Origin of the sequence: Amycolatopsis heterodermiae, from assembly GCF_034929455.1 — a bacterium.
In the GTDB taxonomy this organism is placed as follows: domain Bacteria; phylum Actinomycetota; class Actinomycetes; order Mycobacteriales; family Pseudonocardiaceae; genus Amycolatopsis; species Amycolatopsis heterodermiae.
This window is the reverse complement of the sequence record NZ_JAYFSI010000014.1, coordinates 57,672-115,342: the sequence shown is the minus strand read 5'-3', so window position 1 is coordinate 115,342 and position 57,671 is coordinate 57,672. Positions and strand designations below refer to the sequence as shown.

At 72.3% G+C, this 57,671-nt stretch carries 53 protein-coding genes (2 of these 53 cut by a window edge); 33 read left to right on the top strand and 20 right to left on the bottom strand.

Going from position 1 to position 57,671, the window contains the following annotated elements; genetic code table 11:
* From VA596_RS41365 to VA596_RS41340, 6 genes are all read left to right on the top strand, one after another.
* Window positions 1–176, top strand: the 3' portion of a protein-coding gene (locus VA596_RS41365; protein WP_323334997.1) for a hypothetical protein. It extends 130 nt beyond the left edge of the window; the window shows 176 of its 306 coding nt (coding positions 131–306); its start codon lies beyond the left edge, outside the window; the stop codon is at window positions 174–176.
* Between the two features lie 19 nt (window positions 177–195).
* A complete protein-coding gene (gene msrB, locus VA596_RS41360; protein WP_323334995.1) occupies window positions 196–618 on the top strand; it encodes a peptide-methionine (R)-S-oxide reductase MsrB in 423 nt (140 codons plus the stop codon).
* A gap of 88 nt (window positions 619–706) precedes the next feature.
* Complete coding sequence (locus VA596_RS41355) at window positions 707–1,615, top strand: TIGR04222 domain-containing membrane protein (protein ID WP_323334994.1); 909 nt, start codon at window positions 707–709, stop codon at window positions 1,613–1,615.
* A gap of 66 nt (window positions 1,616–1,681) precedes the next feature.
* Entirely contained in the window at window positions 1,682–2,596 is a 915-nt protein-coding gene (locus VA596_RS41350; protein ID WP_323334993.1) for a TIGR04222 domain-containing membrane protein, read from the top strand.
* Window positions 2,589–3,389, top strand: coding sequence for a DUF692 domain-containing protein (locus VA596_RS41345; protein WP_323334992.1), 801 nt, complete (start codon window positions 2,589–2,591; stop codon window positions 3,387–3,389). Before VA596_RS41350 ends, VA596_RS41345 begins: the two co-directional genes overlap by 8 nt.
* Window positions 3,386–3,724 (top strand): hypothetical protein, encoded by a 339-nt coding sequence (locus VA596_RS41340; protein ID WP_323334990.1) that lies wholly within the window; start codon window positions 3,386–3,388, stop codon window positions 3,722–3,724. Before VA596_RS41345 ends, VA596_RS41340 begins: the two co-directional genes overlap by 4 nt.
* 287 nt (window positions 3,725–4,011) lie before the next feature.
* Here the strand turns inward: VA596_RS41340 and VA596_RS41335 are convergent, their stop codons facing one another.
* Genes VA596_RS41335 through hemE form a run of 4 tightly spaced genes read right to left on the bottom strand, consistent with a single transcriptional unit; the run spans window position 4,012 to window position 8,569 of the window.
* Window positions 4,012–5,343: a CoA transferase gene (locus VA596_RS41335; protein ID WP_410171971.1), complete on the bottom strand. Its 1,332-nt coding sequence runs from the start codon at window positions 5,341–5,343 to the stop codon at window positions 4,012–4,014.
* 8 nt (window positions 5,344–5,351) lie between these two features.
* Entirely contained in the window at window positions 5,352–6,044 is a 693-nt protein-coding gene (gene hemQ / locus VA596_RS41330; protein ID WP_323334987.1) for a hydrogen peroxide-dependent heme synthase, read from the bottom strand.
* Between the two features lie 57 nt (window positions 6,045–6,101).
* A complete protein-coding gene (hemG, locus tag VA596_RS41325) occupies window positions 6,102–7,502 on the bottom strand; it encodes a protoporphyrinogen oxidase (protein ID WP_323334985.1) in 1,401 nt (466 codons plus the stop codon).
* Window positions 7,499–8,569 (bottom strand): uroporphyrinogen decarboxylase, encoded by a 1,071-nt coding sequence (gene hemE / locus VA596_RS41320; protein WP_323334984.1) that lies wholly within the window; start codon window positions 8,567–8,569, stop codon window positions 7,499–7,501. Before hemE ends, hemG begins: the two co-directional genes overlap by 4 nt.
* Before the next feature lie 88 nt (window positions 8,570–8,657).
* Here hemE and VA596_RS41315 point away from each other — a divergent pair, with 88 nt between their 5' ends.
* From VA596_RS41315 to VA596_RS41305, 3 genes are all read left to right on the top strand, one after another.
* Complete coding sequence (locus tag VA596_RS41315; RefSeq protein ID WP_323334982.1) at window positions 8,658–9,221, top strand: DUF3000 domain-containing protein; 564 nt, start codon at window positions 8,658–8,660, stop codon at window positions 9,219–9,221.
* Between the two features lie 752 nt (window positions 9,222–9,973).
* Complete coding sequence (locus VA596_RS41310) at window positions 9,974–10,690, top strand: response regulator (protein ID WP_033261886.1); 717 nt, start codon at window positions 9,974–9,976, stop codon at window positions 10,688–10,690.
* Window positions 10,691–10,789: 99 nt separating this feature from the next.
* Window positions 10,790–12,010 carry an HRDC domain-containing protein gene (locus VA596_RS41305; protein ID WP_410171970.1) on the top strand — a complete coding sequence of 407 codons (1,221 nt, stop codon included), beginning with the start codon at window positions 10,790–10,792 and terminating at the stop codon, window positions 12,008–12,010.
* A gap of 2 nt (window positions 12,011–12,012) precedes the next feature.
* Here VA596_RS41305 and VA596_RS41300 read toward each other — a convergent pair whose 3' ends face one another.
* The 3 genes from VA596_RS41300 to VA596_RS41290 are packed head-to-tail and all read right to left on the bottom strand — an operon-like array spanning window position 12,013 to window position 13,715.
* Complete coding sequence (locus VA596_RS41300; protein ID WP_323334978.1) at window positions 12,013–12,159, bottom strand: hypothetical protein; 147 nt, start codon at window positions 12,157–12,159, stop codon at window positions 12,013–12,015.
* Between the two features lie 15 nt (window positions 12,160–12,174).
* Window positions 12,175–13,056, bottom strand: coding sequence for a tetratricopeptide repeat protein (locus tag VA596_RS41295; protein ID WP_323334976.1), 882 nt, complete (start codon window positions 13,054–13,056; stop codon window positions 12,175–12,177).
* Entirely contained in the window at window positions 13,056–13,715 is a 660-nt protein-coding gene (locus VA596_RS41290) for a TetR/AcrR family transcriptional regulator (RefSeq protein WP_323334974.1), read from the bottom strand. The genes VA596_RS41295 and VA596_RS41290 overlap by 1 nt, the downstream gene beginning before the upstream one ends.
* A 183-nt stretch (window positions 13,716–13,898) precedes the next feature.
* Here VA596_RS41290 and VA596_RS41285 point away from each other — a divergent pair, with 183 nt between their 5' ends.
* From VA596_RS41285 to VA596_RS41245, 9 genes are all read left to right on the top strand, one after another.
* Window positions 13,899–15,362: an amino acid permease gene (locus tag VA596_RS41285; RefSeq protein WP_323334972.1), complete on the top strand. Its 1,464-nt coding sequence runs from the start codon at window positions 13,899–13,901 to the stop codon at window positions 15,360–15,362.
* 11 nt (window positions 15,363–15,373) lie between these two features.
* Window positions 15,374–16,207, top strand: a complete 834-nt coding sequence (locus VA596_RS41280) for an urea amidolyase associated protein UAAP1 (protein ID WP_323334970.1) — start codon at window positions 15,374–15,376, stop codon at window positions 16,205–16,207.
* On the top strand, window positions 16,204–16,839 hold the full coding sequence (locus tag VA596_RS41275; protein ID WP_323334969.1) for an urea amidolyase associated protein UAAP2: 636 nt from the start codon (window positions 16,204–16,206) through the stop codon (window positions 16,837–16,839). Before VA596_RS41280 ends, VA596_RS41275 begins: the two co-directional genes overlap by 4 nt.
* A complete protein-coding gene (gene uca, locus VA596_RS41270) occupies window positions 16,836–20,363 on the top strand; it encodes an urea carboxylase (protein ID WP_323334967.1) in 3,528 nt (1,175 codons plus the stop codon). The genes VA596_RS41275 and uca overlap by 4 nt, the downstream gene beginning before the upstream one ends.
* Window positions 20,360–21,955, top strand: a complete 1,596-nt coding sequence (locus tag VA596_RS41265; RefSeq protein WP_323334965.1) for an allophanate hydrolase — start codon at window positions 20,360–20,362, stop codon at window positions 21,953–21,955. Before uca ends, VA596_RS41265 begins: the two co-directional genes overlap by 4 nt.
* Before the next feature lie 30 nt (window positions 21,956–21,985).
* On the top strand, window positions 21,986–23,221 hold the full coding sequence (locus tag VA596_RS41260) for a hypothetical protein (RefSeq protein ID WP_323334963.1): 1,236 nt from the start codon (window positions 21,986–21,988) through the stop codon (window positions 23,219–23,221).
* A gap of 40 nt (window positions 23,222–23,261) precedes the next feature.
* Complete coding sequence (locus VA596_RS41255; RefSeq protein WP_323335361.1) at window positions 23,262–23,882, top strand: DUF998 domain-containing protein; 621 nt, start codon at window positions 23,262–23,264, stop codon at window positions 23,880–23,882.
* Between the two features lie 96 nt (window positions 23,883–23,978).
* A complete protein-coding gene (locus VA596_RS41250; protein WP_323334961.1) occupies window positions 23,979–25,211 on the top strand; it encodes a thiolase family protein in 1,233 nt (410 codons plus the stop codon).
* On the top strand, window positions 25,211–27,322 hold the full coding sequence (locus VA596_RS41245; protein ID WP_323334959.1) for a 3-hydroxyacyl-CoA dehydrogenase NAD-binding domain-containing protein: 2,112 nt from the start codon (window positions 25,211–25,213) through the stop codon (window positions 27,320–27,322). The genes VA596_RS41250 and VA596_RS41245 overlap by 1 nt, the downstream gene beginning before the upstream one ends.
* On the opposite strand, the gene VA596_RS41240 is transcribed toward VA596_RS41245, so the two are convergent.
* Window positions 27,319–27,837, bottom strand: coding sequence for a permease-like cell division protein FtsX (locus VA596_RS41240; RefSeq protein ID WP_323334957.1), 519 nt, complete (start codon window positions 27,835–27,837; stop codon window positions 27,319–27,321). The two genes, VA596_RS41245 and VA596_RS41240, sit on opposite strands and share 4 nt — an antisense overlap.
* A gap of 81 nt (window positions 27,838–27,918) precedes the next feature.
* Between VA596_RS41240 and VA596_RS41235 the strand changes: the two genes are divergently transcribed.
* A complete protein-coding gene (locus VA596_RS41235; protein ID WP_323334955.1) occupies window positions 27,919–29,457 on the top strand; it encodes a PHP domain-containing protein in 1,539 nt (512 codons plus the stop codon).
* 6 nt (window positions 29,458–29,463) lie between these two features.
* Here the strand turns inward: VA596_RS41235 and VA596_RS41230 are convergent, their stop codons facing one another.
* Genes VA596_RS41230 through VA596_RS41220 form a run of 3 tightly spaced genes read right to left on the bottom strand, consistent with a single transcriptional unit; the run spans window position 29,464 to window position 32,809 of the window.
* Window positions 29,464–30,588, bottom strand: a complete 1,125-nt coding sequence (locus VA596_RS41230) for a sensor histidine kinase (RefSeq protein ID WP_323334953.1) — start codon at window positions 30,586–30,588, stop codon at window positions 29,464–29,466.
* The gene (locus VA596_RS41225; RefSeq protein WP_285994219.1) at window positions 30,585–31,262 is read right to left on the bottom strand and encodes a response regulator transcription factor; all 678 of its coding nucleotides are present in this window, start codon (window positions 31,260–31,262) and stop codon (window positions 30,585–30,587) included. Before VA596_RS41225 ends, VA596_RS41230 begins: the two co-directional genes overlap by 4 nt.
* 35 nt (window positions 31,263–31,297) lie before the next feature.
* Entirely contained in the window at window positions 31,298–32,809 is a 1,512-nt protein-coding gene (locus tag VA596_RS41220; RefSeq protein WP_323334951.1) for a PucR family transcriptional regulator, read from the bottom strand.
* 109 nt (window positions 32,810–32,918) lie between these two features.
* Here VA596_RS41220 and VA596_RS41215 point away from each other — a divergent pair, with 109 nt between their 5' ends.
* The 5 genes from VA596_RS41215 to VA596_RS41195 are packed head-to-tail and all read left to right on the top strand — an operon-like array spanning window position 32,919 to window position 39,753.
* Window positions 32,919–34,370, top strand: a complete 1,452-nt coding sequence (locus VA596_RS41215) for a sodium:solute symporter family protein (RefSeq protein WP_323334950.1) — start codon at window positions 32,919–32,921, stop codon at window positions 34,368–34,370.
* Window positions 34,363–35,307, top strand: a complete 945-nt coding sequence (speB, locus tag VA596_RS41210) for an agmatinase (protein WP_323334949.1) — start codon at window positions 34,363–34,365, stop codon at window positions 35,305–35,307. The genes VA596_RS41215 and speB overlap by 8 nt, the downstream gene beginning before the upstream one ends.
* Complete coding sequence (locus tag VA596_RS41205; protein WP_323334948.1) at window positions 35,304–36,959, top strand: thiamine pyrophosphate-binding protein; 1,656 nt, start codon at window positions 35,304–35,306, stop codon at window positions 36,957–36,959. Before speB ends, VA596_RS41205 begins: the two co-directional genes overlap by 4 nt.
* The gene (locus VA596_RS41200) at window positions 36,956–38,308 is read left to right on the top strand and encodes an aminobutyraldehyde dehydrogenase (RefSeq protein WP_323334947.1); all 1,353 of its coding nucleotides are present in this window, start codon (window positions 36,956–36,958) and stop codon (window positions 38,306–38,308) included. Before VA596_RS41205 ends, VA596_RS41200 begins: the two co-directional genes overlap by 4 nt.
* On the top strand, window positions 38,305–39,753 hold the full coding sequence (locus VA596_RS41195) for a purine-cytosine permease family protein (RefSeq protein WP_323334946.1): 1,449 nt from the start codon (window positions 38,305–38,307) through the stop codon (window positions 39,751–39,753). The genes VA596_RS41200 and VA596_RS41195 overlap by 4 nt, the downstream gene beginning before the upstream one ends.
* Window positions 39,754–39,863: 110 nt before the next feature.
* On the opposite strand, the gene dxs is transcribed toward VA596_RS41195, so the two are convergent.
* Complete coding sequence (gene dxs, locus VA596_RS41190) at window positions 39,864–41,777, bottom strand: 1-deoxy-D-xylulose-5-phosphate synthase (protein ID WP_323334945.1); 1,914 nt, start codon at window positions 41,775–41,777, stop codon at window positions 39,864–39,866.
* A gap of 182 nt (window positions 41,778–41,959) precedes the next feature.
* Here dxs and VA596_RS41185 point away from each other — a divergent pair, with 182 nt between their 5' ends.
* Entirely contained in the window at window positions 41,960–43,429 is a 1,470-nt protein-coding gene (locus VA596_RS41185) for an aldehyde dehydrogenase family protein (protein WP_323334943.1), read from the top strand.
* Window positions 43,430–43,517: 88 nt separating this feature from the next.
* Complete coding sequence (locus VA596_RS41180; protein ID WP_323334942.1) at window positions 43,518–43,943, top strand: hypothetical protein; 426 nt, start codon at window positions 43,518–43,520, stop codon at window positions 43,941–43,943.
* A 37-nt stretch (window positions 43,944–43,980) separates the two neighbouring features.
* Here the strand turns inward: VA596_RS41180 and VA596_RS41175 are convergent, their stop codons facing one another.
* Together VA596_RS41175 and VA596_RS41170 are read right to left on the bottom strand one after the other, a co-directional pair.
* Window positions 43,981–45,168: a class I SAM-dependent RNA methyltransferase gene (locus VA596_RS41175; RefSeq protein ID WP_323334941.1), complete on the bottom strand. Its 1,188-nt coding sequence runs from the start codon at window positions 45,166–45,168 to the stop codon at window positions 43,981–43,983.
* Window positions 45,165–47,204, bottom strand: a complete 2,040-nt coding sequence (locus VA596_RS41170; RefSeq protein ID WP_323334938.1) for an APC family permease — start codon at window positions 47,202–47,204, stop codon at window positions 45,165–45,167. Before VA596_RS41170 ends, VA596_RS41175 begins: the two co-directional genes overlap by 4 nt.
* 147 nt (window positions 47,205–47,351) lie before the next feature.
* Here VA596_RS41170 and VA596_RS41165 point away from each other — a divergent pair, with 147 nt between their 5' ends.
* Window positions 47,352–48,017, top strand: a complete 666-nt coding sequence (locus VA596_RS41165; protein WP_323334936.1) for a potassium channel family protein — start codon at window positions 47,352–47,354, stop codon at window positions 48,015–48,017.
* Window positions 48,014–48,670 carry a potassium channel family protein gene (locus VA596_RS41160; protein WP_323334935.1) on the top strand — a complete coding sequence of 219 codons (657 nt, stop codon included), beginning with the start codon at window positions 48,014–48,016 and terminating at the stop codon, window positions 48,668–48,670. Before VA596_RS41165 ends, VA596_RS41160 begins: the two co-directional genes overlap by 4 nt.
* Window positions 48,671–48,718: 48 nt before the next feature.
* Here VA596_RS41160 and VA596_RS41155 read toward each other — a convergent pair whose 3' ends face one another.
* A complete protein-coding gene (locus VA596_RS41155) occupies window positions 48,719–49,441 on the bottom strand; it encodes a DUF3159 domain-containing protein (protein ID WP_323334934.1) in 723 nt (240 codons plus the stop codon).
* A 9-nt stretch (window positions 49,442–49,450) separates the two neighbouring features.
* A complete protein-coding gene (locus VA596_RS41150; RefSeq protein ID WP_323334933.1) occupies window positions 49,451–49,831 on the bottom strand; it encodes an OB-fold nucleic acid binding domain-containing protein in 381 nt (126 codons plus the stop codon).
* Window positions 49,832–49,966: 135 nt separating this feature from the next.
* On the opposite strand from VA596_RS41150, the gene VA596_RS41145 reads away from it, so the two are divergent.
* Complete coding sequence (locus VA596_RS41145; RefSeq protein WP_323335359.1) at window positions 49,967–50,650, top strand: alpha/beta fold hydrolase; 684 nt, start codon at window positions 49,967–49,969, stop codon at window positions 50,648–50,650.
* Between the two features lie 59 nt (window positions 50,651–50,709).
* Here VA596_RS41145 and VA596_RS41140 read toward each other — a convergent pair whose 3' ends face one another.
* Both VA596_RS41140 and dut read right to left on the bottom strand, forming a co-directional pair.
* Window positions 50,710–51,369 (bottom strand): DUF3710 domain-containing protein, encoded by a 660-nt coding sequence (locus tag VA596_RS41140; RefSeq protein WP_323334931.1) that lies wholly within the window; start codon window positions 51,367–51,369, stop codon window positions 50,710–50,712.
* Complete coding sequence (gene dut / locus VA596_RS41135; RefSeq protein ID WP_323334929.1) at window positions 51,369–51,863, bottom strand: dUTP diphosphatase; 495 nt, start codon at window positions 51,861–51,863, stop codon at window positions 51,369–51,371. Before dut ends, VA596_RS41140 begins: the two co-directional genes overlap by 1 nt.
* A 24-nt stretch (window positions 51,864–51,887) precedes the next feature.
* Here dut and VA596_RS41130 point away from each other — a divergent pair, with 24 nt between their 5' ends.
* Window positions 51,888–52,370, top strand: a complete 483-nt coding sequence (locus VA596_RS41130; protein ID WP_323334927.1) for a DUF3093 domain-containing protein — start codon at window positions 51,888–51,890, stop codon at window positions 52,368–52,370.
* Window positions 52,371–52,514: 144 nt separating this feature from the next.
* On the opposite strand, the gene VA596_RS41125 is transcribed toward VA596_RS41130, so the two are convergent.
* The gene (locus tag VA596_RS41125; protein WP_086676737.1) at window positions 52,515–52,823 is read right to left on the bottom strand and encodes a DUF4193 domain-containing protein; all 309 of its coding nucleotides are present in this window, start codon (window positions 52,821–52,823) and stop codon (window positions 52,515–52,517) included.
* Window positions 52,824–53,328: 505 nt separating this feature from the next.
* On the opposite strand from VA596_RS41125, the gene cei reads away from it, so the two are divergent.
* Entirely contained in the window at window positions 53,329–54,012 is a 684-nt protein-coding gene (gene cei / locus VA596_RS41120; RefSeq protein WP_323334924.1) for an envelope integrity protein Cei, read from the top strand.
* 444 nt (window positions 54,013–54,456) lie between these two features.
* Here cei and VA596_RS41115 read toward each other — a convergent pair whose 3' ends face one another.
* The gene (locus VA596_RS41115; protein WP_323334922.1) at window positions 54,457–55,278 is read right to left on the bottom strand and encodes an inositol monophosphatase family protein; all 822 of its coding nucleotides are present in this window, start codon (window positions 55,276–55,278) and stop codon (window positions 54,457–54,459) included.
* Window positions 55,279–55,342: 64 nt separating this feature from the next.
* On the opposite strand from VA596_RS41115, the gene ppgK reads away from it, so the two are divergent.
* Together ppgK and VA596_RS41105 are read left to right on the top strand one after the other, a co-directional pair.
* Complete coding sequence (gene ppgK / locus VA596_RS41110) at window positions 55,343–56,110, top strand: polyphosphate--glucose phosphotransferase (protein ID WP_410171969.1); 768 nt, start codon at window positions 55,343–55,345, stop codon at window positions 56,108–56,110.
* Between the two features lie 220 nt (window positions 56,111–56,330).
* Window positions 56,331–57,671, top strand: the 5' portion of a protein-coding gene (locus tag VA596_RS41105) for an RNA polymerase sigma factor (RefSeq protein ID WP_323334921.1). The gene runs 63 nt beyond the window's last position; 1,341 of the gene's 1,404 nt are visible here — the first part of the coding sequence; it begins with the start codon at window positions 56,331–56,333; its stop codon lies beyond the right edge, outside the window.

Genomic DNA, 57,671 nt, shown 5'->3' with positions numbered 1-57,671 from the left:
CCAACTACACCATCGAGGCCGCTCTCGACGGCGTCGCCGATTTCGCCGACTCCAGCAACCGCCTCGGCGGGCTGCGCTACTGGGTGTCGGCCCTGATCGTCGTGCTCATCGTCCTCGGCGTGATAGTCGCCGCATGGGACATCGTGGTGCACGCCCTCGCGTGGCTCTCGGCGTAACGTGGAACGGGTGAAAGGTATGAAACCCGTTGTCGGCGCCACCCCACGCGTCGTGAAGTCCGAGCAGGAATGGCGGGCGGAGCTGGGCCCGGAGGAGTACGCCGTGCTCCGCCAGGCCGGCACCGAACGGCCGTTCACCGGTGAGTACACCGACACCAAGACGACCGGCGTCTACGAGTGCCGCGCCTGTGGTGCCGAGCTGTTCCGCAGCGACACGAAGTTCGAGAGCCACTGCGGCTGGCCGTCGTTCTACGACCCGGCGGACTCCGACGCCGTCCTCCTCCGCGAAGACCGGACCATGGGCATGAAGCGCATCGAGGTGCTCTGCGGCTCCTGCCACAGCCACCTCGGGCACGTCTTCGAGGGCGAGGGGTACGCGACCCCGACCGACCAGCGCTACTGCATCAACTCGATCTCGCTCAAGCTGACGCCCCAGGAGTGAGACCGCAGTCCTAAATCCTCCTTAAACCGGCAACCCTCCGCCCTCCCTCGAACGTAGTCTCCGCACACGGACGAGGGAGGGCGGAGTCATGACCGACACGTGGGGCATTCCCGGACCGCTGTTCACAGGCCTCTACCTGGGCCTGCTTCTCATTCCCCTGATCCACGCGGTGGTGCGCACCCGCGCGCTGCAGCGCGGCCACGCGGGCGGCTCACCGCAGACCACCGAAGAGCTGGCGCTGCTGACCGGCGAGCGCACCCGCCTCGGCGAGGTCGTCATCGCGCGGCTGCTGGAGCGCGGCCTGATCCGGATGGACGGCAACGGCCGCCTCTACCGCATCCGAAGCAGCTCTTCGAACGTCCTCGACCGCGTCGCGCTCGAGCGGATCAGCAAGGCCGGCACGTCCGTCGACCTGGTGCGCAGCACGGTGGAGCCGCTGCCGGCGGTGGCGGAGCTGGAGGCCGGGCTGGCCGCCCGCGGGCTGGTCGCCGACGTCCGGAAACTGCGCCTCACGTCGGTGACGACGGCGGTGGCGTACTGGGCGCTGTTCGTGCTCGGCGTCGTCCGGCTGATCGCCGGGTCGAGCACCGGGCACCCCGTCGGCTTCCTGGTCGTGCTTCTGCTGCTGAACGCCGTCGCGGCGCTCGTCGGCACGGTCCGGGCCGCGAAGGTCGTCCCCGAGGCGAAGGCCACCGACGCCGGCCGGGCGGCCGCCGAGGAGGCCCGCCGGGCCGGGACGCTGACGTCCGGCGCGGCCGGCGCCGTCGCGAGCAGCGGGCTCGCCGCCTACCCGGACAAGGAGATCCGCGCGGCCGTCAGCCGCGCGGTGCACGCCGCCGCCCGGACCTACGCCCGCCCGTCGGGCCGCTCGAGCTGGGCGGGTGGCACGGCCGTCGGGTTCTTCGGCGGCAGCTCGTGCGGTGGGGGCGGAAGCTCATGCGGCGGCGGGGGTGGCAGCTCCTGCGGAGGTGGTGGCGGCGGGGGGTGCGGCGGTTGAAACGCCGACGCGACCTGCTGCGTCTCACAGCTACGGTAACCGCATCCAACTGAGGGGAGACGGGCGATGGACGACCCGTGGGGCATCTCCGGACCCGATTTCGTGGTCCTCTACATCGCTTTGCTCGGCGCGGCCCTGCTGATCCGGCTGATCGTGGCGGGCGTCGTGGGCAGCCGCGCGGCGCGCGCCGACAACGTCCAGCCGGGCCCGCCGCCGACCGTCTACGAACTCGCGTTCCTCGCGGGTGGTCCGGACCGCGCGGTGGACGCGGCGATCGCGGCGCTGGTGGAGCGCGGTCAGCTGCGCGTCAACAGCTACAAGCAGATCAGCCAGGCCGGGACGCGGCCGGTCGAACCGCTGGAGCGGGCCGTCGCCGACGTCGCGCAGCTGAAGACGACGGCGACGATCCGCGCGCAGGTCCGCAGCTCGGCGGCCATGCGCGCGCTGGAGGACGGTCTCGACCGCCGGGGCCTGCTGGCGTCCGCGTCCGCGAAGCGCCAGGCCCGCACGTTCGGGCTGGTCCTGCAGCTGGCCGTGCTGGTGCTGGGCGTGGCGCGGCTGGTCAACGGCATTTCGCTGGGGCGTCCGGTCGGGATCCTGGTGCCGCTGGTGCTGATCGCGGCCGTCCTGACGATCGTGGCCGCGGTGCGGCGGACGAAGCTCGGGCCCCGGCAGCCGTCGGCCGCGGGGCACCGGCTGCTCGGCCAGGCGCGCTCGGCGGCGTCCGGCCCGGTCCCGGCCGGCGCGCTGGCCGGGGGTTTCCTGCTCGGCGGCGCGGTGGCCGCGGTCGCGCTGGGCGGCTGGGCGATGTACCCGGACGAGGAGCTGGGCGCGGCCCTGACCCCGCCGGCCGGCTTCGGCGGCGGCGGGTCGTCGGGCGGCTCGTCCTGCTCGAGCTCGTCGTGCAGCAGCGGTTCGTCGTGCAGCAGCGGGTCTTCGTGTGGCGGCGGCGGGTGCGGTGGAGGGGGTTGCGGTGGGTGAGCTCGGCATCGGGATCGGCTGGCGGCACGAGCTCGACCTGTCCATCGCGCGGCTGCCGGGCGTCGACTGGGTCGAGGTCGTCGCCGAGAACCTGCACCACGACGACCTTCCCGAGACGCTGGTGGCGTTGCGGCAGCGGGGAATGCCGGTGCTGCCGCACGCCGTTTCCCTTTCGCTCGGCGGGGCCGAGCCGCTCGACACCGGGCGCGTCCAGCACCTCGCGGAGGTCGCGCGGGCGCTGGACGCGCCGCTGGTCAGCGACCACGTCTGCTTCGTGCGCGCGGGCGGGCTCGACTCCGGGCACCTGATGCCGCTCCCCCGTACCCGGGAGGCGCTGGACGTCCTGGTCGCGAACGTGCGGCTGGCGCAGTCCATTGTGGACGTCCCGTTCGCGCTGGAGAACATCGCCGCGGTGCTGGAGTGGCCTGCTTCGGAACTGACGGAGGAACAGTTCCTCACCGAACTGACCGAGCGGACGGACTGCCGGTTGATCATCGACGTCGCGAACCTCTACGCCAACGCCCGCAACATCGGCACCGACCCGGAGGCGTTCCTGGACGGCATCCCGTGGGAGCGGCTGGCGTACGTGCACATGGCGGGCGGCATCGAGCGCGACGGCGTCTACCACGACACGCACGCGCACCCGGTGCTGCCGGAAGTGCTTGCGCTGCTGGGGGAACTCCGCCGCCGGACCGACCCGCCGGGAGTCCTGCTGGAACGCGACGACGACTACCCGAGCGACGCGGAACTGGCCGCGGAGCTGGCGGCCCTCCGGGCGGCGGTGACGGTGTGAGCCGCGAGGACCTGGCGGCCCGCCAGGCGGAACTGCTGCACGCCCTGCTGGCGGACGGCCCGCCCCCGCCGGGCTTCGACAGGTCGCGGCTGCGGGTGGAGGCTCAGGTCCTGCGCCGGAAGCACGGCCGGGTGCTGGCCTACCAGCGGCCGGAGCTGGCGGAGGCCTTGGGCGAGCGGTACGGGGCGCTGTTCGCGGAGTTCGCGGCGCGGCGCCCGAAGTCGGCCACGGAGCATTCGCACGCTTACGCGGACGCGTTCACTGAGTGGCTGATCGAGTCGGGCCATTTGCCGAAGCCCAAGCGGGGGTTGCTTTCCCGGCTCCGGCGTCGCTGAGCCCGAACGCCCCAATGTGGCGTTCGGTGCATCCAGCGCACCCAATGTGGCGTTCGGTGCATCCAACGCACCCAACGCGGCGTTCGGTGCATCCAACGCACCCAATGCCACATTGGGGCGCTGGGGTCCGGAACCCGGTTGTCCACAAGTCGGGTGGCTTGTGGACAACTCGGCCCGGACCAGGGTTTTTGTCGTACCCCGCCGGTAGACTGGTTGCGGGGGCATCCCCCGGGGAGGGCAGGCCCTGCCGTCGGGCCGATCCGCCGCCGGGTGGCTCGACCGCTGGGTCAGGGTGTCCAGGTCGGCTTGTCGACACCCGGCAGCCGCGTTCCGAAGTCCCAATGCGGCTCTGCGCCCGGCAAGCCTCCCGCCATGCGGACCCGGGTCAGGCGGCCGTAGCCGCTTTCCGTCTGCTCCAGCAGGTCGCTGTAGTCCACTTCGGACGAACCCGGGTCCTTGCGGCCCAGGGAATCCAGCCAGTGGCCGGTTCCGGCGAGGGAAAGCCTGACCCGCCAGGTGCCGCCGTCGGTTACCTGGCGGCGGACCGCCGTCATGATCGCCGCCGCGGCCAGCCAGCCTGTTGCGTGGTCCAGCGCCTGGACCGGAAGCGGTGACGGGCCGTCAGAACCCCACGCGATGCCGTTCGACATCTGGACCAGGCTGTCGAAACCGCGCCGCCTGGCCCACGGGCCTTCCCAGCCATAGGCACTCAGGTCCGCGATCACCAAGCCAGGTCGCAGCTCAGCCAGCTCGGCGGGGCCGAAGCCGATCCGCTCCAGCGCGCCCGGGCGGAACGACTGCACCAGGACGTCGGCGCGGCTGATCAGCTTCTTGAGGCGGGCGCGGCCACCTTCGGTGTCCAGCGCGACGAACGTGGATCGCTTGCCCTGTCCGGTGTCCCGCGCCAATGTCTCGACGCGGGGCAGGTGCGCGGCCCCGACGTGCAGGACGTCGGCGCCGTGCGCGGCCAGGACTCGCCCCGCCACCGGGCCGGCCAGCACGTGGGTCAGCTCCAGTACCCGGACCCCGCCCAGCGGGCGGTCCGAATAGAACAACGTCCGCTTCGGGGCCTCGTCGATCGGCTCCAAGTGAACCAGCGGCAGGGAAGCCACCGCCTCGCCCTGCGGGTGCGCCGCCCAGTCCTCCGGCGAACGCAGCTCCGCGGCCGCTCCCCCGGCGCTGACGACGGCGTGCTCGACCTCGCGCGCGATGCGCCCGGCGACCGTCTTCGTCACGACGTCCCGGCTGCCGGGGACGCCGAGGCCCCAGCACACCGCGGCTTCGTGGCGCGGGTAGTTGCAGTGCAGACGGACCCAGCCGTCGACCGTGCGGTAGTTGCCCGAAAGCGGTCCCCAGACCGGCTCCGGTGAAGCGCCCTCGACCCGCGAAAAGGCTTCGCTCGCGAACGACGCCGCCGCGTGGCGGGTGTCCGCCGTGACGACGCCGGGGTCGATCTCGCGCAGCTTAAGCAGTTCGCCGGCGGACAGGGTCGCCGCGGCGACGGACGCCGTCGCGGCCGCCGCCACCCGGTACGGCCCGGGCAGCACGTCTTCGGCGCCGGTCAGCTCGACCGGTCCCGGCGTCTCCCCGGTCAGGGTGTGCCAGACGCCGTCCAGGATCTCGCGCACTACGGCAGCGCCGCGACGAGCTCGGCGGGCGGCACGCGGGTGCCGGTGTAGAACGGGATCTCTTCGCGCACGTGCAGCCGCGCCTCGGTGCCGCGCAGGTGGCGCATCAGATCGACGATCCGGTGCAGTTCATCGGCCTCGAAGGCGAGGATCCACTCGTAGTCGCCCAGCGCGAACGACGCGACGGTGTTGGCGCGCACGTCCGGGTAGTCGCGGGCCTCCTTGCCGTGGTCGGCGAGCATCTTCCGGCGCTCGTTCTCCGGCAGCAGGTACCACTCGTAGGAGCGGACGAACGGGTAGACGCAGATGAACTTGCGCGCCTCTTCCCCGGCCAGGAACGCCGGGATGTGGCTCTTGTTGAACTCGGCGGGCCGGTGCAGCGCGGTCTGGCTCCAGACCGGCGTCGACGCGCGCCCGAGCGGCGTCCGCCGGAACCCGGCGTAGGCGGCCTGGACCTGCTCGATCTCCTCGGCGTGCCACCAGATCATGTAGTCGGCGTCGGCCCGCAGCGCGGAGAGGTCGTACACCCCGCGGACGACGACGCCCTTCGACTCGAGGCCGTCGAGGTACTCGGTGGTCTCGCGACCGGCGGTCCCGCGGTCCTCACCCAGCCTGCCGGGTTCGATCCGGAAGACCGACCAGGTGGTGTACCGGATGGTGTCGTTGAGCTCGTTGAAGTTGACCCGCGCCATACGTCCATCCTGTCACCGCGCCCCGCGAGGCGCCCCCACGGGTCGGGGTGACAGCACTCACGCGGAAAGGTGCGCGGCCACCCGGTTCGCGGCCGCTTCGGCCGTCGCCACGCAGGCCGGCAGGCCGACGCCGTGCAGGGTCGCGCCCGCGACCGCCAGGCCCGGCACCTCGGCGATCGCCTTCTCGATGCGCTCCACCCGCTCCAGGTGCCCGGTGCCGTACTGCGGCAGCCCGCCGCCCCAGCGCGTCACCAGCGTCTCGACCGGTTCCGCCGTGATGCCGGTGAGCCGCGCGAGGTCGTCGCGGACCAGGCGGACCAGCTCGACGTCGTCCGCCTTCAGCGCGCCCAGCTCGCCGAACCGGCCGACCGAGCCGCGGACCAGCACCGGGCCCGTGCCGAAGTGCGCCCACTTGCGCGAAGAAAAAGTGAACGCCTTCGACGCGTACGGCACGCCTGACGCGTCACGCTCGCCCTGGCCGATCAGGATCCCCGACGCCGCCGGCAGGTCCGTGCCCTGCGGCAGCGCCAGCGCGACCACCGCCATCGACGCCAGCTCGACCTCGCCGAACGCCGCCGACGCCGCCGGCACCAGGTCCGCGAGCAGGCGGCGGGCCGAGGGCGCCGGCACCGCGAGGACCACCGCGTCGGCGTCGACCGTGTTCTCCGCCGGCGCGTGCGCGGTCGGCGCCGCGCCGATCCGCAGCCGCCAGCGGGTGCCGTTGCGTTCGATGTCGCAGACCGGCAGCCCGGCCCGCAGGTCGGCACCGGACAGCTCGGTCAGCCGGTCGACCACCGTGCCCAGCCCGCCGGAGACCGTGCCGAACACCGGCGCCGTGCTGGGTGAGGCGGGCAGCTGGGACGCGGCCGCCGCGGTCAGCGAACCCGCGCCGGCGGCCACCGCCGCGGCCAGGCCCGGCATGGTCGCGCGCAGGCCGAGACCGTCGGCCCCGCCCGCGTAGACCCCGCCGAGCAGCGGGTCGACCAGGCGATCCACCAGCTCGTCGCCGAACCGCTCGCGCAGCAGCGGGCCCAGCGGCACGTCCCCGCCCGGCAGCCGCAGCTCCGGCAGCGACGCCTCGGCCTCGACCGCGCGGCGCCCGGCCTCCGACAGCACCCCGGCGACCGACTCCGCCGACGCCGGGACGCCCATCACGGTGCCCGGCGGCAGCCCGGTGACGGTCCCGCCGGCGTGGATCTTCGCGCGGGCGCCGGTCGGGTGGACGACGTCGAGGCCCAGCTCGCGGACCAGCCCGAGCATCTCGGGACGGCGGACGAGGAACGCCTCGGCGCCGACGTCGTAGGGCACCCCGGCCAGCTCGGCCGTGCGCAGCTTGCCGCCCGGCGTCCGGGTCTTCTCGAAGACGACGATCTCGACGTCGCTGCCCAGCAGCCGCCGCAGCCGGTACGCGGCGGTCAGCCCGGAGACGCCGGCCCCGACGACCGCGACCCGTTTCACAGCTCGTGCACCAGCCCGACCACCCGGGTCAGCACCTCGGGGTCGACACCGGGGAGGACACCGTGGCCCAGGTTGAAGATGTGGCCGTCCGCGGCGCGCCCTTCGGCGACGATGCGGCGGACCTCGGCCTCGAGCACCGGCCAGGACGCGTGCAGCAGCGCCGGGTCCAGGTTACCCTGCACCACGGCCTTGCCGCCGAGCCGGCGGACGGCCTCGTCCAGCGGGATCCGCCAGTCGACGCCGACGACGTCCGCGCCCGCGTCGCGCATCGCGGCGAGCAGCTCGCCGGTGCCGACGCCGAAGTGGATGCGCGGGACGCCGTAGGAGGCGACGCCGTCGAGGACCTTCGCCGAGTGCGGCAGGACGAACTCGCGGTAGTCCCGCTCGGACAGCGCGCCGGCCCAGGAGTCGAACAGCTGGACCGCGTCGACGCCGGCGTCGAGCTGCGCACGCAGGAAGGTCAGCGCGATGTCGGCCAGCCGCCCGGCCAGCTCGTGCCAGACCTCCGGCGACGAGTGCATCAGCGCCTTGGTGTGCTCGTGGTTGCGGCTCGGCCCGCCTTCGATGAGGTAGCTGGCCAGCGTGAACGGCGCGCCGGCGAAGCCGATCAGCGGCGTCTCGCCGAGCCGCTCGACCAGCAGCCGGATGCCGTCGGCGACCCGCTCGACCTGGTCCGGCGTCAGTTCCGGCAGGGCCTTCACGGCGGCGAGGTCGCGCACCGGCGTCCCGACCACCGGGCCGGTGCCCGGGACGATGTCGAGGTCGACCCCGGCGGCCTTGAGCGGCACCACGATGTCGCTGTACAGGATGGCCGCGTCGACGCCGTGCCGCCGGACCGGCTGCAGCGTGATCTCGGCGAGCATCTCGGGGTCGAAGCAGGAGTCGAGCATCGGCACGCCTTCGCGCAGCGCGCGGTACTCGGGCAGCGATCGCCCGGCCTGGCGCATGAACCAGACGGGCGTGCGCGCCGGGCGGTCGCCGCGCGCGGCGGCCAGGAACGGGGCTTCGGGCAGCTCGCGGCGGGCGGACGCGGCGGTCCGCTGCGGCAGAGGCGTGGTGGGAGACATCGTCTTCAATCGTGCCACGAGCCCGGCGGGGCCCTTCTCTCGGCGCGCCTCCGCCCGCAACAGGGCGTGCCCGCCCTAAAGTCGATGCGTGACCGCGACGAAACCAGTGCCCGAACTCTTCCGAGAAGCAGTCGCGGCCCTGCAGTCCGTCCGGCCCCGCCGCGAGGTGCTGCTGGAGCCGATGCGGCCGCCGCAGCGGCTCGCTCCGTGGGCCTACGCGGTGAGCACCGAGGTCTCCGGTCCCGCCGACGTGCTGGCCTCGGGCCGGCTGGTCCTGCTGCACGACCCGGACGGCCAGGAGGGCTGGGACGGCGTCCTGCGCCTGGTCATGTACGTCCGCGCGGAGCTGGACCGCGAGCTGGCGACCGACCCGTTCCTGCCTGCCGTCGGCTGGTCGTGGCTGACCGACGCGCTGGAGGTGTCCGGCGCGAGCTGGAAGTCGCTGGGCGGCACGGTCACCGAGACGTCGTCGGCCCGCTTCGGCGACATCTCCGGCCCGGCCCGCACCGACGACCTGGAGCTCCGGGCGTCCTGGACGCCCACCGACGGCGCGCTGCTGCCGCACGGGCAGGCGTTCTGCCAGGTGATGGCGAGCGTCGTCGGCCTGCCGCCGGTCGGCGTCACGCTCTTCGGGCAGCGCCAGAACTCCTGAGGCCGTCCGGGCGACGATCGGCAACGGAACGGCAACGGCGGATCTCCCTCGGCCGTCAGGACCACACCACCTTGTACGGATGTGAGCAAAATTCGCATCCGGTGAACGACGTCCAAGTGCGCCCGGAACCACCGGACGGCGGCTCAGCGGGCCTCTGCGCGCCGTGAATGGTCCGGACAACACCGGACCCCGGCGGACCACCGCGGTCGTTCCCGAGGCCATTTCACGTCTTGCGCGAGTGCCCCCGTTCGTGAGACAACGCCGTCACGGAGTGCAACAAGATCAACTAGCGCCGCCGCGGCCGTCCGGGCCCGCGAACCCGCCTCACGGGATACGGACAGTCACCACGGGCGGTCGCGAGAACCTCTCTGAAGCCGTTTCACGAAGTTGATCATGCCCCGGCCGGAGCCACATTCCGGCGCAGTCGGACCCGCGTGGAACCCCCGGTCGGCGGACGCACCGGAAGGTGCACGGCCCATCTGCACGGCCATTTGGGCGCCGGTAACTTCTTTGCATCGTGTTCGCTGGGCTATCCGTTAGCAACCGGCCGTGTACTAGCCCGATCGTGTTACTACGAACCCACTGAGTGACTGTTCGTTTGAGATAGATACCCATTCGATCCCCCCAGAACGGCCTCAGGGCGGCTACAGTGCCTTCGACGACACCACTTTCGGTCTAAAGCTGGCGCGGCTGAACGGCCGAAGGTCCCGGTGCCGGTCGGGGGGCACGACCGACTCCAGGGAGGTAGTGACGTGGCTACCGTCGGCATTTCTCAGGCCGTCCGATCCACGCCAGCCGGTGCATTGCCGGCGAGCATGGTTCCGCACCCGCGGGAAGAGCTTTTTTCCGTGTTGGTGGTCGATGACCACCCGCTGTTGAGGGAGGCAATCGCAGCAAGACTCGCACAGATGGGTGCGGGTACCGTTCACGAAGCCGCCACGGTGGCCGAAGCGAGGGCGCGAGCACAGGCCACAGGGCCCTGTGACCTGGCGATCCTCGATCTCGGACTGCCGGACGGCAGCGGCATCGAACTGGTTACGGAACTCCGTAGCCACGGGTGGCCGCGCGTGGTGGTCCTCGCATCCTCGGACGACCCGTACGCGGTCCGCTCGGCCTTCCAGGCCGGGGCCCAGGCGTACCTGCTGAAGTCCGCGTCGCCGGTCGTAGTGACCGACGGCGTGCGGCGTGTGCTCGAAGGCGGCGTTTACGCCGACCCGAGCGTGGCTCCGGTGCTCGCCACCGGGACCCGCGTCGCCGGCACCGACAACACCCCGCGCGAGCTCTCCGCTCGTGAGGTGGAGGTGCTCCAGCTGGTCGCCGACGGACAGTCCAACAAGGAGATCGGCGAGGAACTTTCCCTCTCCGCACTCACCGTCAAGTCCCACCTCTCCCGGATCGGGCGCAAGCTCGGCACGGGTGACCGGGCTCAGATGGTTGCGCTGGCCATGCGTGCCGGCGTGATCCGCTGACGTAGACAACACCTCCCTGCGGGGCGGGCGGACCAGGCGCGGTACGCCCGTCCCGTAGGGTCGTCAAACATGGGAAGCGCAGAAGCCGAGGACGCCGGGATGGAGATCGAGTCCACTGGCGGCCCCGTGCTGCTACGCGAGCCGGCCGAGGGCACACCCCCGGTGGTCACCGACCAACGCGCGCTGGCCGAGGCCTGCGCGCGACTTGCCGCGGGCACCGGCGCGGTCGCCGTCGACACCGAACGCGCGTCCGGCTACCGGTACTGGCCCAAGGCCTACCTCGTCCAGCTGCGGCGCGAGGGGTCCGGCACGGTCCTGATCGACCCGACCGAGCTCGACGACCTCACGCCGCTGAAGAACGTCCTCAACTCCCTGGAGTGGGTGCTGCACGCCGCCTCCCAGGACCTCCCCTGCCTCGCCGAGCTGGACCTGCACCCCGCGGGGCTGTTCGACACCGAGCTGGCCGGCCGCCTGGCGGGCTACGAGCGCGTGGCGCTCGGGACGCTCGTCGAGCTGCTGCTCGGCTACACCCTCGAGAAGGGCCACAGCGCGGCCGACTGGTCGAAGCGGCCCCTGCCGGTCGACTGGCTGAACTACGCCGCCCTCGACGTCGAGCTGCTCATCCAGCTGCGCGAAAAGCTGGAGGCGGAGCTGGGCGCCCAGGGCAAGCTCGAGTGGGCGCAGCAGGAGTTCGAAGCCGTCCGCACCGCGCCGCCGCCCGCCCCGCGGGCCGAGCCGTGGCGCCGGACGTCCGGGGTGCACAAGATCCGCAGCCCGCGCGGGCTCGCCGTGGTGCGCGAGCTGTGGCAGGCGCGGGACGAGCTGGCCCGCAAGCGCGACCGCGCGCCGAGCCGGATCCTGCCGGACAGCGCGATCATCAACGCCGTCACCGCCGACCCGAAGACGGTCGAAGAGCTGCAGGCGCTGCCGGTGTTCAGCGGCCGCGTCCAGCGCAAGTACACCGCGAGCTGGCTGCGGCACCTGCAGGCGGCCAAGGCGCTGCCGGCGAGCGAACTGCCGTCGCCGTCGCAGCCCACCGACGGCCCGCCGCCGGTGAACCGCTGGGCGGACAAGGACCCGGACGCCGCGGCCCGCTTGGCCGCAGCCCGCGCGGCCCTGTCGGCCATCGCGGAGGACCGCCGGCTGCCGGTGGAGAACCTGCTGCTGCCGGACCTGGTCCGCCGCACGTGCTGGCGTCCCCCGGCCCAGCTGGACGAAGACGTCGTCGCGGACGTCCTGCGCGCGGGCGGAGCCCGCCCGTGGCAGGTCGAGCTGACGGCGGCGGCGCTGAGCAAGGCCCTGCACGCCGCGGCGGCCTGACGCTAGTTCGCCGTCTCGCGGGCCGCGGCCAGGGCGTCGGCCGTCCGGAGTGTCTCCGGATGGCCGCGTCCCAGCACCAGCTCGAAGCCTTCGGCCGCGTACTCGTACGCGACGACGGCGTCGGCCCACTCCTCGCGGCGGAAGTGCACCCGGGCCACCACGCCCTAGGCCCGCAGCAGGACCGGGTGGCCGGGCGGGAACGGGCCCGCGGCCAGGACGGCCCGCGCGTAATGATCGGCGTCGGCCAGGCGGTCGGTCTCGGTCAAGACCCGGCTCAGCAGCAGGCGGGACTCCCACGTGAGCCGATCCTCGGGACCGGGGAAGACCAGGCGCTCCTGCAGCACCGACTCCGCGAGTGACGCGGCTTCGGCGAACTCGCCGTTCAGGAACAGGGCGTACGCCAGTTCGGCGCGCACCTTCACCGGGTCGTCGGGGTCTTGGGGCTGTTCGCGCAGAGCCGTGATCCACGGGCCCGGCGCGCCCAGCAACGCTTGGATCTCCTGGCGGATGGCTTGCACGTCGTCGTGCAGCGCGGGCCCGGCCTCGCGCAGCGTCTGTTCGGCCTCGTCGAACCGGCCCAGCTCCGCCTGGGCCGAGGCGATCCACAGCAGGACGTCCACTGGGGGTTCCACCACGGCCCGGTAGGCGTCGATCGCCGCCGCGTACCGGCCCGCCCGGTGCAGCGTGCTCGCCGCCGCGACGCGACAGTGGTGGACCATCGGGTGTTCCTGGCCCAGGACGTAGGCGTAGGCCCCCTGCAGCCAGGCGTACAGCGCCAGCGCTTCGTCGACCCGGCCGGCCTCCTCACAGCGCGAGGCGATGCCGTACCAAGACGTCAACGCGATCACGTTCCGCGGGCCGAACACCCGGCCCTGGTCCGCGACCATCTCTCGCAGCCACGCCTCGGTAGCCGGGTCCCGGAGTTCGAGCAGCCGTTCCCCGATGTCCTGCCGCAACTCCAGCGCCTCGATGCTGTCACGCTTGCGCTTGCGGTCCAGTTTCGCGTGCAGCCACGTGATCTCGCCGCGAAGCCGCTGGACGTCCACTAGTCGGTGGAGGTCGCGAGGAGCGCGTGCGCTTCGGCCCGCAGCTCTTCGGTCGGCTCCGGCAGCCCGGCCAGCCGGACGACGCCGTCGGCGCCTTCGCGGGTGTGGGCCTCGACGTCCAGCTCCGGGTCGTCCCGGCGGATCACCGCGATGCTCTCCACCAGGCCGAAGACGAGGTCCGTGCGCACGGCCACCGGAACCACGCCCGCCGCCTCGAGCAGGTCGCCGTAGGCCGCCTTCAGCTCCGCGCGCTCGGCGCGGAAGCGGGCCAGGTTGGGCGAGCCGACCTCGGGCAGCAGGTACAGCGCGCCCAGGTTGTGCCGGGCGCCGCCGAGCAGGCCGATGTCCGCGTAGGCCAGGGCCCACAGCCGGACGGCCACCGCCGCCTCCCCCGCGACCAGCCGCGCGGCCAGCACCAGCGACGGCCGGACCGTGCCGGCCAGCAGCGCGGCGAGGATGTCCTCCTTCGCCGGGAAGTGGTAGTAGAGCGACGCCTGGCGCAGCCCGGCCCGCTCGGCGATCGCGCGGGTCGTCGTCGCCGCGTACCCCGCTCCGGTGAACAGCTCCCCCGCCGCGTCGAGCACGGCCTGCCGCGCGTCCGGGCGGTTCGCCGCCGCGCCACTCGCCCGGGGTCTGCCGACCCCCGCCCCTTTGACCACGGCGTTGATCCTGCCAGGTCGCCCACCCGCCGGTGATCACCGAGGGGGCGTTACGTCCGGATGTCGCCGTTGACGCGCCGCCCGCGGATCGGTTAACCGGGCGGCAACACCGCGGAGATCGTCACGTCGTGCCGCCGTCCTAATTTCTGTCATGCGATCGAAAAAACGAGACGGGGAGCGTCCATGACCGATGAGCTGGCCGGCTTCGGCTACCGCCAAGAGCTGAGACGCTCCCTCGGCGGCTTCTCCGCCTTCGCCGCGGGCTTCTCCTTCGTCTCGATCCTGACGACCGTCTTCCAGCTCTTCGGCTTCGGCTTCACCTTCGGCGGGCCGCGGTTCTTCTGGACGTGGCCGGTCGTGCTCGCCGGCCAGCTGCTCGTCGCGCTGGTGTTCGCCGAGCTCGCCGCGCGCTACCCGCTGGCCGGATCCGTGTACCAGTGGGCGAAGCAGCTGACGCGCGGCTTCCTCGGCTGGCTCGCCGGCTGGATGATGCTGCTCGGCTGCGTCGTCGCCCTCGCCGCCGCGGCGATCGCGCTGCAGGTCGTGCTGCCGTCCGTCTGGGACGGCTTCCAGGTCGTCGGCGGCGATCCGGCGGTGACGTCGCCGACCGGCGCGGCCAACGCCGTCCTGCTCGGCACCGTGCTGCTCCTGTTCACCACCGCCGTCAACGTCGGCGGGGTGCGGCTGATGGCCCGGATCAACGACGTCGGCGTGGCGGCCGAGCTGCTCGGCGTCGTGGTGCTGGTGCTCGGGCTCGGCCTGTTCGCCGTCCGCGGCCCGCAGGTCGTGCTGCACGACGCCGCCGGCAGCGCGCCCGGGATCGGCGGCGTGCTCGCGTCGGCGCTCATGGCGGCCTACGTCCTCTACGGCTTCGACACCGCCGCGTCCGTGGCCGAGGAGACGAAGAACGCGCGAAGGGCGGCGCCGCGGGCGGTCCTGCGTGCCGTGCTCGTGTCCGGCGTCGGCGGGCTGGCCGTGGTGCTCACCGCGCTGATGGCCGCGCCGAGCCTCACCGACGGGCAGCTCGCCGGCCGCGGCCTGCCGTACGTGATCACCGCCGTCTTCGGCGACACCCTCGGCCGGGTCTTCCTCGCCGACGTCGCGATCGCCGTCGTCGTCTGCACCCTGACGATCCAAACCGGCACGGTCCGGCTGATCTACGCGATGGCCCGCGACGGCGCGCTCCCCGGCTCGGCGCGGCTGGCCGGGGTGAACCGCCGGACCGGGGCACCGGTCGCGCCCGCGCTGCTGTCCGGCGCGCTCGCCATCGCCCTCCTGCTGCTCAACGTCGGCAACCCGACGCTGTTCAGCACGATCACCGGGACGTCGGTCGTGGTCGTCTACCTGGCGTACCTGCTGGTCACGGGCCCGCTGCTGCTGAAACGGCTGCGCGGGCGGTTCCCGGCCGAGCCCGGCCGGTTCTCCCTCGGCCGCTGGGGTGTCCCGCTGAACGGGACAGCCGTCGCCTACGGCGTGGCCATGATCGTCAACATCGCCTGGCCGCGTGCGGAGATCTACGACGTCGCCGGTTCGGGCGCAGCTTGGCTGCTGTTGTTCCCGATAGAGTTCGTCGGCGGCGCGCTGGTGATCGGCGCGTTCTGCTGGCTGCGGCTCCGCCCCGCTCCCGCCCTCGAACCGGCCACCTGAGAGGACGTCCGATGAGCACGACCGCGACCACCCACGGCGCGCGCGACCACGCCCGGGCCCAAGCGGGCACCGTCGTCGACACGATGCCGTCGATCCCGGCGAGCACGTGGTCGTCCCCGCCACCCGGGATCGCGCCCGAGGCCCTGACCTGGGCCGAGACGGTCGGCGGCGGCGGGTATGCGCACAAGGTGCTGGCCCGCGGCACCCGGCTGCGGCTCACCGACGTCGAGGGTGACGCGTGCGCGCACCTGCTGCTGTTCAACGCCGACCAGCCCTGGGAGCGGCTGAACGTCGCCGACACGGTGAAGGTGCAGTGGAACGCCTACCTCGGCGGGTCCGTGGCGCTGCTGTCGGACCAGGCCCGGGTGCTCGCGACGATCGTCGCGGACTCCAGCGGCCGCCACGACGCGCTGTGCGGGACGTCCACTGTGGACGGCAACACCGAGCGCTACGGCGACGGCGCCCCGCAGGGCCCCTCCCCCGCCGGGCTCCCGCTGTTCACCTTGGCGGCGGCGAAGAACGGGCTCGGCCCGCGCGACCTGCCGCCGAGCCTGTCGTTCTTCCAGGGCGTGCGCGTGGGTTCCGCCGGCGAGCTGGAGTTCACCGGGTCCGCGGGGGCCGGCAAGTCGGTGGACCTGCGGATCGAGATCTCGTCGATCGTGCTGCTGGCCAACGTGCCGCACCCGGTCGACCCGCGGCCGGACTACACCGCGACCAACCTCGAAGTGCTCGCCTGGCGGGACCGGCCGTCCACACCGGACAGTCCCGAATGGACGCACACGCCGGAGGCCAGGCGCGCCTTCGAGAACACGGCCGACTACCTGACCGCGAGGGGGATCGCGTGAGCACCGCCTACGAGTCCCAGCTGGAACTCACCTTCGACGTCCCCGCGCGGGCGCCGTTCTCCCTGGTGCTCAAGCAGGGCCAAGAGCTGTCGATCATCGACCTCGGCGGCAACCAGGCCGTCGACTTCCTTTGCTACGACGCCAACGACACGGCGAAGCGGTACAGCGCCGCGGCGACGATCGCCGCGCAGCGCAACATCTTCCTCACCACCGGCAGCGTGCTGCGCACCCAGGAGGGCGCGCCGCTGCTGACCGTCGTCGCCGACACCTGCGGGCGGCACGACACGCTCGGCGGCGCGTGCAGCAAGGAGTCCAACAGCCTGCGCTACGGCCAGCACACCCGGTTCCAGCACGCCTGCGTCGAGAACTTCCTCATCGAGGGCGCGAAGTGGGGCCTCGGCAAGCGCGACCTCGTCAGCAACGTCAACTGGTACATGAACGTGCCGGTCGAGGCGGACGGCACCCTCGGCATCGTCGACGGGATCTCCGCGCCGGGCCTGGAGGTCCGGCTGCGCGCCGAGACCGACGTCCTGGTCCTGGTGTCGAACTGCCCGCAGATCAACAACCCCTGCAACGGGTTCGACCCGACGCCGGTGCGGCTGGTCGTGACGGCTTCCGGGGGCGGGGCGTGAGACTGCTCGTCGCCAACCGCGGGGAGATCGCCGTCCGGATCCTGCGCAGCGCCAAGGAACTGGGCCTCGAAACCGTCGCGGTGTACTCGGACGCCGACCGCCTGGCCCCGCACGTCCGGCTCGCCGACCGGGCCGTGCGGCTCGGCCCGGCCCCGGCGGCGGAAAGCTACCTGCGGGCCGACGCGATCATCGCGGCCGCCCTCGAAACCAGCTGCGACGCCGTCCACCCGGGGTACGGGTTCCTCTCCGAGGACGCGGCGTTCGCGCGGGCCTGCGAGGACGCCGGGCTGGCGTTCGCCGGCCCGTCGCCCGAGCACCTGGAGGTGTTCGGCAGCAAGCACACCGCGCGCGAGGCGGCGATCGCGGCGGACGTCCCGCTGCTGCCCGGCACCGGCCTGCTGTCCGATGTGGACGAAGCGCTGGCCCGTGCGGCGGAAATCGGTTACCCGGTGATGCTCAAGGCCACCGGGGGCGGCGGCGGGATCGGGATGCGCGCGTGCGCCACCCCCGAAGAACTGCGTGACGCGTGGGACGGCGTCCGCAGCGTCGCGGCCAAGAGCTTCGCCAGCTCCGGGGTGTTCCTGGAACGGCTGGTGCGCCACGCGCGGCACGTCGAGGTCCAGGTGTTCGGCGACGGGTTCGGCGAGGTCCTCGCGCTGGGCACGCGCGACTGCTCGCTGCAGCGGCGCAACCAGAAGGTCGTCGAGGAGTGCCCGGCGCCGGACCTGCCCGAGGACGTCCGCCGTCGCCTGGTCGGCTCGGCGATCGCGCTGTGCTCCTCGGTGCGGTACCGCTCGGCGGGCACGGTCGAGTACGTCTACGACCCCGAGCGCGGCGAGGCCGCGTTCCTCGAGGTCAACACGCGGCTGCAGGTCGAGCACCCCGTCACCGAAGCGGTGTACGGCGTCGACCTGGTCGCTTGGATGCTGCGCCTCGCCCAAGGCGACCGCGCGATGTTCCGGGCCGTGCCGATCGCGCGCGGGCACGCCGTCGAAGCGCGGGTGTACGCCGAGGACCCGAGTGCCGGCCACCGGCCGAGCGCGGGCCTCGTGACGCGGGTTTCCCTGCCCTCCGACGCCCGGGTGGACACCTGGGTCGAGCCGGGCACGACCGTCACCACGCACTACGACCCGTTGCTGGCCAAGGTGATCTGCACCGGAACCGACCGTGCGGACGCCCTGGCGAACCTGCGGACCGCGCTGGCCGGGACGCGCGTGGACGGCGTCCGGACCAACCTCGGGCAGCTGCGGGCCGCGGCCGCCGATCCGGCGTTCGAAGCGGCGTCCCACGACACGTCCACTTTGGACGACGTCGAGGACGCCGAGCCGCGGATCGACGTCGTGCGCGGCGGGACCATGACGACCGTGCAGGACTGGCCGGGCCGCACCGGGTACTGGCACGTCGGAGTACCGCCGAGCGGGCCGATGGACGACCGCTCGCTGCGGCTGGGCAACCTCGCGCTGGGCAACCCCGAGGGCGCGCCCGGCCTGGAGTGCACTGTGGACGGTGTCACGCTGCGCTTCTCGCACGCCACCGACGTCTGCGTCACCGGTGCGCCGGCCACCGTACTGGTGGACGGCGCCGAGGTTCCCCTGTGGACACCGATCGAGGTGCCCCCGGGCGCGACCCTCGATGTCCGGGCCTGCACGGCCGGGCTGCGCAGCTACGTGCTGGTGCGCGGCGGTATCGACGTGCCGGAGTTCCTCGGCAGCGCGGCGACGTTCACCCTCGGCCGCTTCGGCGGGCACGGCGGCCGCGCGCTGGCCGCGGGCGACGTCCTGGCCCCGGGACCGGTGCCCGCGGACCCGGTCGTCGGCCCGGTGACCGACCGGCCCGAGTTCGCGTCCCACTGGACGATCGGTGCCCTCGAAGGACCGCACGCGGCGCCGGAGTTCTTCACCCCCGAGGACGTCGACACGTTCTACGCCACCGACTGGCAGGTCCACTTCAACTCGGCGCGCACCGGCGTCCGGCTGGTCGGGCCGCGGCCGAAGTGGGCACGCGCGGACGGCGGCGAGGCGGGGCTGCACCCGTCGAACATCCACGACACGCCGTACGCGATCGGCGCCGTCGACTACACCGGCGACCTGCCGATCCTCCTCGGCCCGGACGGCCCCAGCCTCGGCGGGTTCGTCTGCCCGGCGACGGTCGCCACCGGCGAGCGCTGGAAGCTCGGGCAGCTGCGGCCGGGTGACACCGTGCGGTTCGTGCCGGTCGACACCGACCACGCGGCGGCGCTGCGGGCGCGGCCCGCGTCGGCGGTCGAGCCGAGCCGGCCCGCGCGCCACGACGGCGGTGTCCTCACGCGACTGTCCTCTTCGGACGAGGAGCCGTCGGTGACCTACCGGCGCAGCGGCGACGACAACCTGCTCGTCGAGTACGGCGAGATGAAACTCGACCTCGCGCTGCGGATGCGGGTGCACGCGCTCGCCGAGCGGCTCGCGGCCGAGGGCGTGCCGGGGATCGTCGACCTGACACCGGGCATCCGGTCGCTGCAGGTGCACGTCGACCCGGACGCGCTGCCGGTCGGCAAGGCGCTCGGCCTGGTGCGGGAGCTCGAACGCGACCTGCCGCCGACGCACGACCTCGTGGTGCCGAGCCGCAGCGTGCGGCTCCCGCTGTCGTGGGACGACCCGGCGACGCGCGAAGCGATCGAGCGGTACATGACCGGCGTGCGCGACGACGCGCCGTGGTGCCCGTGGAACATCGAGTTCATCCGGCGGGTCAACGGACTGTCCAGTGTGGACGACGTCTACCGCACGGTGTTCGACGCGGAGTACCTGGTGCTCGGGCTCGGCGACGTCTACCTGGGCGCGCCGGTCGCAACGCCGCTCGACCCACGGCACCGCCTGGTCACGACGAAGTACAACCCGGCGCGGACGTGGACGGCCGAGAACTCCGTCGGCATCGGCGGCGCGTACCTCTGCATCTACGGGATGGAGGGGCCGGGCGGGTACCAGTTCGTCGGGCGGACAGTGCAGGTGTGGAACAGCTGGCTGGGTGCACAGCAGCCGTGGCGGCTGCGGTTCTTCGACCGGATCTCCTGGTACCCGGTGTCCGCGGACGAGTTGCTGGACCTGCGGGCGCGCTCGTCGGCCGGTCAGCTGGAGCTGGACGTCACCGACGGCTCGTTCGTGCTGGCGGACTACCAGAAGTTCCTGTCCGACAACGCGTCGAGCATCGCGGACTTCCGGGCGACGCAGACGGCGGCGTTCGAAGCGGAGCGGCAGGCGTGGGCGGCGGCGGGTGAGTTCGACCCGAAACCGGAACCGGTGACGCGGCCCCCGGCGCGCGTCGAGGCGCCGCCGGGCGGGCACGTCGTCGAGGCGCCGTTCGCGGCGACCGTGTGGCGGGTGGACGTCTCGGTGGGCGAGCGTGTTGAGGACGCGCAGTCGCTGGTGACGCTGGAAGCGATGAAGACGGAGGCGCGGATCCCGGCGCCGGCCGGCGGGAAGGTGGTCGACGTGCTCGTGTCCCCCGGTGACCAGGTGGCGCCCGGCACGCCGCTGGTGGTGCTCGGATGAGCCTCCTGGAACGGGTGCGCGCGGCGTACCGCCGGATCGAGCAGGTCGACCGGCCGGAGATCTGGATCGACCTGCGCCCGGAGGCCGACGTCCTGGCCGAAGCGGCCGCGCTGGAAGAGCGTGGGCTGCCGCTCCACGGGAAGCTCGTCGCGGTGAAGGGCAACATCGACGTCGCCGGCCTGCCGACGACCGCGGGGTGCCCGGCGTACGCGTACCGGCCGGAGGCGGACGCGCCGGTCGTCGCGCGGCTGCGGGCGGCCGGGGCGCTGGTGCTCGGCACGACGAACCTGGACCAGTTCGCGACCGGGCTGGTCGGCACGCGCAGCCCGTACGGCGCGGTCCGCAACGCCGTCGACCCGGCCTACGTCTCGGGCGGTTCGAGTTCCGGTTCGGCGGTGGCGGTCGCCCTCGGCATCGTGGACCTGGCGCTGGGCACCGACACCGCCGGTTCGGGGCGGGTGCCGGCGGCGTTCAACGGGATCGTCGGCCTCAAGCCGACCCCGGGCCTGCTGCCGACCGAGGGGGTCGTCCCGGCGTGCCGCAGCATCGACTGCGTCTCGCTCTTCGCGCGGACGGTCGAGGAAGCGTCGTTCGCCTTGACGTGCCTGGCCGAGCCCGCCCAGATCCACACGGGACGGTTCCGCATCGGCGTTCCCTCGGACCTCGGCCCGCTCGCGCCCGGCTGGGCGGAGGCGTTCGCCGCCACGGTCGAGGACTACGCCGCGGCGGGCGCCGAAGTGACCACTGTGGACATATCGACTTTCCTGGAAGCGGCGGGGTTGCTGTACGGCGGCGCGTTCGTCGCCGAGCGGTACACGGCGGTCGGCGAGTTCCTGGACGCGCACCCGGACGACTGCGACCCGGTGGTGCACGGCATCATCACCGGCGCCCGGGACATCCCGGCGCACCGGCTGTTCGCCGACCAGGAGACCCTGGCCGGACTGCGCACCGAGGCTCTCGCGGTGCTGGCGGGCGTCGACGCGCTCCTGCTCCCGACGACCACCGAGCACCCCACGCTCGCCGAGGTCGCCGCGGACCCGGTCGCCGTCAACGCGCGGTTGGGCCGGTTCACCAACTCCACCAACCTGTTCGGCCTGTCGGCCCTGGCGGTCCCGGCGGGCACGGTGGCCGGCCGCCCGTTCGGCGTCATGCTGGTCGGCGCCCCGCACGACGACCTGAAGCTGACGGCGCTCGCGACCCTCCGCCCCGAGCGGGTCCCGATCGTGGTGGTCGGCGCCCACCTCCGGGACCAGCCCCTGAACCACGAACTGACTTCTCGTGGCGGCCGGTTCGTCTCCGAGGTTTCCACGGCGGCTGCTTACCGCTTGTACGCATTGGACACTTCGCCGCCCAAGCCGGGCCTGCTGCGCGTCCCCGAGGACGGCGTCCCGGTGGCGGCGGAGGTCTGGTCCCTTCCCGTACGGGGCTTCGGCGAGTTCGTCTCGCGGATCCCGTCGCCGCTGGCCATCGGCAAGGTGGAGCTGGCGGACGGCCGCGAGGTGTCGGGCTTCCTGTGCGAACCGTCGGCGACCGAAGGAGCGGAGGACATCTCCGCCACCGGCGGCTGGCTCGCGTACCTGGCGTCGCGATAAATCAGGTGCGCTCCCGGGCACACTGGAGAGGTGAAAGCTCTACCGTGCGGCCATCTCGCGCCGGCCGCCGGGGCGCGTGTCTGCGCCCATCTGACCACCGACAACGGACCTGACTGCTTCCGCGTGCTCACCGGCGTCGCGACCCGGTACGACCTGCTGTGCCAGGTGTGCGCCGACCTCGATGCCCCCGAGCTGCTCGACGCGTGCGTCGGCTGCTTCGGCCGGGCCGAGGACGACGCGGACCTCGGCTGGCGCGGCACCCCCGGAATCCTCCGGCACGACCGGGAACTCCCCGGCACCTGGACCACGACCGGCTGCCCGGTCACCCCGCTGAACGACCGCTGCCTCGCGGCCCTCCCGGACGGCTGGCTCGCGCTCACCGCGGCAGGCCTGGTCCGGATCGGCGGCGAACACCGGCTCATCGGACCGGTCGAGTTGCCGCCGGAACCCCCGCGAGAACGGGCGGGCCGCGGACCGGCGCTGTACACGAGCGGCGACGGCCGGTTCGCCGCCGTGGTCACCGACCACGGCCGATACGGCGCGGTCGTCGACCTCGCCTCCGGCGCGGTGACCCTGGCGCTGGACCGGCAGGACTACCACGCCGACACGACCCGGTTCCCGGTCGCGTTCCTCGACGGCGGCACCGGCCCGCTGGTGGTGGCGGCCACCGACTGGAACCGGCTCGACGTCTTCGACGCCGCCACCGGCCGCCTGCTCACCGACCGCGTCACGACCCACGAAGAAAACCCCGAGCACTACTTCGACTACTTCTTCGGCGCGCTGCTGCCGAGCCCGTCCGGGCGCTCCCTGCTCGTCGACGGCTGGGCCTGGCACCCGGTGGGAATCCCGCTGGCGATCGACTGCGAGGCATGGCTCGCGGGTGATCGGCACGCACCCGAACACGGCCGGGCGCTCGCCGACCGCGGCTACTCCTGGAACACCCCGATGGCCTGGGTCGGCGAGGACACCGTTGCCCTCCAGGGCATCGGCGACGACGAGCCGATGCTCGACGGCGTCGAACTCCGCGACGCCCGGGCCGACCGCCGGACCGGGATGTTCGCCGGGCCCAAGGGCCCCATGTGGGGTCACCAAGGCCTGCTGTACGTCACCGCCGAGGCCGGGTTCGAGGTCTGGGACCCCGCCGACGGGGCCCGGGTCGGGTTCGCCGAAGGGTTCCGGCCCATCGCCCATCGCGAGGGCGCCTTCGCCGAATTACGTAACGATCGGCTGAGGATCTGGGTGACGGGGCTCGAACCGGGGCAGTAACCCGCCGATGACCTTGGTGCGGAACCTCCCGGAGGCGGCCATGACCACGGCGACCAGAGCCCCGCTCGTCCACTCCTACCTCTACCTGCGCCGCGCCATCGGGCTGATCGGGCTGGCGCTGCCGATCGTCCTGATCGTCGGCAAGCAGCTCGCCCAGGGCGGCGACCTGATCGGCTCGCTCAGCGGCTACTACTACACCGACCTGCGGAACGTCTTCGTCGGCGCGATGTGCGCGGTCGGGGTGTTCCTGCTCGCCTACTACGGCCACGACTACGTCGACAACATCGCGAGCACGGTGGCCGGGCTGGGCGCGATCGGGCTCGCGCTGTTCCCGACGACGCCGGGCACCGCCGCGACGACCTGGGACCAGACCTCCGGCGTCCTGCACCTCGCGTTCGCGGCGGTGTTCTTCCTGAGCCTGGCCTACTTCTGCCTCCGCTTGTTCCCCCACGACGGCGAGCAGCCCCCGGGCACCGGGGTCGTCTACCGCACGTGCGGCGTCGTGATCCTGGTGTGCCTGGTGCTCATCGCGCTCACCAGCGGCCTCGGCCTGGTGCCGTCGCTGCACCCGGCGTTGTGGCTGGAGAGCGTCGCGATCTGGGCGTTCGGCGTCGCCTGGCTGCTGAAGGGGCAGACGCTCACGCCGCGAAGGACCACGTGAGTGTGCCTTAGCCCACTCGACCGGGCCACACCACTGGTTACCGGCGGGTAACAAGGGCTATCGTGCGGTCAACAAACGTCTACTGATGGAGCATTCGTGGCCGCACCAGCAACGCCGCTTGCGCCGAACGCGCGAGGGGTACGCAACGTCGCCTTCGTCGAGGGGGTACGGACCCCCTTCGGCAAGGCCGGCGACAAGGGCATCTACGCCGGGACCCGCGCCGACGACCTGGTCGTCAACGCCATCCGGGAGCTGCTGCGGCGGCACCCGGAGCTGCCGCCCGAGCGCGTCGACGAGGTGGCCATCGCCGCCACCACGCAGATCGGCGACCAGGGCCTGACCATCGGCCGCACCGCCGCGCTGCTCGCCGGGCTGCCCAAGTCCGTGCCGGGCTTCGCCATCGACCGGATGTGCGCCGGCGCCATGACCGCCGTCACGACCACCGCGTCCGGCATCGGCTTCGGCGCCTACGACATCGCGATCGCCGGTGGCGTCGAGCACATGGGCCGTCACCCGATGGGCGAGGGCGTCGACCCGAACCCGCGGATCATCGCCGACAAGCTGGTCGACCCGACCGCGCTCGTCATGGGCCAGACCGCCGAGAACCTGCACGACCGGTTCCCGGACATCACCAAGCTGCGCACCGACACCTACGCCGCGCGCAGCCAGGAGCGCTACGCCGAGGCCGTCAAGACCGGCAAGATCGGCCCCGAACTGGTCCCCGTCGCCACCCGTTCGAAGGAACTGGGCTGGGGCCTGGCCACCGAGGACGAGCCGCCGCGGCCCGGCACCACGCTGGAGACGCTCGCCGGGCTGAAGACGCCGTTCCGCCCGCACGGCCGGATCACCGCCGGCAACGCCGCGGGCCTCAACGACGGCGCGACCGCGTCGCTCCTGGCCGACGAGGACACCGCCCGCGAGCTGGGCCTGCCGGTCGCGATGCGGCTGGTCGGCTACTCCTTCGCGGGCGTCGAGCCCGAGGTCATGGGCATCGGCCCGGTGCCGGCGACCGAGAAGCTGTTCAAGCGCACCGGCCTCTCCATCGACGACATCGGCCTGTTCGAGATCAACGAGGCCTTCGCCGTGCAGGTGCTGGCCTTCCTCGACCACTTCGGCATCGCCGACGACGACCCGCGCGTCAACCAGTGGGGCGGCGCGATCGCCTGCGGCCACCCGCTGGCCTCCTCCGGCGTCCGGTTGATGACGCAGCTCGCGCGCCAGTTCGCCGAGCGGCCGGACGTGCGGTACGGCATCACCACCATGTGCATCGGCATCGGCATGGGCGGCACCGTGATCTGGGAGAACCCGGCCTTCGAGGGGGCGAAGTAATGACTTTCACCGCTGAAGAAGCGAAGGCCGCGTTCCCGGACGAGGTCGTCACGAACGCCGTCACGCGGCTGGTCAAGGTGCCCGGGCTCGAGAAGCCCGTCGCGCTGATCACGCTCGACAACGGCCACGACCACACCCGGCCGAACACCTTCGGCCCGCAGGGGCTTGTGTCTCTGAACGTCGCGCTGGACAAGGCCTTCGAGGCCGAGCCGGCCGCGATCGCCGTCACCGGCAAGCCGTTCATCTTCGCCGTCGGCGCGGACCTCTCGGGGGTCGAATCCGTGAGCGACCCGAAGCTGGCGCGCGAGATCGCCCAGACCGGGCACGACGTGTTCCGCCGCCTCACCGAGACGAAGATCCCGACGTTCGGGTTCATCAACGGCGCGGTCATGGGCGGCGGCTTGGAACTGGCGCTGTCCTGCCACTACCGGACGCTCTCGGAGAACACCGCCGCGATCGCGTTCCCCGAGGTCTTCCTCGGCCTGTTCCCGGGCTGGGGCGGCACGCAGCTGCTGCCGAACCTCATCGGGCCGGACGCCGCCGTCACGGTGATCATCGAGAACGCCTTGGCGCAGAACAAGATGCTCAACGTCAAGAAGACGGCCGAGCTGGGCATCGTCGACGCCGTCTTCGGCTCGGCCGACTACCTCGAGCAGTCGCTGCTGTGGCTGGCTCGCGTGGTCAACGGCGAGATCACGCCGGCTCGTCGTGAGATCGACCGCGGTGCCGAGTGGGACAACGCCATCGCACGCGCCAAGTCCCTTGTGGACGGACGCACGCACGGCGCCTCGCCGGGCGCGACCAAGGCCGTCGAGCTGCTGGAGCTGGCCCGCGAGAACGACCTCGACCGCGGGTACGCGGCCGAGACCGACGGCCTCGCCGAGCTGCTCATGTCCGACGTCCTGCGCGCCGGGCTGTACTCGTTCAACCTGGTCAACAAGCGCGCCAAGCGCCCGGCCGGCGCGCCGGACCGGAACCTGGCGCGCAAGGTGAACAAGGTCGGCATCGTCGGCGCCGGCCTGATGGCCAGCCAGCTCGCGCTGCTGTTCGTGCGCCGCCTCAAGGTGCCGGTCGTCCTGACCGACGTCGACCAGGCGCGCGTCGACAAGGGTGTCGGGTACGTCCACGACGAGATCGACAAGCTCCTGGCCAAGAAGCGCGTCTCCCCGGACGGCGCCAACCGGCTCAAGGCGCTCGTCTCCGGCTCGCTCGACAAGGCCGCGTTCTCCGACGCCGACTTCGTCATCGAGGCCGTGTTCGAGGAGCTGGGCGTCAAGCAGCAGGTGTTCGCCGAGCTGGAGCAGCACGTCTCCCCCGAGGCGATCCTGGCGACCAACACCTCGTCGCTGTCGATCACGGCGATGGCGTCGAAGCTGCAGCACCCGGAGCGCGTGGTCGGCTTCCACTTCTTCAACCCGGTGGCCGTGCTGCCGCTGCTGGAGATCGTCCGCGGCGAGCAGACCGACGACGCGTCGCTCGCGACGGCGTTCTCGGTCGGCAAGCAGCTCAAGAAGTCCAGCGTGCTGGTGAAGGACGCCAGCGCGTTCGTCGTCAACCGGCTCCTGCTGCGCTTCCTCGGCGAGGTGCTGGTGGCGGTCGACGAGGGCACGCCGTTCGAGGTCGCCGACGGCGCGCTCGAACCGCTCGGCCTGCCGATGTCGCCGCTGACGCTGATGCAGCTCGTCGGCCCGGCCATCGCGCTGCACGTCGGCGAGACGCTGCACGAAGCGTTCCCGGACCGGTTCACGGTGTCCGACAACCTCGCGAAGTTCGTCAAGGCGGGCAAGAAGGGCGTCTGGGTCTGGGACGACCAGGGCAACCAGTCGGCCGACCCGGAGGTCGTCGAGCTGTGGACCCAGGGTGACAAGCCGTCGACGGCGGAGCAGGTGCGTGAGCGCGCCCTGTCCGCCATCGCCGAGGAGATCCGGATCATGCTCGACGAGGGCGTCGTCGCCGAAGCGCAGGACATCGACCTGTGCCTGATCCTCGGCGCCGGCTGGCCGTTCTGGAACGGCGGCATCACGCCGTACCTGGACCGCTCCGGCGTCTCCGAGCGCGTGAACGGCAAGCCGTTCCTCGCCCCGGGCGTCGCGTCGGTCCCGGCTTCCTAGTATTCGCCCTCACGAGGGCACTTCGGCGGCGGCGCAGTGAGTTTCAGCTGCGCCGCCGTCGCGTTCAGGTCGCTGACCCGCACCTGGTCGGCGTGCGTGAAGCGGGCGTGCAGCTCCCGCGCCCAGGCGTCCAGGTCCGTGCCGGGCACCGCGAGCAGCGACACCGACGCGGGCAGGTCGTCCGGCCGCGTCGCCTGCAGCAGCTCGGCCTGGTCCTTGAAGATCTCCTTGAACCGCGCGTACGCCTCCGCCTTGGTCTGGACGAACACCCGCCGCGCCTTCGGGTCGCCGTGGAAGGTCTCCGCCGCCGCCCGCATCTCGTCGTCGCTGCGGAAGTAGACCGCGACGGACGCGCACAGGTTGTGCCCGGCCAGCGGCACCGGGTTCGTGTCCACCGGCAGGTCGGGCGGCCGCAGCAGCGTCGCGACGAAGAACGCGAGCCCCACCCCGGCGGCCAGCGCCACGACGACGACCGGGACCACGATCCGGACCAGCGACCTCGGGTTCTCCGCCACGCCGGAGATCACAGCACACCGAGGCCGTCGTTGGCCGCCGGGACACCGTCCGTTCACCGGCACGGCTTAACGTCCCCGCCCGTGACCACCGACAGACGCCGGTTCCTGAAGGGCGCGGGCCTCGCGGCCGCGGGCATCCCCTTCGCCCCCTCCACCGACCTCGACCTGGGCGCGCTGTTCGGCCGCGACCGGTACCAGTGGCTGCCCGGCGACCACCACACGCACAGCCAGTACTCCTACGACGCGATGTACCGGATCGACCAGATCGCCGCCGGCGGGCGCGCGCACGGCGCGAACTGGATCGTCTTCACCGACCACGGCCACGCCGAGCACGAACGGGCGTCCGTCGAGCCGACCGCGAAGGACTTCACGGCCGCGCGGCGCCGTTATCCCGACCTGATGCTGTGGCACGGCATGGAGTGGAACGTCCCGGGCGCCGAGCACGCGACCGTCTTCTTCCAGGCCGGCGACCAGCAGGCCGCGAAGCTGCGCGAATTCGAACGGTCCTTCGACTGGCGGCTCACGGATTCCGAAGGATCGTCGCCGGAAAACGAAGCACTCGCGCTGAAAGCGTTGCGCTGGCTGGCCGCGGAGGAACGCGCGCGGCGGATCCACGCGCCGGTCGTGCTGATCAACCACCCGCTGCGGAACGGCCGGATCGCGCCGCACGAGCTGCGCGCCTACCGCGACGCCGCGCCGGACATCGTGATCGGCATGGAAGGCGCGCCCGGCGCGCAGGCCGACGGCTTCCCGAAGCCGCTCGGCAACGGCGGCGCGCGCGGCGGGTACATCAACGGCCCCGGCCCGAACTCGTGGCCCGGCTACCCCGCCGAGGCGTACCGGACGTTCGGCGGCTGGGACTGGGCGACGGCGAAGGTCGGCGGGCTGTGGGACTCGCTGCTCGCCGAGGGCAAACCGTGGTGGATCACCACGAACTCCGACTCGCACTACAACCGCGGCGACACGCTCGTCCGGCCGCCCGTGCCCGGCGACTGGTACGACACCACGGGCAAGTTCCCGGACCCGGTCGACTCCGGCGTCCCGCAGCTGCTCGCGCCGTACGCGGACTTCTACCCCGGCGAGTTCAGCCGCACGTACGTCGGCGTGAAGCAGCGAAGCCTCGAAGGCGTCCTGGACGGCCTCCGCGCCGGGCGGATCTGGCTGACCCACGGCGGTCTCGCGCAGGAGCTGGAGGTCGGCGTCCACGGCGGTGGTTCTTCGGTGACGCTCGGCGGGCGGCTGCGGGTACGCCGCGGCACGAACGTCACGCTGGTGGTCAGCGCGCGGCTGGCGTCGCGGCCCAACGGCGGCGGCGCGGTGCCGCGGCTGGCCCGCCTGGACGTCGTCGCGGGCCCGGTCACCGGCCCGGCCGCCGACCGCGAGACGGCGGCCGCGCCGGGCACCCGCGTGGTGAAGTCGTTCGAGCCGCGCTGGGCCCCGGGACGGCAGGTGGTCTTCCAGCACACGTTCCGGAACGTGCGCGAGCCGTTCTACGCCCGGGTGCGCGGCACGGACGGCCGCGCCGGCGGTTTCGAGCCGACCCCGGACGTCGTCGGGCAGGCGAACCCGTTCGAAGACCTGTGGCTGTACACGAACCCGATCTTCGTGGACGTGCACTAGAGCGGGCTAGTGCACCGGCAGGTGCACCGTCACCGCGAGGCCGCCGCCCACGATCGGTTCCGCGGCCACGCTTCCGCCGTGGGCCGCGACCGCCGCGCGGACGATCGACAGGCCCAGCCCCGCGCCGAAGCGGGCCGTGCGGGCCACGCCCGCGCGGCGGAACGGCTCGAACAGCTCCGGCACCGCCGCCGGGTCGACGAGCCCGCCCGAGGACCGCACCCGCAGCACCGACCACTGCGGGCCCGGCTGGGTGAGGACGTCCAGCCAGCCGTGCTCGACGTTGTGGCGCACCGCGTTCTCCAGCAGGTTGCCCGCGATCCGTTCCAGCAGAGCGGGATCACCGAACGTGGGCGCCGGCGCCACCGTGAACGACGCCCGGATGCCGCGCTGCTCGGCCTCGACGCGGGCCGAGCGCCAGGCGCGGTCGACGACCACCGCGAGGTCCACCGGCTCGCGCACGCCGAGGCCCGCGCCGTCCGTGCGGGCCAGCAGCAGCAACGAGTTCACGAGCTGGCCGGCGCGTTCGGTCGCGTCGCGGACCACGCCGCCCATCCGGCGCAGCTCGGCGACGTCGGCCTCCTCGTCCGCGAGCGTGACGTCCAGTTCGGTGCGGATCACCGACAACGGCGTCCGCAGCTCGTGGCTCGCGTTCGCGACGAAATGGCGCTGCGCGTCGAACGCGGCCTGCAACCGGTCGAGCATGTCGTCGAAGGTGCCGGCCAGCTCGGCCAGCTCGTCCCGCGAGCGGACCTCGCCGATCCGCTCCCCCAGCGACTCGACCGACAGCCGCCGCGCCGTGCCGGTGATCTCGCGCAGCGGCAGCAGCACCCGCGAGGTGAACGTCCAGGCGAGGATCGCCGCGGCCGCCACCACCAGCAGGAACGCCAGCGAGCCGAACAGCAGCATCCGGTTGCGGGCGTGCACGCGCAGGTGCTCGGCGAGCGTCGACGCGTCGACCTGGACGCCGTCGACGACCACGGTGCTGCCCGGCGGCATCTGCGGGACGGCGTCGAGCGAGTCCCGCACCAGCGTCCAGGCCAGCCAGAGCAGCAGCAGGCTGACGGCGGCGACCAGCACGGTCGCCAGCAGGGTGATCCGGGCGCGGAGGCTGCGGGTGCCCGGCAGGTTCACGCGCGGGGCGTGCCGGGCTCCGGCACCCGGTACCCGGACCCGACGACGGTCTCGATGATCCCGGGCTCGCCGAGCTTCTTGCGCAGCGTCATCACGGTGACCCGGACGGTCGTGGTGAACGGGTCGGCGTTCTCGTCCCACACCCGCTCGAGCAGTTCCTCGCTGCTGACCACCGAACCTGCCGCCGAGAGCAGCACCTCGAGGACGCCGAACTCCTTGCGGGTCAGCTCGACCGGCCCGCTGGCGCGGCGCACGGTGCGCTTCGCCGGGTCCAGCTCGACGTCGCCCGCGGTCAGCAGCGGCGGCGCGGCCGGGGTGGCCCGGCGGCCCAGCGCCCGCACCCGCGCGACCAGCTCGGGGAAGGCGAACGGCTTGGCCAGGTAGTCGTCGGCGCCGAGCGACAGCCCGTCCACCCGGTCGGACACCGAGCTGCTCGCGGTCAGCATCAGGACCCGGGTCAGCTCACCGGACGCGACGATCTCGCGGCACAGCTCGTCCCCGGACATCCCGGGCAGGTCCCGGTCCAGCAACACGACGTCGTACCGCGTGACGGCGGCCTTCTCGTGCCCGTCGTCACCCGTGAGCGCGACGTCCACCGCCATGCCCTCGCGGCGCAGGCCACGGGCGATCGCGTCGGCCAGGGGTTCTTCGTCCTCGACTACCAAAACTCGCACCGCACCACAATCCCATATTTTCCTGAGAGTGCCCTTTAAGGACTATGTGCGTCGGGTGTGGTCCAACGGAGCGCGAACCACAGCCGCATACGGGTCTCCGGGTCCGCCAAATCCACGTCCAAAGCGCGCTCCACCTGCGCGATCCGGTGCCGGACGCTGTTGCGGTGCACGCCCAGCGCCGTCGCGGTCGGCTCCCAGCCGCCGTGGTGGGCCAGCCACGTGCGGAGCGTCGGGACCAGTTCGCGCTCGCCCGCCCGGTCGAGGGCCAGCAGCGGGGCCAGGGCCTGGGCCGCGAACTCCCGGGACGCACCCGGCGCCACCAGGGCGTCGAAGTCGAGCGGGCCGCCGCCGGCGACCACCGGGCGGCCGAGCACCGCGGCGCGTTCCAGCAGCAGGTCCACCTCGGCGACGGCGCCGGCCAGCCGCTCGGCCGGGACCGGCGACCCGGCCGCGGCGAGCCAGCCGTGCGTGCGCAGGTCCTCCAGGTCCCCCGGATCGGGACCGGTGATCGCCACGAACCGCGGCCCCGGCCGGACCTCCACCAGCGGCGTGTCCAGCCGCGCGCGCAGCCAGTCCGGCCGCAACGCCACCTCGCCGGGCCCGCGGCGGTACGGCGTCCCGGCGACGAGCCGGCAGACGTCCGTGCCGAGCACCACCCGCGCCACGCCCTCGGCCGACGCCTGCCCGAGCAGCAGCCCGGTCGCCGCCGCGCCCAGCTCGGCGGCGTCCGAGCCGGCCCGCCCGACCAGGCCGAGCAGGGCCGCGCCGACGGCGAGGATCGCGCGGTCGCCGCCGTCGAACCGGGCGGCGCGGCCGGTGACCACCAGGTGCGACGCCGTCGCCTGCGGGTACACCGGCTGGACCACCACCACATCGCCGCCGGCCAGCTCGGTCGTCGCGCTGCGGATCCCGCTGCCCGCCCGCACGGTCGCGACGAGCTCCCGCACCTCCGGCGGCAACGGCGTCGGCGCGTCGTGCGCCGACGCCAGCACGTCCCCGGCGCCGACCAGCGCGACCCACGACCGCAGCCGCGCCGCAAGCGCTTCCGTCAGCTCGCCGAGCCCGCCGCCCGCGGCCCGCGTCAGCGCCTCCCGGGCCGCGGTGATCCGGCGTTGCTCCCGCAGGCCGGCCTCGGTCAGCGCGACCGAGACCGCCCGGTTGATCGCCAGGAACGGCGTCCGCGGCGGCACCACCAGCAGCGGCAGCCCGTGCCGTGCGCAGGCCCGCCGCAACGGCTCGGGCAGCGTCTCCGACACCGTCGGCGTGAGCCCGAAGCCGAGTGCCGTCACGCCGGCCTCGCGCAGCCCGCGCGCGTACCGGTCGACGTCCTCGGGCAGGTTCACCCCGGCGGTGAGGATCAGTTCCTGCCCGATCAGGTAGGGCGCGGGGTCCCGCAGCTCGCTGACGTGGGCCCAGCGGACCGGGGCGTCGAGCGCGCCCGGCCGGAGCGTCTCGCGGACGACGTCGAGCGCGAGCTCCCGGTTGCCGACGACCGCCCGTAACGGGACAGTCACCTCGGTGGACGCCGGATCCAGGTTCTGGGTCATTTCATCTCCGCGAGCGTTGACAATGAGATGAATCATCCCATCCTCACCGGCCCGCGCCCGAACCTACGGTGGCCCGAACACCACCAGCACAACGCCAGAGGAGGCAGCCGTGACCGGGGACTACGCGGTGATCGCGCTGTACATAGCCGGGATGCTCGGGGTCGGCTGGTACGGCCTCCGGCTCGCGAAGACGAAGTCCGACTACCTGGTCGCCGGGCGGCGGCTGGGCTGGTTCATGTACTCCGGCACGATGTCGGCCGTCGTGCTCGGCGGCGCGTCCACGGTCGGCGGCGTGAAGCTCGGCTACACCTACGGCATCTCCGGCGCCTGGCTGGTGCTCACCATCGGCGTCGGCATCCTGGTGCTGCACGCGGTGTTCGCGCGCCGCCTGGTGAAGCTCAAGGTCTACACCGTCGGCGAGATGCTCGACCTGCGCTACGGCGGCAACACCAGCGCGGTGTCCGGCGTCGTGATGTGGGGCTACACCCTGATGCTCACGGTGACCTCGACGCTGGCGTTCGCCACCATCTTCAAGGTGCTGTTCGACCTGCCGAACTGGGCGGGCATCGCCGTCGGCGGCGCGATCGTGGTGCTCTACTCGGTGCTCGGCGGCATGTGGTCGATCACGCTCACCGACATCGCCCAGTTCGTCATCAAGACCATCGGCATCCTGGCGATCCTGCTGCCCGTCGCGATCAGCTCGGCCGGCGGCTTCAGCGGCATGAGCGAGAAGCTCGACGCGAGCTTCTTCAGCTTCACCTCGATCGGCACGGACACCATCGTCACGTACTTCGTGATCTACACCTTCGGCCTGCTCATCGGCCAGGACATCTGGCAGCGCGTGTTCACCGCCCGCACGCCGGCGATCGCGACGTCCGGGGGCATCACCTCCGGCGTCTACTGCCTGGTCTACGGCGTCGCCGGTGCCCTGATCGGGATGGCCGCGCACGCGCTCTACCCGGACCTCGGCAGCGCGCAGGACGCCTTCGCGACGATCGTCGAGCGGCTGCTGCCCACCGGCGTCCGCGGGCTGGTGCTGGCCGCCGCGCTCTCGGCGATGATGTCGACCGCCAGCGGCGCGCTGATCGCGTGTTCGACCACGACGACGTCGGACCTGCTGTCCAAGCTGGGCCTCAAGAACAGCGAGACCGGCGAGGTGCGCCGCAACCGGATCACCACGCTCGTGCTCGGCCTGGTCGCGATCGGCATCGCGATGATCGTCGACGACGTCGTCAACGCGCTCACCATCGCCTACGACATCCTGGTCGGCGGCCTGCTGGTGGCGATCGTCGGCGCGCTGTTCTGGAAGCGCGGCACCCGCCAGGGCGCGTACGCCTCGATGATCGCCGGCACCGTGTTCGTGGTGACGTTCATGATCATCGACGGCGTCGAGGCCAACACCCCGATCTACTGGGGCCTGGGCGCGAGCCTGCTGGTCTACCTGGCCGTCAGCTTCGCCACGCCCCGCACGTCCGACTCGATCCTCTCCGTGTGGACCCGCCGCCTCGACGGTGAGGACACGCCCGTCCCCAACCCTGAACAGGAGCCTGCCAGTGCCTAACGTCGGTCCGCTCGACTCGTCGCGGATCCCCCGCTACGCCGGTTTCGCGACCTTCGCGCGGCTGCCGCGGATCGACCAGGTCCCCCGCGCCGACGTCGCCGTCGTCGGGGTGCCCTTCGACTCCGGGGTGTCCTACCGGCCCGGCGCGCGGTTCGGCCCGGCGGCCGTCCGCGAGGCGAGCCGGCTGCTGCGGCCCTACCACCCCGAGCTGGACGTCTCGCCGTTCGAAGCGCAGCAGGTCGTGGACGCCGGGGACATCGCGGTCAACCCGTTCAACATCGGCGAGGCGATCGAGGTGCTGCAGCAGGAAGCCGAAGCGCTGACGGCGAACGGGACGCGGCTGGTGACCGTCGGCGGCGACCACACGATCGCCCTGCCGCTGCTGCGGGCGGCGGCCAAGAAGCACGGACCCGTTGCCCTGCTGCACTTCGACGCGCACCTCGACACCTGGGACACCTACTTCGGCGAGCCGTACACCCACGGCACCCCGTTCCGGCGGGCGTCGGAGGAGGGCATCCTCGACACGAGCGCGCTGTCGCACGTCGGCACGCGCGGGCCGCTGTACGGCAAGCGGGACCTCGAAGAGGACCGCCGGCTCGGCTTCGGCATCGTGACTTCGGGCGACGTGCTGCGCCGGGGTGTCACCGAGACCGTGGACGCGCTGCGGCAGCGGATCGGCGACCGGCCGCTGTACGTCTCCGTCGACATCGACGTCCTCGACCCGGCCCACGCGCCGGGCACCGGGACCCCGGAGGCGGGCGGGATGACCAGCCGCGAGCTGCTGGAGATCCTGCGCGGCCTGCGCGACCTCAACCTGATCGGGGCCGACGTCGTCGAGCTGGCCCCCGCCTACGACCACGCCGAGATCACCGCCATCGCGGCCTCCCACGTCGCCTACGACCTGGTGAGCCTGCTGACCTTGGGGAAGAGCGCATGACGGACACCGAACGCATCGGCGGCGACGTCGTCGTCGAAACCCTGCGCGCCCTGGGCGCCGACACCGTCTTCGGCCTGCCGGGCCAGCACGCCCTGGGCCTGTTCGAGGCGCTGCGGCGGGCCGACGACCTGCGCGTGATCAGCGGGCGCGTCGAGAACAACCTCGCCTTCGCCGCCGACGGGCACGCCCGCGCGCGGCTCGCGGCGAACCCCGACGGCCCGGTCCCGGTGACGCCGCTCGTGGTCTCCACCGGCCCCGGCGCGCTGCTGACCTTGGCTTCCCTGCAGGAATCCCGCGCCGCGTCGGTGCCGGTGCTGGGGATCTCCAGCCAGATCCCGGTGGCCGGGCTCGGCGGCGGCCGCCACGGGTACCTGCACGAGCTGCCGGACCAGCAGGCGAGCTTCCGGGACGTCGTGAAGTCGGTGCACGTCGTCCGCCGCGCGAGCCAGATCCCGACCGCGCTGCGCGAGGCCTGGACGTCGGCGTCGACCGCGCCCTACGGCCCGGTGTGGGTCGAGATCCCCCAGGACGTGCTGCTCGGCCCGGCCGGGGTCCCGCCGATCACGTCGGTCTCGGCGGCACCTGCTCCGCTGGCGCCGCTGCCGGAGCTGGTCACCGCGGCGGCGGATCTGCTGGCCACGGCGTCGAATCCGGTGATCCTGGCCGGGGGCGGCGCGCTGCGGTCCGGTGCGCACGCCGAGCTGACGGCGCTCGCCGAGGCCCTGCGCGCGCCGGTGCTGTCCACCTTCGGCGGCAAGGGTGTCTTCGGCTGGGACCACGAGCTGTCCGGGCAGTCGTGGCTGGAGGACTGGCACAGCACGGAGTTCCTCGCGAGCGCCGACGTCCTGCTGGTGCTGGGCTCCGGGCTCGGCGAGCTGTCCAGCAACTACCGCGAGTTCGCCCCGCGCGGCCGGGTCGTCCAGGTCGAGGCCGACCTGGGCAAGCTGGAGTCGAACTACCCGGGCCTGGGCATCCACGCCGACGTCCGGCTCACGCTGCAGGCCCTCCTGGAGTGGGTGCCGATGCGGCGCTCGGACGGCCGGGCGGAGGCCGCGGTCAGTTCGTTGCTGTCACGGGTCAAGTCGCGTTTGGACGGTCAGGACCTGGCGCTGGAGCGCAAGCTCGTCGACGACGTCCGCGCGGCCGTCCCCGAGGGCACGCAGACGTTCTGGGACATGACGATCGCCGCGTACTGGGCCTGGTCGGCGTGGAACCCCGAGGGCGCGCCGATCCACACCGCGCAGGGCGCGGGCGGGCTGGGTTACGGCCTGCCCGGCGCGCTCGGCGGCGCGGCCGCGACCGGCCGGCCGACGCTGGCCGTGTCCGGAGACGGCGGCGCGATGTACGGCCTCGCCGAGCTGGCCACCGCGGTGCAGCACGGCCTGGACGTCACGTGGCTGATCGTCGACGACGGCGGCTACGGCATCCTCCGCGAGTACCTGACCGGTGCTTTCGGGCAGTCGACGGCCACCGAGCTGGCCCGGCCGGACTTCGTGGCGCTGGCGCGGTCGTTCGGCGTCCCCGCGACCTTGTCCACTCTGGACACCGTCGGTGCCGATCTCACCGAGGCCCTGCGCACTCCCGGGCCGTCCGTCGTGGTCCTGCCGGCCCTGCTGAAGATGTTCGAGCCGACCCACCTGGAGAAGTCATGACCCTCGACCTGACCGACCCGGCGACCGGCGAGGTGTTCGGCACCAGCCCGATCGCCACTCAGTCCGATGTGGACACTGCGCTGGACGCCGCCGCGCGGGCGTTCGAGGTGTGGCGGCGCAGCACCCCGGCGCAGCGGCAGCTCGCGCTGCTGAAGATCGCCGACGCCCTGGAGGCGCACGCCGGGGAGTTCGCCGACCTGGAAGTGCGTGAGACCGGCAAGATCCGGTCCGTCGTGCTGGAGGAAGAGATCCCGGAGTGCGTCAGCGCGCTGCGGTTCTTCGCCGGGGCGGCGCGGCAGCTGGAGGGCACCGCGGCCGGGGAGTACACGCAAGGCCACACGTCGGTGATCCGCCGCGAGCCGGTCGGGGTCTGCGCGCAGATCGCGCCGTGGAACTACCCGCTGATGATGGCGGTCTGGAAGATCGCGCCGGCCCTGGCCGCCGGTAACACCGTGGTCCTCAAGCCGGCCGAGACGACGCCGTCGACCGCGGTCCGGCTGGCCGAGATCGCCGCCGAGTTCCTGCCGTCAGGCGCGTTCACCGTGCTGACCGGTGACCGCGACACCGGCCGCGCGCTGGTCAAGCACCCGAGCACGGACCTGGTCTCGATCACCGGGTCGACCCGCGCGGGCATCGACGTCGCCACCGTGGCGGCCGCCGACCTCAAGCGCACCCACCTGGAACTGGGCGGCAACGCACCGCTGCTGGTCTTCCCGGACGTCGACCTCGCCTCGACGGCCGAAGGCATCGTGGGCGCCGCCTTCTACAACGCGGGGCAGGACTGCACCGCGGGCAGCCGAGTGCTGGTGCACGCCTCGATCCACGACGACTTCGTCTCTGCGCTCGCGAAGACCGCTGCCACGCAGACCCCGGGCGTCGACTTCGGGCCACTCAACAGCGCGGCGCAGTTCTCACGCGTCCAAGGGCTGATCGAGCGGCTGCCCTCGCACGCGCGGATCGAGACCGGCGGTGTTCGGCACGGCGACCGCGGGTTCTACTTCTCCCCCACCGTGATTTCGGGGCTGCGGCAGGACGACGAGATCGTCCAGGAGGAGATCTTCGGGCCCGTCATCACCGTCCAGTCCTTTTCGGACGAAGACGAAGGTGTCGCGCTGGCCAACGGCGTCCCGTACGGGCTCGCGTCGTCGGTCTGGACGCGGGACCTCGCGATCGCCGCGCGCGTCTCGGCCGAGCTGGACTTCGGCTGCGTGTGGGTGAACACGCACGGCCCGCTGGTCGCCGAGATGCCGCACGGCGGGTTCGGGCACTCCGGGCACGGCAAGGACCTCTCCGCGTACGCCTTCGCCGAGTACACCCGCGTCAAGCACGTCATGACGAGGTTCGCGTGAGCGCCCGCGTCACGGAGGTCGAGCAGCACGGGATCGCGCCGATCCCGCCCGCCGAACAGACGTCCCGCCCGCGCGACCTGTTCCGGATGGCGTTCGGCGGCGCGAACACGTTCGCCACGATCATCCTGGGCACGCTGCCGATCGCGTACGGCCTGAGCTTCTGGGCGGCCCTGGCCGCGACGGCGATCGGCGTGGTGCTCGGCGGGCTCGTCCTGGCCCCGATGGCGCTGTTCGGCCCGCGCACCCGCACGAACAACGCGGTGTCGTCCGGCGCGCACTTCGGGGTGGTCGGCCGGTGCGTCGGGTCGTTCCTCTCGCTGCTGACCGCGATCACGTTCTTCGCGATCTCCGTCTGGGTCAGCGGTGACGCCGTCGCCGGGGCCGCGCAACGGCTCTTCGGCTTCGACGGCGGCGCCGCGCTGCGGGCGGTCGCGTACGGCGTGATCGCGATCGCGACGCTCGTCGTCTGCATCTACGGCTACCGGTTCATGCTGCTGGTCAACCGGGTCGCGGTGGTGCTCGGCACGGTGATCATGCTGCTCGGCGTCCTCGCCTACGGCGGCACGTTCGACCCGGGGTACGCCGGCACGGGCACGTACGCGCTGGGCACGTTCGGGCCGACGTTCGTCCTCGCGGTGGTCACGGCGCTGGCCAACCCGATCTCGTTCGGCGCCTTCCTCGGCGACTGGTCCCGCTACATCCCGGATCGGTATCGAAAGCGCTCTCTCCTGGCGGCACCGTTCCTCGCGCAGGTGGCGACGCTGCTGCCGTTCGGCTTCGGCATCGCGACCGCGACGCTGGTCGCCGACCCGGCCGACTACATCACCGGCCTGACGGCGATTTCCCCGCTCTGGTACGCGATCCCGCTCATCGTGGTGTCCCTGATCGGCGGCCTGTCGACGGGAACGACGTCGCTCTACGGGACGGGCCTGGACTTCAGCTCGATCTTCCCGCGGCTGTCGCGGGTCCAGGCAACGCTGCTGATCGGCACGCTGAGCGTGGTGTTCATCTTCGTCGGCAACTTCGCGCTCGACATGGTGTCCAGCATCAACGCGTTCGCCACGCTGATCGTGCTGTGCACGTCACCGTGGATGGTGATCATGATGATCGGCTTCGTCCAGCGGCGCGGGTTCTACGACGTCGCGGACCTGCAGGTGTTCAACGAAGGCCGTCGCGGTGGGCGTTACTGGTTCACCCGCGGGGTCAACTGGCGCGCGATGGCGGCCTGGATCCCGGCGACGGCCCTGGGCCTGCTGTGCGCGAACACCCCGATGATCGCGGGCCCGTTGCGCGACATCGCGGGCGGCGTCGACATCAGCCTGCTGGTCACCCTGGGCACGGCGGCGATCGCGTACCCAGTGCTGGTGAAGCTGTTCCCCGAACCACCGGAGGTCTTCGGCTCGGCACCCGCTCCGGTCCCGAGCCTGCTCTCCGCCGAGGTCTGACCCGAGCGCCCCAATGTGGCGTTGGGTGCGTCAGACGCACCCAATGTGGCGTTCGGTGCGTTGGATGCACCCAACGCCACATTGGGGCGTTTGAGCCTGGGCGGCCGGGGTCAGCTGCGGTCGGCGCTCTTCTCGGACCGCTCCGCGGGAGCGCCGATCCGGCCGGACGCCCACTCCGTCACCCGGCGGGCGACGTCCTGGGCGGTGAGGCCGATGCGGGTCAGCACCTCGTCGCGGCTGCCGTGGTCGTGGAACGTCTGCGGGACCGCCAGGTCGCGCAGCGGGACGTCGCACTCCGCGTCACGGAAGACCGCGGCCAGGGCCGAGCCGAAGCCGCCGTGGCGGCCGCTGTCCTCGACCGTGACCACCAGCTTGTGCTGCTCGGCCAGCGCGACCAGCTCGGCCGGCACCGGCAGCACCCAGCGCGGGTCGACCACCGTGACACCGATGCCCTGGTCGGCCAGCCGCGCCGCGGCGGCCAGCCCCAGGGGCGCGAACGCGCCGACCGTGACCAGCAGGACGTCGGCGCCCTCCTTCGGGCGGCGCAGCACGTCGACCGTGCCGAGCCGCTCGACCGCCGTGACGTCCGTGCCGACCTTGCCCTTGGAGAACCGCAGCGCGGTCGGGCCGTCGGCCACCGCGACGGCTTCGCGCAGCTCCTCGCGCAGCGTGGCCGGGTCGCGCGGCGCGGCGACGCGCATGCCCGGCACCATGCCCAGCAGCGACAGGTCCCACATGCCGTGGTGGCTCGGCCCGTCCGGCCCGGTGATCCCGGCGCGGTCCAGCACCAGCGTCACCGGCAGGCGGTGCAACGCCACGTCCATCAGGACCTGGTCGAACGCGCGGTTGAGGAACGTCGAGTAGATCGCGACGACCGGGTGCAGCCCGCCCATGGCGAGCCCGGCGGCCGAGGTGACGGCGTGCTGCTCGGCGATGCCGACGTCGTACCAGCGGTCCGGGAACGCCTCGGCGAACTTGTCCAGCCCGGTCGAGCGCAGCATCGCCGCGGTGATCGCGACGACGTCCTCGCGCTCGGCGCCGATCTTGGCCAGCTCGTCACCGAACACGCCGGTCCAGCTGGGGCCCTTCACCGGCGGCAGGCCGGTCTCCGGGTCGATCGGGTCGGTCTGGTGCATCTGGTCGTGCTCGTTGTTGACCGCGGGCGCGTAGCCGTGGCCCTTCTCGGTGACGACGTGCACGATCACCGCGCCGCCGAACGCGCGGGCGCTCTGGAACGCCTTCTCGAGCGCGGCGAAGTCGTGGCCGTCGACCGGGCCGAGGTACTTCAGACCGAGGTCGGAGAACATCGCCTGCGGGCTCAGCGCGTCCTTCAGGCCGGCCTTCGCGGCGTGCAGGGCGGCGTAGATCGGGCGGCCCACGACGGGCGTGTGCTTGAGGATCTCGCGTCCGCCGTCGAGCAGCCGCTCGTAACCGGGCTGCAGGCGCAGTGCGGCGAGGTGGTCGGCGAGGCCGCCGATGGTCGGCGAGTAGGACCGGCCGTTGTCGTTGATCACGATGACGACCGGGCGGTCGCGGTGCGCGGCGATGTTGTTGAGCGCTTCCCAGCACATGCCGCCGGTGAGCGCGCCGTCGCCGACGACGGCGACCGCGTGCCGCTCGTCGTCACCCAGCGCGAACGCCTTCGCCAGTCCGTCCACATAGGACAGTGCGGAGGAGGCGTGGCTGCTCTCGACCCAGTCGTGCTCGCTCTCGCCGCGCGACGGGTAGCCGGTGACCCCGCCGGTCTGGCGCAGCTTGTCGAAGCCCTCGGCGCGGCCGGTGACGATCTTGTGGACGTAGGCCTGGTGCCCGACGTCCCAGACGATGGCGTCGCGGGGCGAGTCGAACACGCGGTGCAGGGCCAGCGTCAGCTCGACGACGCCCAGGTTCGGCCCCAGGTGCCCGCCGGCGCGCCGGACCTTGTCGACGAGGAAGTCCCGGATCTCGGCCGCCAGCTCGCCGAGGTCCTCGACACTCATGCGCTTCAGGTCCGCCGGTCCGCTGACGGACTCCAGCATCGTCACTCGTCTCCACCTCGCTCATCCACGGCCACGTTCCGGCCAGTCTACGGAGACCCGCCAACGCGGGTCCGCCCGCCGCGTCCGGCGTCACAGGCGGAGCGCGATCGGCCGTCATCACGCGGGGTGAACCTCGTCTCCCGGCGGTGCTGTGGCGGTCACGCCGCGTGGCCACGAGAATGGGGCGCATGGCGGACTTCTTCATCGGCGGCGACTGGGTGGACGCGATCGGCGGCGGGCGGCGCGAGATCCGCTGCCCGGCGGACGGTTCCCTGGTCGCGACGGTCGCCGAAGGCACCGCCAAGGACACCGAGGCCGCCATCGCCGCCGCGCGGCGGGCGTTCGACACCGGGCCGTGGCCCGGCACGCCCGCGCACCTGCGCGGTGACCTGCTGCTGCGCACCGCCGACCTGCTGGACCGCGACGCCGAGGCGTTCGCCAGGGCCGAGTCGCTCGACACCGGCAAGCGGCTGGTCGAGAGCCGCTACGACATGGCCGACATCGCCGCCTGCCTGCGGTACTTCGGCAAGCTCGCGGCCCAGGACGCGGGCCGCGTCGTCGACACCGGCAACCCGGACGCCTTCAGCCGGATCGTGCACGAGCCGGTCGGCGTCTGCGGGCTGATCACGCCGTGGAACTACCCGCTGTTGCAGACCGTGTGGAAGATCGCGCCGGCGCTGGCCGCGGGCAACACGTTCGTGCTCAAGCCCAGCGAGCTGACGCCGCACACGTCGATCCTGTTCCTGCGGCTGCTCACCGAGGCGGGCCTGCCGCCCGGCGTCGCGAACCTGGTGCTCGGGGCCGGCGCCGAGGTCGGTGCTCCGCTGGCCGAGCACCCGGACGTCGACCTGGTGTCGTTCACCGGCGGGCTGGCGACCGGCAGGGTGATCGCCGCCGCGGCCGCGGGCACGGTCAAGAAAGTGGCCCTGGAGCTGGGCGGGAAGAACCCGAACGTGGTCTTCGCCGACGCCGATTTCGAGACGGCCGTCGACTACGCGCTGACCGCGGTGTTCCTGCACTCCGGCCAGGTGTGCTCGGCGGGCGCGCGGCTGATCGTGCAGCGTGAGTGGCACGAGGAGTTCGTCGCCGAGCTGGTGCGCCGGGCCGAGCGGATCCGCCTGGGCGGCCCGTTCGACGAGCGTGCGGAGACCGGCCCGCTGATCTCGGCGGCGCACCGCGACAAGATCGAGGCCTACGTGGCCGCCGCCCTGGCCGAAGGCGCGGTCCTGCGCACGGGCGGCCGCCGACCTGAGGATCCTTCCCTGGCCGACGGCTTCTACTACCTCCCGACGATCCTGGACGAGGTCCGGCAGGGCTCGTCGGCGGTGACCGACGAGTCGTTCGGCCCGGTCCTGACGGTCGAGACGTTCACCGACGAGGACGACGCCGTCCGCATCGCCAACGACACCCACTACGGCCTGGCCGGCGCGGTGTTCACGCAGGATGCCGGTCGGGCCCAGCGCGTGGCGGGCCGGCTGCGCCACGGGACGGTGTGGATCAACGACTTCCACCCGTACCTGCCGCAGGCCGAGTGGGGTGGGTACAAGCAGTCGGGGTTCGGCCGCGAGCTGGGCCCGACGGGGCTTGCGGAGTACACCGAGACCAAGCACATCTACCAGAACCTGCGCCCGGGGCCGCAGCACTGGTTCGCCGGCTGAGTTCGCGGTCGCCCGATCGGGATCCACCGAACGGCCCAGCGGCGGAAAGGTGATCGGAAAGCCGTTTCCGGCGTTTTATGCTGCGCAGGTGAGGCAGCACGCATGGCGGGGACCACGGGCGGCGGTGGTGGCGGCCACCGGACTGGGAGTGATCGCCGGCCTGACGCTGCGCACGGCCGATTACGCCGGAGTCCTGCCCCCCGGCACGCCCGACCCGGAGCTGGGCCTGAGCTTGCGCCTGGTCTGCGCGGCGGCGGTCCTGATCGCGGGCACGCTGGCGTACCTGACGTTCGCCCGCAAGCAGGACGAGCCCCTGGCGATGGCGTCCCTCCCGGGCCTGGTGGTGACGGGCGTGGTGCTGCGCCACCTGGTGGTGACCCTCCCCCACGCAGCCGATTTCGAGCCGGCGGCGCGCATCACCCCGGGCTCGGGAACGTGGGTGCTGCTGGTGTCGGGGATCGCGATGACGGCCACCGGCTTGGCGGCGGCCTTCGCGGCACGCCGAGCAACCTGACATGGGGGTCAGTGTGACCTCCACCACTGACAGAAAGTCAGGACAGCAGCGCCACGCACTCCACGTGGTGGGTCATCGGGAAGGCGTCGAACGCTCGCAGCGCCGTCAGCGCGTAGCCGTGCGATGCGAACGTCGCCAGGTCGCGGGCCAGGGCCGCCGGGTCGCAGGCGACGTACACGATGCGGTCCGGCTGGCCGGCCACGATCGACTCCACCACCGGCTTGCCCGCGCCCTTGCGCGGCGGGTCCAGGACGACGACGTCGACCGGCTTTTCCGCCGCGGACAGCACGTCCTCCACCCGCCCGGCCTGCCAGGACACCTGCGGCAGGTCCTCGAGGTTGCGCTCGCCGTCGGAGACCGCGCGGCGGCCCGACTCGATCGCCAGCACCCGCCCGGACTCGCCGACCTGCGACGCCAGCACCGACGCGAACAGCCCGACCCCCGCGTAGAGGTCCCACGCCGACCCGCCGGACGGCGCCTCGGCCCACTCCGCCACGACCGCGGCCAGCGTGGACGCCGCCGCCGGGTGGACCTGCCAGAACCCGTGTGCGTCCAGCCGCCAGTCGCGGCCCGCGGCGTGCTGCACCGCGACCCCGCCCGACAGCTGCCGGGCGCGGACCTTGCCGCGCACCGTCGACAGCTCGCGGACGTGGGTCCGGCCGTCGCCGTCGCTGGTCACCTCGAGCTCGCTGCCCGGGCGCCAGCGCCGCGCGAGGACGTCCGTGAGCTCGCCGGGGACGGCGATCGGGCAGTCCTCCAGGGCCACCACGCGGTGGCTGTGGTGGGCCCGCAGGCCCGCGCGCCCGTCCCGCCCGGCGACCAGCCGGACGCGGCTGCGCCAGTCCAGCACCCCGCCGTCGAGCTCCTCCACGACGACCTCGCGCTCGATGCCGGCCAGCCGCGAAAGCTGCTCCGCGACCACCGCCGCCTTCAGCTCGCGCTGGTACGACGGCGCCGCGTGCTGCCAGTCGCAGCCGCCGCACGCACCCGGCGCGGCGAGCGGGCACGGCGGGGTGACCCGCTCCGGCGAGGGCTTGAGCACCTCGACCGCGTCGCCGCGGCAGAACGAGCCGCCGTTGTCTTCGGTGACTTCAACGCGCACGTGCTCCCCCGGCAGCGCGTGCCGGACGAACACCACCCGTCCGTCGGCGCGGGCCACGCAGTGGCCGCCGTGCGCCACGGCGCCGACCTCCACCTCGAGGACACGGCCTTGCCAGGTGGTCATTCAGCGGGCTCCTTGGGCTTGGTCGGGCCGGCGATCGGCGGCGTCCCGCCGGGCGAGAACCCGCGCCGGACGTCACCGGCCGCCGGCCGCTCGTTCCGGACGCGCTCGGCCGCCTTGGCCGAGGATTCGAGCTGCCACGGCACGCTCGCGACGATCACGCCCGGCTGGAACAGCAGCCGTCCCTTGAGCCGCAGCGCGCTCTGGTTGTGCAGCACCTGTTCCCACCAGTGCCCCACGACGTACTCGGGGATGAACACCGTGACGACGTTGCGCGGGTTGTCGCCGCGCACCCGCTTCACGTAGTCGAGCACCGGCTTCGTGATTTCGCGGTAGGGCGACTCGACGACCTTCAGCGGCACCTTGAACTTGTGCGCCTCCCACTCGGCGGTGAGCCGGCGGGTGTCCGCGTCGTCCACATTGACCGTCACGGCCTCGAGCACGTCCGGCCGCATCGCCTTGGCGTAGGCCAGCGCGCGCAGCGTCGGGCGGTGCAGTTTGGACACCAGCACGATCGCGTGGTTGCGCGAGGGCAGCACGGTCGGGGTGTCGCCCAGGTCCTTCAGCTCGTCGGCCACCCGGTCGTAGTGCTTCCGGATCGCGGTCATCAGCACGAAGATCGCCACCATCGCCGCGATCGCGATCCACGCGCCCAGCAGGAACTTCGTGATCAGCACGATCACCAGCACGACGCCGGTGCAGGTGAGGCCGACCGCGTTGACCGTCTGCGAACGCCGCATCCGCCGGCGCACGCCGGGGTCGGTTTCCTTGGCCAGCAACCGGTTCCAGTGCCGGATCATGCCGGCCTGGCTCACCGTGAACGACACGAACACACCCACGATGTAGAGCTGGATCAGGCGCGTCACCTCGGCGTCGAACGCGATGATCAGCACCAGCGCGAACGCCGCCAGGAACAGGATCCCGTTGGAGAACGCGAGCCGGTCGCCGCGGGTGTGCAGCTGCCGCGGGAGGTAGCGGTCCTGCGCCAGGATCGAGCCCAGCACGGGAAAGCCGTTGAACGCGGTGTTCGCGGCCAGCAGCAGGATGATGCCGGTGGAGAAGGAGATGTAGTAGAACGCCGGCGGGAAGTCGGCGAACACCGCGTGCGCGATCTGCGCGACGATCGTCTTCTGCTGGTAGCCCGGGGGCGCCCCGACGAGCTGCTTCGCCGGGTCCTCGGCGAACTTGACGTCGGTGATCGTGGCCAGCGTGATGATGCCGACGAGCATGGTGACCGCGAGCAGGCCCATCATCAGCAGCGTGGTCGCCGCGTTCTTCGACTTGGGTTTCTGGAACGCCGGGACGCCGTTGCTGATCGCCTCGACCCCGGTCAGCGCCGCGGCGCCGGAGGAGAACGCCCGCAGCACCAGGAACGCGTACGCGACGCCGGCGAAGGTGCCCTCGGCCGTCAGCGTGAAGCCGGCGCTCTCCGCCTTCATCTCGGTGCCGGTCGCCGCCTGGACCAGTCCCCAGACGACCATGACCAGAATGCCCAGGATGAACCCGTAAGTCGGGATCGCGAAGGCCTTCCCCGACTCGCGGATGCCGCGCAGGTTCAACGCGGTGAGCACCGAGACGATCACGATGGACGCCAGCACCTTGTGCTCGGCGACCCACGGGACGGCGGACCCGATGTTGGCCACACCGGACGAAGTGGACACCGCGACCGTGAGCACGTAGTCGACGAGCAGCGCGCTCGCCACGGTCAGCCCGAACTTGCCGCCCAGGTTCGTGTTGGCGACCTCGTAGTCACCGCCGCCGCTCGGGTAGGCGTGCACGTTCTGCCGGTAGGACGCGACGACGACGAGCATCACCAGCGCGACCATGATGCCGATCCACGGCGCCAGCGCGTACGCGGAGAGACCCGCGACGCTCAGCGTCAGGAAGATCTCTTCCGGCGCGTACGCCACGCTCGAGAGCGCGTCGGACGCGAAGATGGGCAGCGCGATGCGCTTGGGGAGGAGCGTGTGAGCGAGCCTGTCACTGCGGAACGGACGTCCGAGGACCAGGCGTTTCAGCACGGTCGGGAACTTCGACACCTGGGAAATGTACAGCGGAGCGAAGCTTCTCCGTTGAGGGCGGTGGCGGGGAGGACGGTGGAGCTAACCGCCGGGGCGCACGGTAGGTTCGGCGCTGGCATGTCGGGGTAGCAACGGACGGGTAACCGCCGAATGAGGAGGCAGGGCGTGCACGTGGTGATCATGGGATGCGGCCGGGTAGGCGCGTCCCTGGCCGCTGCGCTGGAGCGGCTCGGCCACGAGGTGGCCGTCATCGACAAGAACCAGCAGGCGTTCCGCAGGCTCGGCAGCGACTTCCACGGCCAGCAGGTCGTCGGGGTCGGGTTCGACCGCAAGGTGCTCATCGAAGCCGGGATCGAGCGGGCCGGCGCGTTCGCCGCGGTGTCCAGCGGGGACAACTCGAACATCATCTCGGCGCGGGTCGCGCGCGAGAACTTCGGCATCGAGCACGTCGTGGCGCGGATCTACGACCACAAGCGCGCCGCGGTGTACGAGCGGCTGGGCATCCCGACGGTGGCGACCGTGCCGTGGACCACCGACCGGTTCCTGCGCACCCTGCTGCCGGACGGCGTCGCGTCGGCGTGGCGGGACCCGTCGGGCAACGTCGCGATCCTGCAGCTGCCGCTGCACGAGGGCTGGGTCGGGCACTCCGTGCGGTCCCTGCAGGAGGCGAGCGGCGCGCGGGTGGCGTTCATCATGCGCTTCGGCACCGCCGTGCTGCCGGACCCCAAGACCGTGCTGCAGGCCGACGACGACGTGTGGGTGGCCGCGCGCTCCGGCACCGTCAGCGACGTGGGCAGTGTGGCCAACCGCGAACCGGAGGACGAGGCATGAGGGTCGCGATTGCCGGTGCGGGGGCCGTGGGCCGCTCCATCGCCGCCGAGCTGATCGACGGCAGGCACCAGGTGATGCTCATCGAGCGGGAGGCCGACCAGTTCGAGCCGCACACCGTCGAGCAGGCCGACTGGGTGCTCGGGGACGCCTGCGAGGTCTCGATCCTCGAGGAGTCCGGGATCGAGCAGTGCGACGTCGTGATCGCCGCCACCGGCGACGACAAGGCCAACCTCGTGGTGTCGCTGCTGGCGAAGACCGAGTTCGCGGTGCGGCGCGTCGTGGCCCGGGTGAACAACCCGGCCAACGAGTGGCTGTTCACCGACGCCTGGGGCGTCGACGTCGCGGTGTCGACGCCGCGGATGCTCGCGGCGATGGTCGAAGAGGCGGTCAGCGTCGGCGACCTGGTCCGGCTGATGACGTTCCGGCAGAGCAACGCGAACCTCGTCGAGCTCACCCTGCCGGCCGAGACGCCGCTGGCCGGCAAGCCGGTGAGCGAGCTGGACCTGCCCCGCGACGCGGCGCTGGTGACCATCCTGCGCGGCGACCGCGTGATCGTGCCGCAGCCGGAGGACCCGCTGGAGCCGGGCGACGAGCTGCTGTTCGTGGCGACCTCCGACGTCGAGCCGGAGATCCGCACGGCCCTGGGCTACTGACCGCACGAAGAAGGCCCCTGACGAGCGTCAGGGGCCTTCTTCGTGTCTTTAAGCTTCGGGAGCCGCGTACTTTTCGCGGAGCCGGGCCTCGACCTCGGCGTCGGTCTCCGGTTTCGGCTCGTCCTCGGCCATCGCCTTGAGGCGCTTGTCGGACCGCCGGACCGCCCAGACGACGACCAGCAGGCCCAGCGCGTAGAGCGGGTAGCCCATCGCGATCTTCGCGAAGGCCAGCCAGCCGGTGTAGTCCTCCTGGTAGAGCCACCGCTGCACGACGAACCGGGCGGCGAAGATCGCCGCCATGGCGAGCGTGGCGACGTCGTAGCCGTACCGGGACGGCTTGTCCTTGCGCCAGGCCTGGCCGGTGCCGTTGAGCATGTTCCAGACGACGCCCGCGATCGGCCAGCGCACGACCACCGACAGCACGAAGATGCCGCAGTAGACGAGGCTCGCGTAGATCCCGAAGAGGAAGAACCCCTTCGCGGACCCGGTGCGGTAGGCGATGAACGCCGCGATCGCCACGCCGAAGAACCCGGAGATCGCCGGCTGCAGCGGCTCCTTGCGCACCAGGCGGAGCACGGTGATGGCCACCGCGCTGCCGATGGAGGTCCAGATGGCCGCGGTCAGGCCGAAGAACGAGTTCGCCAGGACGAACACGATCACCGGCAGCGACGAGTAGATCAGGCCGGACACGCCGCCCATCTGCTCGAGCAGGGTCGGCTGCGGTTCGTCCGCGTCGTCGGTCTTCTTCTCGCTCGGGGCGGGATCAGTCACGATAGGTGATCAACTCACTGGGCTCTGGAGCTCGTAATAGGGGTTGTACAGCACCTTCTGGCCGTCACGCTCGGCCATCCGGCCGCGCACCTTGATCGTGCGGCCCGGCTCGATGCCCGCGATCCGGCGGCGGCCGAGCCAGATTAGCGTCACGCCCTGTGTCCCGTCGAACAGCTCCGCCTCCAGGGTGGCGGCTTCGTCGGTCGGGCAGAGCTCCACGCTGCGCAGTCTCCCCATCACGGTGACTTCTTCGCCGGACCGGCAGTCGCAGGCGCGCTGCGCGCCCTCGGCGTCCGACCTCATCGACATCTCGTCGGCGTCGAGATCCTCGACGTCGCTGGTCAGCTTGCGAACCAACCGGCTGAAGTAGCCGCCGTCTTTGGCGGACATAGGTGCTCCTGTGCTCCGGGGCCCCCGACTTGGTGCTTGCGGCCCGAACGTTTCCAGCGTACTGCGGTCCCCGTCAGGGAAACGCCTTTGCGCAAAGATCGCAACGTGACGTCCGCAATCCGAGTTCCCGCCGCGGTGCTGCTGCCCGGCACCGGCTCCGACGAGGTGTTCGTCCGCGCGGTCTTCGCCGGCCCGCTGCGCGCCCTCGGTGTCCCGCTCCTCACCCCACCGCCGCCACCAGGGGCTTCACTGGCCGAGGGCTACCTGGAAATCCTCGACGCGCTGGCGGACGAACACGGCGAACTGCTCGTAGGCGGCATTTCGTTCGGCGCGCACCTGGCCGCGGAGTGGGCCGTGCGCCACCCGGGCCGTTGCGGGGGCCTGCTGGCCGCGCTCCCGGCGTGGAACGGCGCTCCCGGCCCAGCACCCGCATCGCGGGCCGCGACGCTGTCGGCGGATCTGGTGGCCCGTTACGGGGTGGGCGCCGCGCTGGCCCAGGCCGAGGGCAGCCCGGCCTGGCTGCGCGCGGAGCTGGACCGTGCGTGGCGGCGCCACGGCGACGACCTGGCCGCGGGCCTGCGCGTCGCCGCGGCCCGTCCATCACCGTCGTTGGCCCAGCTGGCGGCGCTGAACGTCCCGGCGGGCGTCGGCACGTGCACCGACGACCCGGTACACCCGACGAAAGTCGCATCCGAGTGGGCCGCGAGCCTCCCTCGAGCGTCCCTCGGCCGGACGACGCTGGCCGCGCTGGGCGCCGACCGCGAGTCCCTGGGCCGGGCGACCGTCCTGGCCTTCCTCCGGGCGCGGAAAAAGCCGTGAACGCCGCATTGAGGGGCGTTGAAGTCCCTCAATGCGACATTCACGGCTTTTGTCGAGCGTCAGCCCTGCTGCTGGGCGGCGATGTGCTCGGCGACGGCGTCCGGGAGCGTGATGGTCAGCGGCGTCCGGACCGGCATCGGCGCGTCGCCCCGGTCGACGATCGTGCGGCGGACGATCTCCCGCAGCACCTCCACCGCCGCCGCGCCCTCCGACTGCGGCCCGGCGATGACCCCGCGCAGCATCCAGCGCGGGCGGTCGACGCCGACGAAGCGCAGCGAGACGTCGCCGACGATGGCCGAGATCTCGAGGCCCCACACGCCGCGGCCGATGTTGACCTTCGCGCCGTCGGCCCGCAGCTGGTCGGCCAGCTCGCTGCTGACCTCCCGCCACAGCCCGCCGGTGCGCGGCGCGGCGTACGCGCTGACCGTGATCTGGCCCTGCTCGGTGACGACGTGCACGGCCCGCACGCCGCTGGTCTCCGGGTCCATCTCGACCTGGACCTGCGACCCGTCGGGCACCGGCACCTTCACCGAGCCGAGGTCGATCCGCGGGACACCGTCGTCGTCGAAGTCCGCGACGTCGAACGGGCCGTCGGAGACGTCCGACAGCTCGGAGTCCTCGCTGAACGACTCGTCCTCGATCGTGTCGTCGGCATCGGGCGCGGCGTGCCGTCCCGCGGACCCGCCCTCGGTCCGCCGCTTGCGTCCGAAAATCCCCACTACTGCTTCTCCGTTCCTTCCCCAGCCGCGAGCGCGTCTGCTCCCAGTGTGGCGTGTCCGCCCGTGGAGCCGTAGCCTCCGGCGCCCCGTTCGGTGGCGTCGAGCTCGGCGACCTCGACGAACTCGGCGTGCTCGACCCGCTGCACGACCAGCTGGGCGATGCGGTCGCCGCGCGCGAGCTTCACCGGGTGCACCGGGTCGTGGTTGATCAGGCAGACCTTGATCTCACCGCGGTAGCCCGCGTCGATCGTGCCCGGGGTGTTGACCACCGAGAGGCCGGCCCGGGCGGCCAGGCCGGACCGGGGGTGGACGAACCCCGCGTACCCGGGCGGGAGCGCGATCGCGACGCCGGTGCCGACCACCCCGCGTTCCCCGGGCTGGAGCACGATATCCGAGGTCGTGACGAGATCGGCGCCCGCGTCGCCCGGTCGGGCGTAGGCGGGCAGCGGGACATCCGGGTCGAGCCGGGAGAGGAGTACCTGAACGCTGGACACGGGCGGCGAGATTACTCTCTACCCGTGGGTGAATCAGCGAAGACGGCCGCGAGTGCCGCGGTCCGGCACTCCGAGCGGCTCTACGTCCCGTGGTGGGGCTGGCCGCTGCCGGTCCTGGGCGCGATCCTGCTGGCGGCCGAGATCGACCTCGGGTACCCGGGGATCCGGGCCTGGCTGCCGTACGTGATCGCGTTGCCGGTGGTGGTGGCGCTGCTGCTGTCGCTGGGCAAGTCCCGGGTCCGCGTCACCGGCGGCGACGAGCCGGAGCTGTGGGTCGGCGACGCGCACCTGCCGCTGCGCTACGTCGGCGAGGTCGAGATCTTCGACAAGGACGCCAAGCGCAAGGCGCTGGGCCGCGACGGCGACCCCGCGGCGTACGTGCTGCACCGCGGCTGGGTCGGCCCGGCCGTGCGGATCCGGCTCACCGACCCCGCGGACCCGACGCCGTACTGGCTGTTCAGCACCCGGCACCCGGGCAAGGTCGCCGAACTGCTCAAGGGCGCCTGAGCCACGCCTTGGACATGTGGAAGGGGGCCGGCCTGCCGGCCGGCCCCCTTGTCCCCAGCGCGCTTCGAGCCCTCCCCTGTCCCTCAGGGCTCTCCGTCGCGTCTGTTCGTCCCCTGAACCCCTGCCCGAGCTCCCGCGCCGTCCTCAGGCGCAGTCGCGGCAGATCAGGCGTCCGCCGCTCTCCTCGGCCAGCCTGCTGCGGTGGTGCACCAGGAAGCACACGGAGCAGGTGAATTCGTCCGCCTGCTTCGGCACCACCTTCACGGTCATGTCCTCACCGGAAAGCCCGGAGAGGTCGGCACCCGGCAGCTCGAAATTCTCGGCGGTCGCGTCCTCGTCGACGTCGACGACGCCGGACTGGTTCTCGTTCCGCCGGGCCTTGAGCTCCTCCAACGAGTCTTCGGCCAGCTCGTCGGCTTCGCTGCGGCGCGGAGCGTCGTAGTCGGTAGCCATGTGTCCCTCACCCCTGCGATCAGCTTGTGTAGTCGTTTTCCCGGACCCGCGGGTGCGCCCGTGAGTCCGCCGTGCCGCTGGTCAACGTTCCAGGGCCCCTGTTTGTGCCCGACGGCCGGAGTGACCGAGGTCTCTCTCATTTTGGGCCTCGTCCTGCGGCCGGAGCCCGGGAAGGGTAGCTCACGCCTTCGCGGGTTCTGCAACGAGTCAGACATTGCCGGGGAATCGTCACCCGACAGGGGGAACCCGCAGGTAAGACGCGTTGTCGTCCATTCGGGTTGCCCCCGGGTGGAGAACCTCACGAGGGGCCCGTGTCCGCTTGCCCCGGCCGACCCCCGCGTGGTGCGATCGCCGCACGGGGACGGGGTCTCGGCAGGCGCCCGCGAGCCGGGAAACCGGTGGGGTGACCCGGACCCGCGCACGCGGGTCGCAGCGCCTAGGCTGATCCGCCACGACGGTGCCGACGAGCTGCCGTCGGGTTCTGGGTTCGGGAAGGGACGGGCAGGTGGCGTCGGGGAACGGCATCGGGGACCGTGGGGCGCGGCCGTATCGCAGGCACAAGCCGCTGCCGGCGCTGATCGTCATCGGCGTGCTGGCGCTCGGCGCGATCATCGTGTGGATCAACGCCGCGGTCGGCAAGGGCGACGTCGACGAGGCCGTCCGGTGCGACCCGCCGGCCAGCCCGCCGCCGGGTGTCACGTTCACCACACTCCCCCACAACGCCCTGGACGACCGCGCGCCGGTCCCGCCGGACAAGGTCCCGGTGACGGTGCTCAACGCGTCGAGCACCCGCGGCCAGGGCAGCATCACGACGACCGCGCTGCGCGAGCTCGGGTTCACCAACACCGGCGAGCCGGCCAACGACCCCGCCTACGAGAACCGCGAGGCGAAGTGCCGCGGCCAGATCCGCTTCGGCGCGAACGGCCTCACCGCGGCGCGCACGCTCACCCTCGTGGTGCCGTGCGCCGAGCTGGTCCAGGACAACCGCAAGGACGCCAGCGTCGACCTGGTCACGGGCACGAACTTCGGCGACATCCGCCCGCGCGCCGAGGCCCGCCAGGTCCTCACCCAGCTCACCGAGTGGTCCAAGGCCCACCAGGGCGGCGGCGGCAACGAGCAGTCCGCGGGCGCCCAGGCCCCGGTCATCGACCAGACCCTGCTGTCCTCGGCCCGCGACGTCCAGTGCTGACCCCCTGACCCACCGCAAGCCTCACGAGTCGTCCACCGAGGTACGCGTGTCGTCCCCCTGAGTGCGCGTGTCGTCCATCCAGGCACGCGAGTCGTCCATCCAGGCACGCCAGTCGCCCGCCGCAGCACGCGAGCCGACCCCCAGACACGCGTGTCGTCCCCCTGAGTACGCGTGTCGTCCATCCAGGCACGCGAGTCGTCCGCCGAGGTGCGCGTGTCGTCCACCGAAGTACGCGAGCCGACCGACCAGGGACGCGAGTCGACTCCCAGGCACGCGAGTTGACCGCCCGGGGACGCGAGTCGTCCTCTCAATCACGCGTGATGCCTCTCCAGACACGCGTGATGCCTCTCCAATCACGCGTGATGCCCCTCCAGACACACGTGATGCCCTCCTGGTCACGCCCTGCCGTCCCCCAGGACCCGGCAACGGCCGCCTCAGGCCGTCTCAGACCTCTGCGGCGCCGCACTCCCCCAGCGTCTTCCGGAGCGCCTCCGCGATCGACGGGGCCGCCGCGTACGTCGCGTCCGCGCCCAGGTCCGGCGCCGAACCCGGCAGCACGACCGACGCGCCCGCCTCCGCCGCGATCAGCGCGCCCGCCGCCCAGTCCCAGCGGTGCAGGCCGTGCTCGGCGTAGGCGTCCAGCCAGCCCGCCGCGACCGCGCACAGGTCGAGCGACGCCGCCCCGTTGCGACGGATGTCGCGGACGCGGCCCAGCAGCTCCGCCGCGAAGCGGGCCTGACGCGCCCGCCGCTCCGCCGAGTACGCGAACCCGGTGCCGACCAGCGTCAGCTCCAGCCGCGACGGCGCCGAGACGGCCAGCCGCCGCCCGTCGAGCCACGCGCCCTGCCCGCGGGCGGCCGACCAGACGCGGCCGCTCACCGGCTCGACGACGGCGCCGGCCACCGACACCCCGCCGACCTGCGCCGCCACCGACACCGCGAACCACGGCAGGCCGTAGAGGAAGTTGACCGTGCCGTCGATCGGGTCGACGACCCACGTGACGCCGTCGTCGCCCGCGGTCCCGCCACCCTCCTCGCCCAGCACCGGCTCCCCGGGCCGCAGCTCGGCGAGCCGGGCGCGGACGAGCCGCTCCGACTCGTGGTCCACCGCGGTGACCACGTCGGTGTCCGCGGACTTGGTGTCCACGGCGACCGAGCGGCCCGCCGCCATCCCGTCCCAGGCCTCGCGGACCAGCTCGGCGGCCTCCGTCGCGACCTGCACCGCGACGCTTTTCAGCAACGACTCGTCAACTCCCACGTCCGTCATGTCACCACATCCGGTTAAAGTCTCCGAGGCAGGCTTCTGAATCGTGCGAGAAGGGACCACGTCCGTGGTGGAGGCGACCCGCCGAGGTTTCGGCATCGACATCGGCGGCAGCGGGATCAAGGGCGCGTTGGTCGACCTGGACCGGGGGCAGCTCATCGGCGACCGGATCCGGATCGAGACGCCCAAGCCGTCCACCCCCTCGGCGGTGGCGGACGTCGTCGCCGAGATCGTGACCCAGGCCGGCTGGGACGGCCCGGTCGGCGTGACGCTGCCGGCCGTCGTGAAGAAGGGCGTCGCGCACACCGCGGCGAACATCGACAAGCAGTGGATCGGCACCGACGCCGACGCGCTGTTCGCCAAGCGGCTCGGCGTCGGCGTCGACCAGGTCGCGATGCTCAACGACGCCGACGCGGCCGGCATGGCGGAGATCCGCTTCGGCGACCCGGTCGCGCGCACCGGCGTCACGGCGCTGCTCACCTTCGGCACCGGCATCGGCAGCGCGGTGTTCCAGGACGGCAAGCTCGTCCCGAACACCGAGTTCGGCCACCTCGAGATCGACGGCCACGACGCGGAGAAGCGCGCGGCCGCCTCGGTGAAGGACAACGAGGGCCTGACCTACCCCGAATGGTCCAAGCGGGTGCACCGTTATCTGACCGTGCTCGAGAACCTGATCTGGCCGGATCTGTTCATCGTCGGCGGCGGCGTCAGCAAGAAGGCCGAGAAATGGGTGCCGCTGCTGAACATCCGCACGCCGGTCCTGGTGGCTTCGCTGCAGAACAACGCCGGGATCGTCGGTGCCGCGGCCGCCGCGGCCGAGGGCATCCAGCACTAGGACGGCGCTGGTTACGGGACCGGATTCGACACCGATTCGACACCTCCGGCAGGCCGGAGGGTGATCGCTTCGCGACGCATGCGCGTACCGTCGTTACAATGGAACACGGCCCACGGCTGCGGAGGCCAAAACCGCAGGCCGAGGCGTGATCCCCGAATGTGAGGCAGCAGCGGCTCCGTGTCCGCTGCTCGTCATGATCGACCGCTGCGAAAGGGCGTAAGTGGCAGCCGCAAGAACCGCAACCCGAGGCGGGACGAAGACAGCGACCGCAGCCGGCGAGCCGGCCGAAGAGGCAGCCACCGGGACGGCGAAGCCAGCGGCGCGCAAGACCACCACTGCCAAGAAGGCTCCGGCCAAGAAGGCACCGGCGAAGAAGCCCGGGACCAAGGGCGAGGACGGCGAGCCCGACGGTCCCGAGGGCATCGAAGGCGAGCTCGACTCGCCGGACCTGTCGGACCTGGAAGAGGTCGAAGTCGAGGTCGACGTCGTTGACGAGACGGTCAACGACGAGCCGGACGCCGACGACGATGACGACGAGGAATCCGACGAGGAGACCCCGGCGCAGCGCCGTCGCGGCGCGGCCGCCGACAAGGCGGCCGCGGCCAAGAGCTCCGACAACCCGGACTTCGTCTGGGACGAGGAGGAGTCGGAGGCCCTGCGCCAGGCGCGCAAGGACGCCGAGCTCACCGCGTCGGCCGACTCCGTGCGTGCCTACCTCAAGCAGATCGGCAAGGTCGCGCTGCTGAACGCGGAGGAGGAGGTGGAGCTGGCCAAGCGGATCGAGGCCGGGCTCTACGCCGCCGAGCGCGTGCGCACCGCCGAGGAAGAGGGCGAAAAGCTCGTCACGCAGATGCGCCGCGATCTCAAGTGGATCGTGCGCGACGGCGAGCGCGCCAAGAACCACCTGCTCGAGGCGAACCTCCGGCTCGTGGTGTCGCTGGCCAAGCGCTACACCGGCCGCGGCATGGCGTTCCTGGACCTGATCCAGGAGGGCAACCTCGGCCTGATCCGCGCGGTGGAGAAGTTCGACTACACCAAGGGCTACAAGTTCTCGACGTACGCCACGTGGTGGATCCGCCAGGCGATCACCCGCGCGATGGCCGACCAGGCCCGCACCATCCGCATCCCGGTGCACATGGTCGAGGTCATCAACAAGCTCGGCCGCATACAGCGTGAGCTGCTCCAGGACCTCGGCCGCGAGCCGACCCCGGAAGAGCTGGCCAAGGAAATGGACATCTCCCCGGAGAAGGTCCTGGAGATCCAGCAGTACGCGCGTGAGCCGATCTCGCTGGACCAGACCATCGGCGACGAGGGCGACTCCCAGCTCGGTGACTTCATCGAAGACTCCGAAGCGGTCGTCGCGGTCGACGCGGTGTCGTTCACGCTGCTGCAGGACCAGCTCCAGTCGGTGCTGCAGACGCTGTCCGAGCGCGAGGCGGGCGTGGTCCGGCTGCGCTTCGGCCTGACGGACGGCCAGCCGCGCACGCTCGACGAGATCGGCCAGGTGTACGGGGTGACCCGTGAGCGCATCCGGCAGATCGAGTCGAAGACGATGTCGAAG

What these genes read in the sequence shown, in the direction of transcription:
- VA596_RS41220 (WP_323334951.1), bottom strand. Translation starts at nt 32,809, where the DNA reads ATGACCCAGAACCTGGATCCGGCGTCCACCGAGGTGACTGTCCCGTTA.
- hemQ (WP_323334987.1), bottom strand. Translation starts at nt 6,044, where the DNA reads ATGGCGCGGGTCAACTTCAACGAGCTCAACGACACCATCCGGTACACC.
- VA596_RS41350 (WP_323334993.1), top strand. Translation starts at nt 1,682, where the DNA reads ATGGACGACCCGTGGGGCATCTCCGGACCCGATTTCGTGGTCCTCTAC.
- VA596_RS41150 (WP_323334933.1), bottom strand. Translation starts at nt 49,831, where the DNA reads ATGTCCGCCAAAGACGGCGGCTACTTCAGCCGGTTGGTTCGCAAGCTG.
- VA596_RS41305 (WP_410171970.1), top strand. Translation starts at nt 10,790, where the DNA reads ATGGAGATCGAGTCCACTGGCGGCCCCGTGCTGCTACGCGAGCCGGCC.
- VA596_RS41255 (WP_323335361.1), top strand. Translation starts at nt 23,262, where the DNA reads ATGACCACGGCGACCAGAGCCCCGCTCGTCCACTCCTACCTCTACCTG.
- VA596_RS41205 (WP_323334948.1), top strand. Translation starts at nt 35,304, where the DNA reads ATGACGGACACCGAACGCATCGGCGGCGACGTCGTCGTCGAAACCCTG.
- VA596_RS41200 (WP_323334947.1), top strand. Translation starts at nt 36,956, where the DNA reads ATGACCCTCGACCTGACCGACCCGGCGACCGGCGAGGTGTTCGGCACC.
- VA596_RS41285 (WP_323334972.1), top strand. Translation starts at nt 13,899, where the DNA reads ATGACCGATGAGCTGGCCGGCTTCGGCTACCGCCAAGAGCTGAGACGC.
- VA596_RS41245 (WP_323334959.1), top strand. Translation starts at nt 25,211, where the DNA reads ATGACTTTCACCGCTGAAGAAGCGAAGGCCGCGTTCCCGGACGAGGTC.
- VA596_RS41355 (WP_323334994.1), top strand. Translation starts at nt 707, where the DNA reads ATGACCGACACGTGGGGCATTCCCGGACCGCTGTTCACAGGCCTCTAC.
- VA596_RS41115 (WP_323334922.1), bottom strand. Translation starts at nt 55,278, where the DNA reads ATGACGGACGTGGGAGTTGACGAGTCGTTGCTGAAAAGCGTCGCGGTG.
- VA596_RS41175 (WP_323334941.1), bottom strand. Translation starts at nt 45,168, where the DNA reads ATGACCACCTGGCAAGGCCGTGTCCTCGAGGTGGAGGTCGGCGCCGTG.
- VA596_RS41160 (WP_323334935.1), top strand. Translation starts at nt 48,014, where the DNA reads ATGAGGGTCGCGATTGCCGGTGCGGGGGCCGTGGGCCGCTCCATCGCC.
- msrB (WP_323334995.1), top strand. Translation starts at nt 196, where the DNA reads ATGAAACCCGTTGTCGGCGCCACCCCACGCGTCGTGAAGTCCGAGCAG.
- VA596_RS41280 (WP_323334970.1), top strand. Translation starts at nt 15,374, where the DNA reads ATGAGCACGACCGCGACCACCCACGGCGCGCGCGACCACGCCCGGGCC.
- VA596_RS41265 (WP_323334965.1), top strand. Translation starts at nt 20,360, where the DNA reads ATGAGCCTCCTGGAACGGGTGCGCGCGGCGTACCGCCGGATCGAGCAG.
- hemE (WP_323334984.1), bottom strand. Translation starts at nt 8,569, where the DNA reads ATGTCTCCCACCACGCCTCTGCCGCAGCGGACCGCCGCGTCCGCCCGC.
- VA596_RS41125 (WP_086676737.1), bottom strand. Translation starts at nt 52,823, where the DNA reads ATGGCTACCGACTACGACGCTCCGCGCCGCAGCGAAGCCGACGAGCTG.
- VA596_RS41185 (WP_323334943.1), top strand. Translation starts at nt 41,960, where the DNA reads ATGGCGGACTTCTTCATCGGCGGCGACTGGGTGGACGCGATCGGCGGC.